This window comes from Caulobacter sp. (genome assembly GCF_039596335.1).
Lineage (GTDB): Bacteria > Pseudomonadota > Alphaproteobacteria > Caulobacterales > Caulobacteraceae > Caulobacter.
Genome location: NZ_JBCNJZ010000004.1, coordinates 333,268 through 387,226, shown reverse-complemented (window position 1 = coordinate 387,226; position 53,959 = coordinate 333,268). Strand labels below are relative to the sequence as shown.

The 53,959-nt window shown below is 68.1% G+C and carries 58 protein-coding genes (2 of these 58 running past the window's edge); 31 read left to right on the top strand and 27 right to left on the bottom strand.

Features of this window, described 5'->3' with window-relative positions; translation table 11 throughout:
- Nucleotides 1-1,154, top strand: the 3' portion of a protein-coding gene (locus ABDW31_RS10880; protein WP_343698723.1) for a HAMP domain-containing sensor histidine kinase. 601 nt of this gene lie to the left of the window's left edge; the window shows 1,154 of its 1,755 coding nt (coding positions 602-1,755); the start codon falls outside the window, past its left edge; its stop codon occupies nt 1,152-1,154.
- Between the two features lie 6 nt (nt 1,155-1,160).
- On the opposite strand, the gene ABDW31_RS10875 is transcribed toward ABDW31_RS10880, so the two are convergent.
- Nucleotides 1,161-1,976 carry a hypothetical protein gene (locus ABDW31_RS10875; protein WP_343698722.1) on the bottom strand — a complete coding sequence of 272 codons (816 nt, stop codon included), beginning with the start codon at nt 1,974-1,976 and terminating at the stop codon, nt 1,161-1,163.
- Between the two features lie 142 nt (nt 1,977-2,118).
- Here ABDW31_RS10875 and ABDW31_RS10870 point away from each other — a divergent pair, with 142 nt between their 5' ends.
- Nucleotides 2,119-2,472: a DUF1491 family protein gene (locus ABDW31_RS10870; RefSeq protein ID WP_343698721.1), complete on the top strand. Its 354-nt coding sequence runs from the start codon at nt 2,119-2,121 to the stop codon at nt 2,470-2,472.
- Between the two features lie 19 nt (nt 2,473-2,491).
- Here ABDW31_RS10870 and ABDW31_RS10865 read toward each other — a convergent pair whose 3' ends face one another.
- The gene (locus tag ABDW31_RS10865) at nt 2,492-2,722 is read right to left on the bottom strand and encodes a hypothetical protein (RefSeq protein WP_343698720.1); all 231 of its coding nucleotides are present in this window, start codon (nt 2,720-2,722) and stop codon (nt 2,492-2,494) included.
- A gap of 212 nt (nt 2,723-2,934) precedes the next feature.
- Between ABDW31_RS10865 and ABDW31_RS10860 the strand changes: the two genes are divergently transcribed.
- Complete coding sequence (locus ABDW31_RS10860; protein ID WP_184721430.1) at nt 2,935-3,315, top strand: hypothetical protein; 381 nt, start codon at nt 2,935-2,937, stop codon at nt 3,313-3,315.
- A gap of 57 nt (nt 3,316-3,372) precedes the next feature.
- Here ABDW31_RS10860 and ABDW31_RS10855 read toward each other — a convergent pair whose 3' ends face one another.
- The gene (locus tag ABDW31_RS10855; RefSeq protein ID WP_343698719.1) at nt 3,373-3,507 is read right to left on the bottom strand and encodes a hypothetical protein; all 135 of its coding nucleotides are present in this window, start codon (nt 3,505-3,507) and stop codon (nt 3,373-3,375) included.
- A 362-nt stretch (nt 3,508-3,869) separates the two neighbouring features.
- Between ABDW31_RS10855 and ABDW31_RS10850 the strand changes: the two genes are divergently transcribed.
- Nucleotides 3,870-5,351 (top strand): hypothetical protein, encoded by a 1,482-nt coding sequence (locus tag ABDW31_RS10850; protein ID WP_343698718.1) that lies wholly within the window; start codon nt 3,870-3,872, stop codon nt 5,349-5,351.
- 18 nt (nt 5,352-5,369) lie between these two features.
- Nucleotides 5,370-6,968: a peptide chain release factor 3 gene (locus ABDW31_RS10845; protein ID WP_343698717.1), complete on the top strand. Its 1,599-nt coding sequence runs from the start codon at nt 5,370-5,372 to the stop codon at nt 6,966-6,968.
- A 20-nt stretch (nt 6,969-6,988) separates the two neighbouring features.
- On the opposite strand, the gene ABDW31_RS10840 is transcribed toward ABDW31_RS10845, so the two are convergent.
- A complete protein-coding gene (locus ABDW31_RS10840; RefSeq protein ID WP_343698716.1) occupies nt 6,989-8,158 on the bottom strand; it encodes a pyridoxal phosphate-dependent aminotransferase in 1,170 nt (389 codons plus the stop codon).
- Between the two features lie 177 nt (nt 8,159-8,335).
- Here ABDW31_RS10840 and ABDW31_RS10835 point away from each other — a divergent pair, with 177 nt between their 5' ends.
- Complete coding sequence (locus ABDW31_RS10835) at nt 8,336-8,707, top strand: methylglyoxal synthase (protein WP_184721422.1); 372 nt, start codon at nt 8,336-8,338, stop codon at nt 8,705-8,707.
- On the opposite strand, the gene ABDW31_RS10830 is transcribed toward ABDW31_RS10835, so the two are convergent.
- Nucleotides 8,704-9,183, bottom strand: coding sequence for a ribonuclease H (locus tag ABDW31_RS10830; protein WP_343698715.1), 480 nt, complete (start codon nt 9,181-9,183; stop codon nt 8,704-8,706). The genes ABDW31_RS10835 and ABDW31_RS10830 overlap by 4 nt on opposite strands.
- A 390-nt stretch (nt 9,184-9,573) precedes the next feature.
- Between ABDW31_RS10830 and ABDW31_RS10825 the strand changes: the two genes are divergently transcribed.
- The 6 genes from ABDW31_RS10825 to ABDW31_RS10800 all read left to right on the top strand — a co-directional run bounded on the left by ABDW31_RS10825 (nt 9,574) and on the right by ABDW31_RS10800 (nt 15,939).
- Nucleotides 9,574-10,941: a hypothetical protein gene (locus ABDW31_RS10825; protein ID WP_343698714.1), complete on the top strand. Its 1,368-nt coding sequence runs from the start codon at nt 9,574-9,576 to the stop codon at nt 10,939-10,941.
- Between the two features lie 62 nt (nt 10,942-11,003).
- Nucleotides 11,004-11,303, top strand: coding sequence for a hypothetical protein (locus ABDW31_RS10820; protein ID WP_184721416.1), 300 nt, complete (start codon nt 11,004-11,006; stop codon nt 11,301-11,303).
- A 309-nt stretch (nt 11,304-11,612) separates the two neighbouring features.
- Nucleotides 11,613-11,876: a flagellar biosynthesis protein FliQ gene (gene fliQ, locus ABDW31_RS10815; protein ID WP_172263189.1), complete on the top strand. Its 264-nt coding sequence runs from the start codon at nt 11,613-11,615 to the stop codon at nt 11,874-11,876.
- A gap of 23 nt (nt 11,877-11,899) precedes the next feature.
- Entirely contained in the window at nt 11,900-12,655 is a 756-nt protein-coding gene (gene fliR, locus ABDW31_RS10810) for a flagellar biosynthetic protein FliR (protein ID WP_343698713.1), read from the top strand.
- Between the two features lie 9 nt (nt 12,656-12,664).
- Nucleotides 12,665-13,747 (top strand): flagellar biosynthesis protein FlhB, encoded by a 1,083-nt coding sequence (flhB, locus tag ABDW31_RS10805; protein ID WP_343698712.1) that lies wholly within the window; start codon nt 12,665-12,667, stop codon nt 13,745-13,747.
- 101 nt (nt 13,748-13,848) lie between these two features.
- Nucleotides 13,849-15,939: an ATP-binding protein gene (locus tag ABDW31_RS10800; protein ID WP_343698711.1), complete on the top strand. Its 2,091-nt coding sequence runs from the start codon at nt 13,849-13,851 to the stop codon at nt 15,937-15,939.
- Here the strand turns inward: ABDW31_RS10800 and ABDW31_RS10795 are convergent.
- The 3 genes from ABDW31_RS10795 to ABDW31_RS10785 form a co-directional block, all read right to left on the bottom strand.
- A complete protein-coding gene (locus ABDW31_RS10795) occupies nt 15,936-16,457 on the bottom strand; it encodes a DUF4199 domain-containing protein (protein WP_343698710.1) in 522 nt (173 codons plus the stop codon). The genes ABDW31_RS10800 and ABDW31_RS10795 overlap by 4 nt on opposite strands.
- 116 nt (nt 16,458-16,573) lie before the next feature.
- Nucleotides 16,574-16,987: a LuxR C-terminal-related transcriptional regulator gene (locus ABDW31_RS10790; RefSeq protein ID WP_343698709.1), complete on the bottom strand. Its 414-nt coding sequence runs from the start codon at nt 16,985-16,987 to the stop codon at nt 16,574-16,576.
- A 50-nt stretch (nt 16,988-17,037) separates the two neighbouring features.
- Nucleotides 17,038-17,349: a hypothetical protein gene (locus ABDW31_RS10785; RefSeq protein ID WP_343698708.1), complete on the bottom strand. Its 312-nt coding sequence runs from the start codon at nt 17,347-17,349 to the stop codon at nt 17,038-17,040.
- Here ABDW31_RS10785 and ABDW31_RS10780 point away from each other — a divergent pair.
- A complete protein-coding gene (locus ABDW31_RS10780) occupies nt 17,348-17,716 on the top strand; it encodes a (2Fe-2S) ferredoxin domain-containing protein (protein ID WP_343698707.1) in 369 nt (122 codons plus the stop codon). The two genes, ABDW31_RS10785 and ABDW31_RS10780, sit on opposite strands and share 2 nt — an antisense overlap.
- Nucleotides 17,717-17,719: 3 nt before the next feature.
- On the opposite strand, the gene ABDW31_RS10775 is transcribed toward ABDW31_RS10780, so the two are convergent.
- The 3 genes from ABDW31_RS10775 to ABDW31_RS10765 all read right to left on the bottom strand — a co-directional run bounded on the left by ABDW31_RS10775 (nt 17,720) and on the right by ABDW31_RS10765 (nt 19,418).
- Nucleotides 17,720-17,887: a hypothetical protein gene (locus ABDW31_RS10775; RefSeq protein WP_343698706.1), complete on the bottom strand. Its 168-nt coding sequence runs from the start codon at nt 17,885-17,887 to the stop codon at nt 17,720-17,722.
- 215 nt (nt 17,888-18,102) lie between these two features.
- A complete protein-coding gene (locus tag ABDW31_RS10770) occupies nt 18,103-18,825 on the bottom strand; it encodes a DUF6683 family protein (protein WP_343698705.1) in 723 nt (240 codons plus the stop codon).
- Nucleotides 18,826-18,893: 68 nt separating this feature from the next.
- On the bottom strand, nt 18,894-19,418 hold the full coding sequence (locus tag ABDW31_RS10765; protein ID WP_343698704.1) for a GNAT family N-acetyltransferase: 525 nt from the start codon (nt 19,416-19,418) through the stop codon (nt 18,894-18,896).
- A gap of 46 nt (nt 19,419-19,464) precedes the next feature.
- Here ABDW31_RS10765 and ABDW31_RS10760 point away from each other — a divergent pair, with 46 nt between their 5' ends.
- The gene (locus ABDW31_RS10760) at nt 19,465-19,842 is read left to right on the top strand and encodes a nuclear transport factor 2 family protein (protein ID WP_343698703.1); all 378 of its coding nucleotides are present in this window, start codon (nt 19,465-19,467) and stop codon (nt 19,840-19,842) included.
- Here ABDW31_RS10760 and ABDW31_RS10755 read toward each other — a convergent pair.
- The gene (locus ABDW31_RS10755) at nt 19,839-20,705 is read right to left on the bottom strand and encodes an aldo/keto reductase family oxidoreductase (RefSeq protein WP_184721397.1); all 867 of its coding nucleotides are present in this window, start codon (nt 20,703-20,705) and stop codon (nt 19,839-19,841) included. The two genes, ABDW31_RS10760 and ABDW31_RS10755, sit on opposite strands and share 4 nt — an antisense overlap.
- 72 nt (nt 20,706-20,777) lie before the next feature.
- On the opposite strand from ABDW31_RS10755, the gene ABDW31_RS10750 reads away from it, so the two are divergent.
- Nucleotides 20,778-21,398, top strand: coding sequence for a TetR/AcrR family transcriptional regulator (locus ABDW31_RS10750; protein WP_343698702.1), 621 nt, complete (start codon nt 20,778-20,780; stop codon nt 21,396-21,398).
- Nucleotides 21,399-21,546: 148 nt separating this feature from the next.
- On the top strand, nt 21,547-23,370 hold the full coding sequence (locus ABDW31_RS10745; RefSeq protein WP_184721393.1) for a DUF885 family protein: 1,824 nt from the start codon (nt 21,547-21,549) through the stop codon (nt 23,368-23,370).
- 50 nt (nt 23,371-23,420) lie between these two features.
- On the opposite strand, the gene ABDW31_RS10740 is transcribed toward ABDW31_RS10745, so the two are convergent.
- Complete coding sequence (locus tag ABDW31_RS10740; RefSeq protein WP_184721391.1) at nt 23,421-25,028, bottom strand: EAL domain-containing protein; 1,608 nt, start codon at nt 25,026-25,028, stop codon at nt 23,421-23,423.
- A 257-nt stretch (nt 25,029-25,285) separates the two neighbouring features.
- Here ABDW31_RS10740 and recA point away from each other — a divergent pair, with 257 nt between their 5' ends.
- The 3 genes from recA to ABDW31_RS10725 all read left to right on the top strand — a co-directional run bounded on the left by recA (nt 25,286) and on the right by ABDW31_RS10725 (nt 29,938).
- A complete protein-coding gene (recA, locus tag ABDW31_RS10735; RefSeq protein WP_184721389.1) occupies nt 25,286-26,356 on the top strand; it encodes a recombinase RecA in 1,071 nt (356 codons plus the stop codon).
- A gap of 376 nt (nt 26,357-26,732) precedes the next feature.
- Nucleotides 26,733-29,381, top strand: a complete 2,649-nt coding sequence (gene alaS, locus ABDW31_RS10730; protein ID WP_343698701.1) for an alanine--tRNA ligase — start codon at nt 26,733-26,735, stop codon at nt 29,379-29,381.
- Nucleotides 29,382-29,521: 140 nt separating this feature from the next.
- Nucleotides 29,522-29,938 (top strand): hypothetical protein, encoded by a 417-nt coding sequence (locus ABDW31_RS10725; protein WP_221444720.1) that lies wholly within the window; start codon nt 29,522-29,524, stop codon nt 29,936-29,938.
- A gap of 27 nt (nt 29,939-29,965) precedes the next feature.
- On the opposite strand, the gene ABDW31_RS10720 is transcribed toward ABDW31_RS10725, so the two are convergent.
- The 4 genes from ABDW31_RS10720 to ABDW31_RS10705 form a co-directional block, all read right to left on the bottom strand.
- Entirely contained in the window at nt 29,966-30,349 is a 384-nt protein-coding gene (locus ABDW31_RS10720) for a VOC family protein (protein WP_184724095.1), read from the bottom strand.
- Nucleotides 30,350-30,431: 82 nt separating this feature from the next.
- Nucleotides 30,432-31,736: a PepSY-associated TM helix domain-containing protein gene (locus ABDW31_RS10715; protein ID WP_343698700.1), complete on the bottom strand. Its 1,305-nt coding sequence runs from the start codon at nt 31,734-31,736 to the stop codon at nt 30,432-30,434.
- An 80-nt stretch (nt 31,737-31,816) separates the two neighbouring features.
- A complete protein-coding gene (locus ABDW31_RS10710) occupies nt 31,817-32,764 on the bottom strand; it encodes an AEC family transporter (protein ID WP_343698699.1) in 948 nt (315 codons plus the stop codon).
- Nucleotides 32,765-32,773: 9 nt separating this feature from the next.
- Nucleotides 32,774-33,352 carry a DUF2939 domain-containing protein gene (locus tag ABDW31_RS10705; RefSeq protein ID WP_343698698.1) on the bottom strand — a complete coding sequence of 193 codons (579 nt, stop codon included), beginning with the start codon at nt 33,350-33,352 and terminating at the stop codon, nt 32,774-32,776.
- 153 nt (nt 33,353-33,505) lie between these two features.
- Between ABDW31_RS10705 and ABDW31_RS10700 the strand changes: the two genes are divergently transcribed.
- Nucleotides 33,506-34,096 carry a CAP domain-containing protein gene (locus ABDW31_RS10700; protein WP_343698697.1) on the top strand — a complete coding sequence of 197 codons (591 nt, stop codon included), beginning with the start codon at nt 33,506-33,508 and terminating at the stop codon, nt 34,094-34,096.
- Between the two features lie 67 nt (nt 34,097-34,163).
- Here the strand turns inward: ABDW31_RS10700 and ABDW31_RS10695 are convergent, their stop codons facing one another.
- Nucleotides 34,164-35,375 carry an NADP-dependent isocitrate dehydrogenase gene (locus ABDW31_RS10695; protein ID WP_343698696.1) on the bottom strand — a complete coding sequence of 404 codons (1,212 nt, stop codon included), beginning with the start codon at nt 35,373-35,375 and terminating at the stop codon, nt 34,164-34,166.
- Between the two features lie 303 nt (nt 35,376-35,678).
- Here ABDW31_RS10695 and ABDW31_RS10690 point away from each other — a divergent pair, with 303 nt between their 5' ends.
- On the top strand, nt 35,679-38,105 hold the full coding sequence (locus ABDW31_RS10690; RefSeq protein ID WP_343698818.1) for an ATP-binding protein: 2,427 nt from the start codon (nt 35,679-35,681) through the stop codon (nt 38,103-38,105).
- On the opposite strand, the gene ABDW31_RS10685 is transcribed toward ABDW31_RS10690, so the two are convergent.
- Nucleotides 38,102-39,097, bottom strand: a complete 996-nt coding sequence (locus ABDW31_RS10685) for a serine hydrolase (RefSeq protein WP_343698695.1) — start codon at nt 39,095-39,097, stop codon at nt 38,102-38,104. The two genes, ABDW31_RS10690 and ABDW31_RS10685, sit on opposite strands and share 4 nt — an antisense overlap.
- A gap of 79 nt (nt 39,098-39,176) precedes the next feature.
- On the opposite strand from ABDW31_RS10685, the gene ABDW31_RS10680 reads away from it, so the two are divergent.
- From ABDW31_RS10680 to ABDW31_RS10670, 3 genes are all read left to right on the top strand, one after another.
- Nucleotides 39,177-39,968: an RNA methyltransferase gene (locus ABDW31_RS10680; protein WP_343698694.1), complete on the top strand. Its 792-nt coding sequence runs from the start codon at nt 39,177-39,179 to the stop codon at nt 39,966-39,968.
- Nucleotides 39,969-40,068: 100 nt separating this feature from the next.
- Complete coding sequence (locus ABDW31_RS10675) at nt 40,069-40,485, top strand: host attachment protein (RefSeq protein WP_184721379.1); 417 nt, start codon at nt 40,069-40,071, stop codon at nt 40,483-40,485.
- A gap of 132 nt (nt 40,486-40,617) precedes the next feature.
- Nucleotides 40,618-41,895: a DUF1254 domain-containing protein gene (locus tag ABDW31_RS10670; protein ID WP_343698693.1), complete on the top strand. Its 1,278-nt coding sequence runs from the start codon at nt 40,618-40,620 to the stop codon at nt 41,893-41,895.
- Here ABDW31_RS10670 and ABDW31_RS10665 read toward each other — a convergent pair.
- The gene (locus tag ABDW31_RS10665) at nt 41,892-42,782 is read right to left on the bottom strand and encodes a LysR family transcriptional regulator (RefSeq protein ID WP_343698692.1); all 891 of its coding nucleotides are present in this window, start codon (nt 42,780-42,782) and stop codon (nt 41,892-41,894) included. The two genes, ABDW31_RS10670 and ABDW31_RS10665, sit on opposite strands and share 4 nt — an antisense overlap.
- A 114-nt stretch (nt 42,783-42,896) precedes the next feature.
- Here ABDW31_RS10665 and ABDW31_RS10660 point away from each other — a divergent pair, with 114 nt between their 5' ends.
- Entirely contained in the window at nt 42,897-44,006 is a 1,110-nt protein-coding gene (locus tag ABDW31_RS10660) for an S-(hydroxymethyl)glutathione dehydrogenase/class III alcohol dehydrogenase (protein WP_343698691.1), read from the top strand.
- Nucleotides 44,007-44,008: 2 nt separating this feature from the next.
- Nucleotides 44,009-44,857 (top strand): S-formylglutathione hydrolase, encoded by an 849-nt coding sequence (gene fghA / locus ABDW31_RS10655; protein ID WP_343698690.1) that lies wholly within the window; start codon nt 44,009-44,011, stop codon nt 44,855-44,857.
- Here the strand turns inward: fghA and ABDW31_RS10650 are convergent.
- Both ABDW31_RS10650 and ABDW31_RS10645 read right to left on the bottom strand, forming a co-directional pair.
- Nucleotides 44,854-45,966, bottom strand: a complete 1,113-nt coding sequence (locus tag ABDW31_RS10650; RefSeq protein ID WP_343698689.1) for a TDT family transporter — start codon at nt 45,964-45,966, stop codon at nt 44,854-44,856. The two genes, fghA and ABDW31_RS10650, sit on opposite strands and share 4 nt — an antisense overlap.
- A 51-nt stretch (nt 45,967-46,017) precedes the next feature.
- Nucleotides 46,018-46,911 (bottom strand): LysR family transcriptional regulator, encoded by an 894-nt coding sequence (locus ABDW31_RS10645; RefSeq protein WP_343698688.1) that lies wholly within the window; start codon nt 46,909-46,911, stop codon nt 46,018-46,020.
- A gap of 203 nt (nt 46,912-47,114) precedes the next feature.
- Between ABDW31_RS10645 and rpsD the strand changes: the two genes are divergently transcribed.
- The 3 genes from rpsD to htpX all read left to right on the top strand — a co-directional run bounded on the left by rpsD (nt 47,115) and on the right by htpX (nt 49,347).
- Nucleotides 47,115-47,732 (top strand): 30S ribosomal protein S4, encoded by a 618-nt coding sequence (gene rpsD / locus ABDW31_RS10640; RefSeq protein WP_184721367.1) that lies wholly within the window; start codon nt 47,115-47,117, stop codon nt 47,730-47,732.
- A 288-nt stretch (nt 47,733-48,020) separates the two neighbouring features.
- Nucleotides 48,021-48,347, top strand: a complete 327-nt coding sequence (locus ABDW31_RS10635) for a zf-TFIIB domain-containing protein (protein WP_343698687.1) — start codon at nt 48,021-48,023, stop codon at nt 48,345-48,347.
- A 28-nt stretch (nt 48,348-48,375) separates the two neighbouring features.
- A complete protein-coding gene (gene htpX, locus ABDW31_RS10630; RefSeq protein WP_343698686.1) occupies nt 48,376-49,347 on the top strand; it encodes a zinc metalloprotease HtpX in 972 nt (323 codons plus the stop codon).
- A gap of 91 nt (nt 49,348-49,438) precedes the next feature.
- Here the strand turns inward: htpX and ABDW31_RS10625 are convergent, their stop codons facing one another.
- On the bottom strand, nt 49,439-50,578 hold the full coding sequence (locus ABDW31_RS10625; protein ID WP_343698685.1) for a serine hydrolase domain-containing protein: 1,140 nt from the start codon (nt 50,576-50,578) through the stop codon (nt 49,439-49,441).
- Nucleotides 50,579-50,743: 165 nt separating this feature from the next.
- Between ABDW31_RS10625 and ABDW31_RS10620 the strand changes: the two genes are divergently transcribed.
- Nucleotides 50,744-51,043, top strand: coding sequence for a hypothetical protein (locus ABDW31_RS10620; protein ID WP_343698684.1), 300 nt, complete (start codon nt 50,744-50,746; stop codon nt 51,041-51,043).
- Here the strand turns inward: ABDW31_RS10620 and ABDW31_RS10615 are convergent.
- The 4 genes from ABDW31_RS10615 to ABDW31_RS10600 form a co-directional block, all read right to left on the bottom strand.
- On the bottom strand, nt 51,027-51,443 hold the full coding sequence (locus ABDW31_RS10615; RefSeq protein WP_184721364.1) for a thioesterase family protein: 417 nt from the start codon (nt 51,441-51,443) through the stop codon (nt 51,027-51,029). The two genes, ABDW31_RS10620 and ABDW31_RS10615, sit on opposite strands and share 17 nt — an antisense overlap.
- Nucleotides 51,440-51,781: a Grx4 family monothiol glutaredoxin gene (grxD, locus tag ABDW31_RS10610; RefSeq protein ID WP_184721363.1), complete on the bottom strand. Its 342-nt coding sequence runs from the start codon at nt 51,779-51,781 to the stop codon at nt 51,440-51,442. Before grxD ends, ABDW31_RS10615 begins: the two co-directional genes overlap by 4 nt.
- Nucleotides 51,782-51,844: 63 nt before the next feature.
- Nucleotides 51,845-52,735, bottom strand: coding sequence for a hypothetical protein (locus ABDW31_RS10605; RefSeq protein WP_343698683.1), 891 nt, complete (start codon nt 52,733-52,735; stop codon nt 51,845-51,847).
- 12 nt (nt 52,736-52,747) lie between these two features.
- Entirely contained in the window at nt 52,748-52,984 is a 237-nt protein-coding gene (locus tag ABDW31_RS10600) for a BolA family transcriptional regulator (RefSeq protein ID WP_343698682.1), read from the bottom strand.
- A gap of 135 nt (nt 52,985-53,119) precedes the next feature.
- On the opposite strand from ABDW31_RS10600, the gene ABDW31_RS10595 reads away from it, so the two are divergent.
- Nucleotides 53,120-53,959, top strand: partial view of a M20/M25/M40 family metallo-hydrolase gene (locus ABDW31_RS10595; protein WP_343698681.1) — the 5' portion only. It continues 90 nt past the right edge of the window; only the first 840 of its 930 coding nucleotides appear in the window; its start codon is at nt 53,120-53,122; its stop codon lies beyond the right edge, outside the window.

Genomic DNA, 53,959 nt, shown 5'->3' with positions numbered 1-53,959 from the left:
CGCATTTGGCCATTTCGATCCGTGGCCATGGCACTGTCACCGCCGTGCGCGGCGCGCCGCCGCCGGGAATCACCACGACCGAGCTGGTTAATCGCGGCCTGGCCGGCGTGGCTGCGCCGAACGATCGCCAGCGCCTGACCGCCGCCATCGCCGCGGCCCATCGCGACGGCGCCGCCTGCCTGACCTTCAACCCGTCCCTGGGCATGGAGCGTATCGTCGCCCTGGACCTGCAACGCGTGGCGCCCAACCATCTGGTCGGCCTGCTGCGCGACGTTACCCTCGAGCGCAATCGCGAGACCGCTCTGGACCAGGCCCGCGCCGACGCCGAGGCCCTGGCCGCCGGCCGCGCCCGCTTCCTGGCCAATATGAGCCACGAGCTGCGCACGCCGCTGAACGCCATCATGGGCTTCTCGGACATCATGCGCGGCCGCATGTTCGGCCCGCTCACCGACCGTTACGGCGAGTATGCCGAACTGATCCACGAAAGCGGTCGCCACCTGCTGGATCTGATCAACGACGTGCTGGATATGTCGAAGATCGAGGCCGAACGCTTCGAGCTGCAGCGGGGGATCTTCGACGCCCGCGAGGCGATCCAGGCCGCCATGCGCCTGCTGCGCGTCCAGGCCGACACCGCCAGCGTCCAGCTGCGCGGCGTGCTGCCGCCGGGCGAGCTGGAGGTCGACGCCGACCGCCGCGCCCTGAAGCAGATCGTACTGAACCTGGTGTCCAACGCCCTGAAGTTCACCCCGCGCGGCGGCCAGGTGACGGTGACGGTGCACGGCTATGACGGCGTGCTGGAGATCGTTGTTGCCGACACCGGCGTCGGCATCAGCCCCGAGGACTTGGAACGGCTGGGCCGTCCCTACGAGCAGGCCGGCGGCGTCGAGCAGCGCGCGCGCGGCACGGGCCTGGGCCTGTCGCTGGTCCGCGCCTTCGCCAAGCTGCATGGCGGCGACATGATCATCGAAAGCCGCCTGGGCGCGGGCACCACCGTTTCGGTGCGGATGCCGGTGCTGCTGCAGGCGGTGCGTCCGACGCCGGCGCCCGAACTGGCCGGTGACGCCGCCCCGGAAGAGATCTTCGCCGAGGACAAGACGGCCGGCGAACCGCCGTCGCATCTGGGCGACAACGTCATCGCCTTCGCGCCGCGCTAGATTCGTCTAGTTCAGGAACGCCCGTCCCGCGGCAAAGTCCCCGACCTCGATATAGGCCTTGCGGGTCAGCTCGACGCCGCTGCCCGGCAGGGTGAACTCCACGGTGATCGCTTCACGCGGATCCAGCTGTGCGATCGCGTCGGCCGCCGCGGTCGGGAATCGGAAGGCCAGGCCCGCCTTGGCGTTCTTCGGCAACAGCGAGGGCGGGGCCTCGTCGCGGCCTTTGGCATTGAACACCAGGCTGGCGTTGCGTGGCGGGACCTTGGCCGCCAGACTCCGGCCCGCGCCGTTGGCGATATAGGGGCCGGAGGTGCGCCGGGTGTCGCGAACGATGATGCGCGCCGCGTAGGGGCGCTGGCCATTCGGGAAGGTCGAGACGGCCATCAGCGCCTTGGAGCCGCCGGCCAGGCCGAAGATCATCCGGTCACCGCCGAAGCTGGCCGGTTGCGACAGGCGCCAGACGGGGATCAGCGCCGAGACCGGCCGATCAGCGCGCCAGGATGCGACGTCGCCCGGATAGACCATGACCAGAAGCCTGGAATAGCCCTCGAACCCGGTTCTGACGCGCGCGGCTGCGGTGGTCAGGTCCTTGGCGTTGCACGCCACGTTGGCGGCCTTGCCACGGGCGCGCTGTTCCAGGGCCAGGACCTGGTCCTGGGTGGCGCCGGCCCGCAGGGTCGCCCCCCGCGCCTGGGCCCGTGAGGCGTCCAGCGCGGCGGCCAGGTCAGGCGAGAACAGGCGGCAGCGGTCGTCGGCCGCGGTCATCAGCGTGCGTTCGTAAAGCTGGTCGGCGGCGTTGGCGGCAAGCAGCGCGGTGGGCATGGCCGTGACAGCCAAACCGATCGACACCCCGATCCATCGCGCCCCGCGACCTTTCTGGTGCGTCTTTGGCGTCATTGCTCGTATGCTTCGAGACTTGAGGGGGCGATTTGTACGCCTCGTGGGGTTGCGGTTCGGTTAGCGGATGCTGCTTTCGACGGATATCTGGGTGGGCGCGCTGATCCGCCGCGCTGAGCTAGGCGGCGCGTTCGCCATGATCGCGCGCAAGGGCGACGCGCGGGCGGGGGCGGTGCTGGTCAAGGTGGTGGACCGCCGGGCCGGCGTGGCGCGGCTGTACAGCGAGGCCACGCGCGGCGACGGCGAGCGGTTCTGGATGCAGCCGGTGCGCTCGGCGTTCGAGCCCGACTTGGACGCCTATGCCGAGCGCGCGGCCCGCATCGATCCCGACGTCTGGGTAGTCGAGATCGAGGACCGCGAGGGCCGTCACTTCCTGACCGAGGCCGTCGAGGCCGACGCGAAAACGACGGGCGGCCTCTAAGGGCCGCCCGCCGCGGGGTCTAGTAGCTGGGCGTCAGCTTCGTGCCGTGACGGTCGCGCCAGGCCTTCGAGCGCAGGCGCGGGGCGATCGCCAGCGCGATCGGGACGGCGACGGCGAAGGTGGCGGCGATCACGATGGGGAACAGGCTGGCGGGCGAGCCGGCGACCAGAAGCCCCAGCAGGCCGATGCCGAAGACCGCGGCCTGGACCATTGGGTAGATCAGGGCCGCGATGGCGAAGTTCGTGCGCATGTGCGTCTCCTGCAGGTTGAGGATGGGCAGGTAACGCGTGCGGAGCGATGGCCGATCCTAGGGCGACGCTTGAGGCGTCCCCAGTCGGCGCAGGAGTTGTGGAGAAGGTCGATCCGGGGCGGTGTTAACCGTGCTGCTAAACCCGACCTAAACCCCGTTTCGGGTATGTCTTTGGGGGTTCCGCTCAACCCCTCCGCACACCCGAAGGCGCCATGCTTTTCCTGCTGAACGATGTCGTCCTGAACTTTGACGCCGCCGACATGGCGCCGCCGATGTCGGCCGACCGGTTCGCGAAGCTGTCGCTGAACTATGTGGGAGAGCTGGGCAAGGAGCTGTTCGCCCAGGAGCCGCTGCTGCACCACAAGGATCTGGAGCGCGCCCAGCGTCTGGCGGCTCTGATCGTTGCCAAGGCGCCGGAAATCAATGCGGCCCTGTTCATCGCGCCGGGCCGTGGCTGCCGGGTCGAGGACGTGCAGGTCCGCTACGCGCAGCTGAATTTCGAAGTCATGGGCGCGCTGTTGCAGCGCCAGAAGGCCGGTTCGCTGACCAATCTCGAGGCCGACCGCCAAGTGTGGCGACGTCTGGCTGCATGACGCCGCGCGGCCCGATTAGGGCCGCGTGAGCGCGATCCGTCTTGCCTCTCGACCCGATCAGATCAGGGTCATCATCCAGCTCAGCACCACCGCCAGGCCAGCCAGGCCCGCCAGGGTGAGGCCGAAACACAACGCGCTGCCCGCGGGGTTTTGCCGGCCGGTCGCACGTTGATGATGGTCAAGCAGGGCCATCTTTCGAACTCCTCCTTCCATCCCGAGATCTGACGTCTCGGGTACAGGGACAAGTGGAGCATGACTCCAAACCCATCATTCGAATAGGGGTATTTTGCCGCGGGCCAACCCATAAGGACGTTCCCCGTCGAACCCGTGACGAAGCGGCGCTCCAGGCTTGCGGGCCTGATCTCCTGGCGCAACAGCCCCACGAGACCGACGGCGGCCTCTGGTTCGGGTTTCTGAAGCGGCGAGCCTGCCAGAGGTTGTGATACGCCCATCCGCCATGTCAGATCGCATTGCGGCTTGAGGGAAGTTCGCTTCGGGGGAAGAGCGTGATGCGTCGATCGATTTCGCGGCGGTTGTTTATCGCCAGCACTGCCATGACCCCTCTGACGCCCGTGACCATCACCAGCGCGGCTGGAGGCGCGAAGAGCGACTGGCTGCACACCCGGACGCCGGCCTTTTCGCTGTATGGCCGGGTGAGCGAGAAGACGCTGGTCCAGATGGCCCAGGACCTCCAGGACTTCGACGGTCTGCTGCGTATCCTGCACGGGGTGGACGCCCAGCCCAACGGCAAGCCGCTGCCGATCTATCTGGTGCCGCGCCGGTTCGATCTGCAGCGGGTGAAGCCGGGCCTGGCCAGCGGTGTTGGCGGTTTTTACACCTCGTCGATCGGCGAGATCTTTGCTGTGATGAGCGTCGAGGGCGGCGAGGACCATGGCCGACGGGTCCTGTTCCACGAATACACCCACCACTTCATGAAGCAGCACGCACCGGCCGCCTATCCGGCGTGGCTGGTCGAAGGCTATGCGGAATACTTCATGACGGCGCGGTTCAAGCCGGACGTCGTGGAGCTGGGGGTCACCAGTCCGCGCATCGCCTGGCTGCGGGGAACGTCCTGGACGCCGTTCAAGGAGATCCTGGGGCGGCGGGCGCTGACCGGCGGCCGCGCGGACATTGTCTCCTTCTATGCGCAGTCCTGGATCCTGACCCACTACATGATGTCGGACCCCGAGCGGTTGAAGCGCTTTGCGCGCTACGCCCGGGGCGTGGCCGACGGCGGCGACCCCGTGGGCCTGATGCCTGAGGCGGCCGGCGTGCCGCTGGAGGACCTGCCGCGCGTGCTGCGTGACCACATGGCCGCCTTGCCCGGCCGGCGCATGGCGCGCCCCCCCTCGACCGCCGGCGCGTTGGAGGTCACCCGTCTGCCGGCTTCGGCTGATGATCTCATCCTGGAAAACCAGCGCCTGAAGATGGGCGTGCCTAAGCCCGAGCGTGAAAAGGCCCTGGCGATGATCCGCGAGCGCGCCGCGCGCTATCCCGGCGATCGTCTGGCCGAGATGACGCTGGCGCGGGCCGAGAACGACTATGGCGACCGGGCCAAGGCGCAAGCGCTGCTCAAGCAGCGGATCGCGACCGACCCGCGGGACGTCGAGGCTATCCAGACCCTGGGCTACTCCTACATGCTGCAGGCCCGCGTCGACCGCGCCCAGGCGCCGAAGCTGCTGAACGAGGCCCGCGACTGGTTCGGCAAGGGCTTTGCGGTCGATCGCGACAACGCCCTGCTGCTCTACGACTACGCCATCAGCCGCCGGGGAGAGCCGGGCTATCCCAACGACAACGCCGTCAATGTGCTGCTGCGCGCCCAGGAACTGGCGCCGCAGGTGCCGCAGTTCCGGATCGCCGCCGCCGACGCCCTGATGCGCCGCGACCGGTTCGAGGAGGCCGCGGCGATGCTCGAGCCGGTGTTCAACGATCCGCACGTCGGGCCGGAGGCGGCCGAGGCCCAGCGGCGGTTCGAAGAGGCGATCGCCCGTCGCCGTCCGGTCGAAACGGTCGAGGACGGTGACAAAAGCGGCTGATGGGGCTAGTCCCGCCCCATGAGCAATTCTCCCGCCGTTGAAGCCGCCCGTCGGCGCACCTTCGCCATCATCAGCCACCCCGACGCCGGCAAGACCACGCTGACGGAAAACCTGCTGCTGGCCGGCGGCGCCATCCGCGCGGCCGGCGCCGTGCGCGCCCGCGGCCAGGCCCGCCGCACGCAGTCGGACTGGATGAAGATCGAACGCGAGCGCGGGATCTCGGTCTCAGCATCGGTGATGACGTTCGACCACGACGGCCTGATGTTCAACCTGCTGGACACGCCGGGGCACGAAGACTTCTCGGAAGACACCTACCGCACCCTGACGGCCGCCGACGCCGCGGTCATGGTGCTGGATGCCGCCAAGGGCATCGAGCCCCAGACCCTGAAGCTGTTCGAGGTATGCCGCCTGCGCGACATCCCGATCATCACCTTCATCAACAAGATGGACCGCGAGGCTCAGGACCCGTTCGAGCTGCTGGACGAGGTATCGTCCAAGCTGGCTCTTGACCCGGCGCCGCTGTTCTGGCCGGCCGGTTCGGGTGGTCGCTTCAAGGGGATGCTGGACCTGCGAAGCCAGCAGTTCATTCCCTACGCCAAGAAGAGCTCGACCGACGACGAGGGCCATCCCGACGCCGTGGCCTTCAACAGCAATGCGGTGGTCCAGTACCTGGACCCCGACGAGAAGGCCGAGCTGGAAGACAACGCCATGCTGGTCACCGAGGCCGGCAAGCCGTTCGACGTCCAGAGCTTCCTGGAAGGCCACATGACGCCGGTGTTCTTCGGCTCGGCCCTGCGCCACTTCGGCGTCGACCAGCTGCTGGCCGGCATCGGCGCCTATGCCCCGCCGCCCAAGCCGGCGGCGGCGACCAAGACCGGCGCCGATACCCACGTCGCGCCGGGCGATACGGAAGTCTCGGGCTTCGTGTTCAAGGTCCAGGCGAACATGGACCCCAATCACCGCGACCGGATCGCCTTCCTGCGCCTGACCAGCGGCCGTTTCACCCGCGGCATGAAGCTGAAGGCTCAGAACACCGGCAAGGCCATGAGCGTCAACGCGCCGATCATGTTCTTCGCCAGCGATCGCGAACTGGCCGAGGACGCCTTCGCCGGCGACGTGATAGGCATTCCCAACCACGGCGTCCTCCGCGTGGGCGACAGCCTGTCGGAGAGCGGGTCGCTGCGCTTCGCCGGCCTGCCCAATTTCGCGCCGGAAATCCTGCGCCGCGTGCGCGTGAAGGATCCGCTGAAGGCCAAACACCTGAAGAAGGCGCTGGAAGGCCTGGCCGAAGAAGGCGTCACCCAGTTGTTCCGCCCGATGATCGGCAGCGACTTCATCGTCGGCGCCGTCGGCCAACTGCAGTTCGAGGTCATGGCCGACCGCCTGGCCAACGAGTACCAGCTGGACGTGATCTTCGAGAACAGCCCCTATGCCGAGGCCCGCTGGCTGGGCGGCGCACGGGCCGACGTCGAGGACTTCGTCGACAAGCACAAGTCGGCCATGGGCCAGGACATCGACGAGCAGCCGGTGTTCCTGGGCAAGTCGTCCTGGGAAATCGGCTATGTCGCCGAGCGCTATCCGAAGGTGCGCTTCGAGCGGACGAAAGAGCGGGCCTAGACCCGCTCCTTCGAGTTTCCCTAGGCGCTCATCACCGCCTTGAAGGCGGTCTTGAACTTGGCCATTTCCTCGGGCGTGCCGACCGAGACCCGCACCGCATTGGGCCAGATCGGCCAGGTGCGGCCGATCATGACGTTGCGAGCCTTCATCGCCGCGATCACGGCTTTGCCGTCGCGGCCGGTGTCGATCATGAAGCAGTTGGACTGCGGCTCGCCGATGACCTTGTAGTTGTTGGCCTTCAGCCAGGCGAAGGTGTCGCGGCGGACATCGCCGATCAGCTTCTTGCGCGCCGGGATCAGGGCCGCGTCCTCCAGCGAGGCGCGGGCCGCGGCCGAGGCGGTGATCGGCATGGCGTTCTGGCCGAACGGTGTCAGCTTGGCCAGCAGGTCCGGCCGCGCGACGGCGAAGCCGCAGCGGATGCCGGCCATGCCATAGATCTTCGAGAAGGTCCGCAGCACGATCAGGTCCTTGCCCGCCGCCACCAGGTCCAGCGCATCGGCCGTGTCGGCCAGGTGGATATAGGCCTCGTCCACCAGCACGATCGCGCCGGCCGGCTTGTTTTCCAGCGCCCAGACGATGTCCTGCTTGGTGGTCAGGGTGCCGGTCGGGTTGTTGGGGTTGCAGATATAGATGACGCCGGCGTTCGGATCGGCGGCGACCATCGCCTTGACGTCGTGGGCGTGGTCGGCGGTCAGCGGCACCTTGATGACCTTGGCCTGGCTGGTCTTGGCCGCGTACATGCCCGCCTCGTAGGACGGATCGGCGGTGATGAAGCTCCGGGTCGGCGAGGTGAAGGCCAGCACCGCGTAGTGCAGGGGCTCGGACGAGCCGGCATAGGCCGCGACGTTCTCGGGCTTCAGGCCGTTCTGGGCGGCGAAGGTGCGCACCAGCATCTCGGTCTCGCCGTAGCGATCGTAGCGGCCGCCCAGCGGCGCGATGCGGGCGATGGCGTCGCAGGCGGCCTTGCTGGGGCCGAGCGGGTTTTCGTTGGCGTTGATCAGCACCATGTCGGCCGGCGGGGCGTTGGGACTCTGGCCATGCAGGGCCAGGCCTGTCGGCGCGGCCGCGGCCTGGGCCGCATGGGCCAGCTGGGCCTCGGTCAGGATCGGCGCGGCGGCCGCCAGGAAGGCCGCGCCCCGCAGGAAGGATCGGCGGCCCAGCGCTTGTTCGTCGGACGTCGGCTTGCTCATGGTCTCTGCTCCCCGTTTTGAAGCGACCACGACGAACCCTGGACGGCGCGGGCGCAAGCAGAAGCCACGCCGGGACGGGCCAGGGCGATCGGGCGCCCAAGCCGCGAGCGCCTGGCGCCCTTGCCATTGGCGCGCGGGCGCGAAATGAGTGCGGGGTCAAGCTTACGGAAGACGCCCATGCCCGCTCCGCTCGCCATCGGCCTGGTGGCCCACGATGACAAGAAGGCCGCCCTGGTCGAGTGGGCGATCGCCCACGCCGACTTCCTGAAGGACAAGGCGCTGTTCGCCACCGGCACCACCGGCGGCCGGATCCTGGAGGCGCTGCCGCAGCTTCACCTGGTGCGGTTGAAGAGCGGTCCGCTGGGCGGTGACCAGCAACTGGGCGCGATGATCGCCGAGGGCCGGCTGGACGTGCTCGTGTTCTTCGTCGACCCGCTGTCACCACAGCCGCACGATGTCGACGTCAAGGCGCTGATCCGCCTGGCCACGCTGGCCAACATCCCGTTCGCCTGCAATCCGGCGACGGCGGATCTGATCGTCCGCGCCTAGCCCGGGAACTTCAGCAGGTTCGGCTTGGGGATGGCGGCCTTGAAGCTGCCGCGGGTCTTGCTGGTGTCCAGCCCGAACTCGGCCCAGGCGGTCAGGAAGCCGCTGGCGCCGTCGCCAGCCGGGACGGGGGTCAGGTTCATCGCGGGACGAGCCGCCAGGGCCTTGCGCGCGGCAGCCCAGGCGTCCGGCTCGGCCGTGGCGTAGTCGCCGTCCGAGGCGACCAGCTGGCCCGCCAGGTTAGGATCCGAGAAGCGCAGGGTCACGGCCGTATCGGCCGGCAGGTCCGACAGGCTGTCCAGCGCCTCGGCCAGGGCGGTCAGGCTCATCTTGGCGCCGCTGCTGCGTCGCTCGCCGCCGGCCGCGCCCTTGATCGCCGCCGCGCCGGTCTCGCCGTCTATCCGGCGCACCCATGACCAGCCGCCATAGCCTGGATCGGGACGGCACAGGCTGGCGATCCAGAGGGTGACGGCGGCCATGGCGGAACCTTCGAAACGACGCGAGGACCGCCCTTCTAGCCTGCTTCGGCGCGAAAAGGGGAGGGCGTCCGTGAACGAAAGGTAAACCGGTGCCAAAAACTTATAGTTAACGTCATTTTCAGTTCAGTGAACAAAGTTCTAAGAAGCTGGGGCTATCAATGGCTCCGCTTGTATTCGGTAAAGCAAGAAGTGTGCCAACTCAGTACATATTCAACCATATTGGTTGAAATTCGAAACAAGGTGTAAAAATATGGAAAATATTTATGGTTAACGCGCTCTAAACACTCGTTAACCACTTGTTAAGCGCGTTGGCTCCGGTTTTGCTGCTCGGGCGTTGAAACCTCCGCCGGGCGTCCCGGCGTGGGACATCCGTAGGTGGAGTGCGCAGGCATGTTCGAGTTCGGGCGAGATCTGAAGCGTCTGTTCGGCGTCGAAACCGATGGCGGCTTCAAGGGCACGTGGCGCGAGGGGCTGACCGGCGGCGACACGTCGCTGCTGGAACTGCTGGACATTCATCTTCTGACCAATGAGGCGCGATCGGCCGATGTCGTCGCCGGCCGTCTCGGGGCCAAGGATCGCGGCGCTCGCCTGCTGGAGGCCGCGGTCGTCTGGCGCGAGCTGGCCCGCCGCAGCGGCGACGCCGCCGCCCTGCGCAAGGGCGCGTCCCAAGCCGAAGCCGCCGCCAAGATCTTCGAGGCCGAGCGTCGTCACGACGCCCTGGCCGCCGCCCGCTGCGAGCAGGCGGTGCTGGCCGTGCTGGGCGCGGATCTCTTCGGTGACGAGGGACTGGTCGCGGCCGCCGCGGCTATCCTGACCCGCACGCCCGCCGGCCAACGCTCAGCCCTGTGCGGCGCGCTCAGCGCCGGCTTCGACGGGCGCACGGCCCTGGCGGCCGGTGATCTGGATCGCGCCCTGTCCGCCGTTCAGGCCTATGAGGCGCCGCTACGCGCCCTGGCCGCCGCCAAGCGCGTGAAGGGCGGTCCGGCCCGTTTGCAGCTGGCCGACCAGCGCGCCGCGCGTATCGAATTGATCCTGGCCTGCGCCGAGCGCCTGAAAGACCGGGCCTTGGCCGAACTGGCCGCCGCGGAGGCCAAGGTTGCCTCAGGCGTGCTGGATCCCGATTTCGAACCGCTGGCCTGGGCGCGGCTGGAAGGCCTCCGCGGCCAGGCCCTCTGCCAACTAGGCGACCTGGACGGCGAGCTGTCCTGCATCGCCGACGGGGTCGAGGTCCTGACCGCGGCCGTCGAGGTGCTGAGCGCCGATCACAGCCCGATGGACTGGGCGCGCGCCCAGTCGGCCCTGGGCTCTGCCCTGCAGACCATGGGCGAGGCCTCGACCAGCGAGCGCGCCTTCGAGCAGGCCGTTTCGGCCTATGATCGCGCCACCCAGGTGCTGAAGGTCCAGCCGGCCTTGGCCCTGCGCGCCGTGGTCGCCAACAACCGCGCCCTGTGCCTGGCCCGCTGCGCCGAGCTGACCGCCGATCTTGCGGTGCTGGACGCCGCCGAGCTGGCCTTCAAGGCCGAGCTGGCCGCTGTCTCGGGCGCGCGCGATCCGGCCAGCTGGGCGGTGGCCCAGATGAACCTGGCCCGCCTGTACGAGGCTCGCGTGGAGATCACCGGGCGTGACGAGGGTCGCCTGGACCGCGCCGGCATGGCCCTGGCCGCCGCCTTCGACATCTTCTCGGAGCTGGGCCTGCGCTCTCTGACCGACTTGGCGGCACAAGGCCTGCAGAGAGTCCAGCAGGCCCACGCCGCCTGATCCGAATTGGAACAAGGCGGCGCCCGAGCCGCCCAAAACGACAAAGTACAAGGGATGAACTCGTGATCGCTTCGCTCGCTCTGGCCGCCTTCATCGCCAACGCCGCTCCGGCCAAGACCTCGTCGGACCTGCTGACGCCCGTTTCCGAGCCGCGCGTCGCCGTCGCCCTGCTGAACTGCCTCGTGAAGAATGACGGTCACCTGACCGGCTGCACCGTCCAGGAAGAGAGCCACGCCGACCTGGGTGTCGGCCAGGCCGCCCTGTCGATGGCCTCGCAATTCCAGGTCGACCTGCTGGGCCCCGACGGCAAGAGCCGCGCCGGTTCGTACATCCAGGTCCCGGTCAGCATTCGCATCCGTTAAGGCGAGGGGGTTGAGACTTTAGCGCCCCTCCGTCACGACGCGTATCCGCATCGCGCCACCTCCCCCGCACGCTTGGCTACGGGTGAGGAGAGCCCACCCTCCCTCGCGGAGCGGAGGATGTGGATCGCCGCCGACAGGGTCGAGGCGGAGGAGCGCTAACCGTCCTTGCCGTCGCCCCGCGACCCACCGTCGCGCCCCCGTTTTATGGCCTTCCCGGTAACAACCCCTAACGGCCTGTTAACCATATTCGCCGCATCTTCCGCCTCGAAGGCAACACGGCCAGTACGGCCGATTCCGACGAGGCTTTGCATGACGGGCGCCGAGGTTCTTGATGTCGGCCGTGACGCGATCTGGCTGACGCTGCAGCTGTGCGCGCCGGTTCTGATCGTCGGCCTTGTCGTCGGTGTCGCCATCGGCCTGTTCCAGGCTCTGACCCAGATCCAGGAACAGACCCTGGTCTATGCGCCCAAGATCGTCGCCATCTTCCTGTCGCTGCTGCTGTTCCTGCCGCTGATGGGCTCGCTGATGAGCGGGTTCATGCGCCAGATCGCCGCCCGCATCGCGGGCATGTAGGTCAGAGGGGCAGGGGCCTTCCGGTGGACTCTTTCGCCACGGCGTTTCAGGTCTATGTCGCCGCCCTCGTGTTCGCACGGGTGGGCGCCATGGTCATGACGATGCCGGGCATCGGCGACCAGTCGGTGCCGCCGCGCATCCGGCTGTCGTTCGCCCTGCTGATGGCGCTGCTGGTCGGTCCGCTGGTCCAGAACACCGTGCCGCCGATCCCCACCACGCTGGGCGGCCTGGTCGGGGCGGTGATCCACGAGCTGCTGATCGGCCTTATGGTCGGTTCGGTGCTGCGCCTGTTCATGATCTCGCTGACGACCGCCGGGGAAATCATCTCGTTGCAGACGACCCTATCCTTCGCCCAGACCACCAACCCCTCGATGCAGGGGTCGAGCACGGCCGTGGCGACCTTCCTGTCGATGATGGGCCTGACCCTGGTGATGGCCACCGACCTGCATCACCTGTTCATCGGGGCCATCGTCAAGTCGTACACGATCTTCCCGTTCACCCGCGCCATTCCGCTGAACGACTCTGTCACCCTGGCGGTGCGGACGGTGGCGGAGTCGTTCTCGCTGGGCGTCCAGCTGGCCGCGCCGGTGATCGTGTTCTCGCTGGTCTTCAACCTCGCCACGGGCCTGGTTGGCCGGGTCATGCCCGCCTTCCAGATCTTCTTCGTGGCCTCGCCGCTCAGCGTGATCCTGGGCCTGTCCTTGCTGGCTCTGTCCCTGGGCGGGATCGCCATGGTCTGGACCGATCGTTACCGCGACCTTCTCGCCGTGTTCAACTAGGGGCGAGCCATGGCGGACGATGCGGATCCCGAGTCGAAAACAGAAGACCCCTCAGCCAAGAAGCTGTCGGACGCCCGCGCCAAGGGCGACGTCGTCAAGTCCCAGGACATCCCGCAGCTGGCTTCGCTGGCCGGTGCGATCTCGGTCATCCTAATTGCCGGCGGCTGGCTGACGCGGGATCTGGCCGCGGCGCTCTATCCGTTCATCGCCCATGCCGGCACGACCGAGATCTCCAGCGGCGGAGCGATGGTGGTGATGAAGCAGGCGGTGATGGCCGCCATGCCGCCGCTGCTGCTGGTGATGATCGTCACCGCGGTGCTGGGTGTGATCGGCAATGTCGCCCAGACCGGCTTCATGCTGACGCCGGAGAAGATAAAGCCCGACTTCAAGAAGCTGGACCTGCTGAAGGGCCTGGGCCGGATCTTCGGCATGGACGGCATGGTCCAGTTCGCCAAGTCGACCATCAAGTTCCTGGTCACCGGCTTCATCGCCTACATGGTGCTGAAGCCGCATGTGGGCGAAGTTCGCAACCTGGTGGGCATGGACGTCGCGTCCCTGCTGCCCGAGGCGATGAAGCTGTCCAAGTCGCTGATGTTGGCGGTGCTGCTGTTGCTGATCGCCATGGCCGCCATCGACTGGTTCTGGCAGCGTCAGCGCTTCATGACGCGCATGCGCATGACCCTCCAGGAGGTGAAGGACGAGTTCAAGCAGTCGGACGGTGATCCCCACATCAAGGGCAAGCGTCGCCAGATCCAGATGCAGCGGTCGCGCCAGCGCATGATGCAGGCCGTGCCCAAGGCGACCGTCGTCGTCATGAACCCGACCCACTACGCCGTGGCGCTGAAGTACGAGCCCGGCGAGACGCCCGCGCCGCTGTGCGTGGCCAAGGGCGTCGACGAGCTGGCTCTGAAGATCCGCGCCGTCGCCGAAGAGCACGGCGTCATGGTGCTGGAAGACCCGCCTTTGGCGCGCGCGCTCTACGCCAGCGTCGAGATCGACGAGGAGATTCCCGTCGAGCACTTCGAAGCGGTGGCCAAGGTCATCAGCTTCATCATGAACAAGAAGACCCAGGGCGGCGGGCGGCCCAACTAGCCCTGAATCTGCAATAACTGACCTAGGGCGCGGGAAAGGCTATCCTTTCTCCGATTGCCGGTGAGTCGCAGCCTCACCATAACCAGGGTACCTCGCCGCCGATGGCCGATTTTCAGCTCCAGGACAAAGTCTCGACCGGCGCCTCGCGTCGGCGCTTCGATCCGTGGCTGGCCGGCGCGGCGATATTCTTCGTGGCCGCCGCGGCCCTGTCGGCCGCCCCGGCGCTGAAGGCCGGTCCGACCACGCTGGCGGGCCTGCTGCTGCTGCTGGGCGTGGCCGGCGTGGCGGTGCTGGGCCTTGTGGCCATCAAGGGTTCGAACGCGGCTTCGGCCGCCAATGACGTCGATCAGGCCGAGGGCTTCATCGAGGCGCTGAGCGAGCCGGCCGCCCTGGCCGCGCCCGACGGCCGCCTGCTGGCCGCCAACCCGGCCTGGCGCGTCCTGATGGGCGACCAGCGCCGCCTGCCCAACGGCTCGGCCGGCGCTGGCCTGTTCGCCGCCTTGGTCCAGGCCCGCAAGGGCGAGATGGCCGAGGGGAGCTTGAGCGCCGGCGGTTCCGATCACGTCGCCAAGGTCTCGCGCCTGGCCGGTGGTCGCCTGTTGATCCGCCTGGCGCCCGTCGTGGCCGCCAGGCCGGTCGCCGAAACCCTGGCCCCCGCGCCGGTGGTCGAGCAGGCTGCCGCCTCGCAGACCAATTCGCTGGACGCCTTCGCCGGCGCCTCGCCGTTCGGCGCGGCCCTGCTGGAAGGCCTGGAGCCGTTCAAGTCGCGGATCCTGGAGACCAATCCGGCCATGACCGCCATGACCGGCGCCAAGGCCGGTGTGGTGTTCGGTGATCTGATCGATGCGGCCTCGCGCGCCGACGCCGAGACCCGCCTAAACGAGGGCAAGGCTGGTCCCTTCGAGGTGCGCCTGGCGCGTGACGCGACCCGCATCGTCCATCTGTACCTCTATCGCGCCGAGGGCCGCCTGGTGGCCTACATGATCGACGTGTCGGAGCAGAAGCAGATCGAGCTGCAGCTGGCCCAGGCCCAGAAGATGCAGGCCATCGGCCAGTTGGCCGGCGGCGTGGCCCACGACTTCAACAACCTGCTGACCGCCATCCAGCTGCGCCTGGACGAGCTGCTGCACCGTCACCCGGTCGGCGATCCGTCGTACGAGGGCTTGAACGAAATCCGCCAGACGGGCGTGCGCGCCGCCGATCTGGTGCGCAAGCTGCTGGCCTTCTCGCGCAAGCAGACCGTCCAGCGCGAGGTTTTGGACCTGGGCGAGCTGATCTCGGAGTTCGAGGTCCTGCTGCGCCGGCTCCTGCGCGAAGACGTCAAGCTGATCACCGACTACGGTCGCGACCTGCCGCAGGTGCGGGCTGACAAGAGCCAGCTGGAAACGGCGGTGATGAACCTGGCCGTCAACGCCCGCGACGCCGTGCGCGCGGCCAAGGGGGGCGGCATCGTGCGCATCCGCACCGCTCGCCTGACCCGCGACGAAGCCATCGGCCTGGGCTTTCCGGCAGCCGAGGGCGACACCGCCTTCATCGAGGTTTCTGACGACGGCCCGGGCATTCCGCCTGACGTCATGGGCAAGATCTTCGACCCGTTCTTCACCACCAAGCCGGTGGGCGAAGGCACGGGTCTGGGCCTGGCCACGGTCTACGGCATCGTCAAGCAAAGCGATGGCTGGATCCACGTCCATAGCCGTCCGGGCGAGGGCGCGGCGTTCCGCATCTTCCTGCCTATCTATGACGCCCCGGCCGGCGTGATCGCCGCCCAGAGAGCCGCCGCCGCCGAACCGGCCAAGTCGCGCGCCGCGCGCGACCTGTCGGGCGCCGGCCGCATCCTGTTCGTCGAGGACGAGGACGCCGTGCGCTCCGTCGCCGCCCGCCTGCTGCGCGCCCGCGGCTACGAGGTGCTGGAGGCCGCGGACGGCGAGGAAGCGCTGGTCATCGCCGAGGAGAACGCCGGCACGATCGACCTGCTAATCAGCGACGTGATCATGCCCGGCATCGACGGGCCGACCTTGCTGAAGAAGGCCCGCGGCTATCTGGGCACGGCGCCGGTGATGTTCATCTCCGGCTATGCCGAGGCCGAGTTCAGCGACCTGCTGGAAGGCGAGACCGGCGTGACCTTCCTGCCCAAGCCGATCGACATCAAGACCCTGGCCGAGCGGGTCAAGCAGCAGCTGCAGGCGGCCTAACGGCTGCGCGCCGGCAGGAACCTGGGATCACGCAGCAAGGCCGCGCTGACCAAGGCGACCAACAGGCCGACGGGGAAGATCTCGATGAAGGTCATCGGCAACCGGTAAAGCGGATTGGCATAGGCCAGCCGCATCGCGTCCAGCTGCGCGGCCAGCTTGTCATAGGCCGCTCCAGACAGTCCGGCAGCCCTCTTGGCCGCCAGGGTGCTAGCTGTGTAGTCGTCCATGAAGCGGTAGTGGGTCAGGGCCAGGTAGCCTTCCCAGATCAGGACATAGGCCACGCTGGCGACGGCTGCGACCGCCAGACCGATCAGAAAAGCCGGCCAGAACTTGATCACCCCGCCCAGGGCCTTGTCGCGGTGCGACTTGATCGCCAGCAGGACGGCAGACAGCCCGACCAGCATGATTAGATAGCCCAGCCACAGGCTGTGCGGGGCCGACAGGACGATCGTGCTGATGATGCCTAGGATGATGATCACGCCCGATGCCAGGCCATGGATCAGGATGGTGCGTTGCATGGTGTTTCTCCTCCGCGCCGCCCCCTGCGACGCCTCCCTCGAACCTGCCGCTCACATCGCCGGAGCGGTATCGCCCGAAAGGGTGAGTTCGACCGTTTCGCCCTATCGGCAAGCGGTCAAGGGATCAGCATGAGGTCGCGGGCCTTGCCGACGGCCTGGGTGCGCCGGCTGGCTTCCAGCTTTGCGTAGAGGTTGGCGACATGGGTCTTGATGGTGTTGGGCGACAGGCCAAGATCCCGGGCGATCTCCTTGTTGGACCGGCCGGCGGCCAGGCGTTCCAGCACCTTCATCTCCTGGCCCGTCAGGCCTAGAGCTGTCAGCGCCGCGTCGTTTTGCTGGAAGGTCGCGGGGCGCGCTCGCGCGGCCAACCTCCAGCCGACCCCGCCCCCCCCGATTGCGCAGGCCGTCCCGATCAAGCCCACATAGGCCTGCCAGGAAAAGGCGCGGACGATGAAGCGGTACTCCAGCCATTGGAGCGCAAAGGCCCCCAGGGCCAGAACAAGCGCCCAAAGTAGGATGGTGCGGATCATGACCCATGGGGCCAAGAACATGCAGGCCCGTCAATGTCTGGCGGTGAGCGCTAGCCCAGCCGGGCCTTGGCTTCGGCCGGGGCGACCTGGTCGAACAGGATCTTCAGGTGCTGGTCCTTGGCGTGGTCATTGTGCAGCTCCCACGACAGCGAGACAGGCAGGCGCAGGCGGCCGCCGTCGGGCAGGCGGGCGATCAGCACGCGCCAGGAAAAGCCCTCGCCGGGATCGCCCAGCGGGTCCTTGAACTCCACGGGCGCGGGATCGCGCAGGCGGAAGCGCCGCTCGGGATTTGCCTCGAACCAGGTGCGGTCAGCCTCGGCGGTCGGATCGGTGATGACTTTGGCGGTGAGTTTGCGGGCCATGGCGCTCTCCTATCACCGTTCCCATCTTCAGGTCATGAGCGAGAAGGCGATCAAGCGCGTGAAGGCCGACTGGAACGAGGTCGTGCTGGTGTGCCGCAAGTGTTCGAAGAAGCTGGATGGCGGCTTCGGCGCGGAGAGCGACCAGAAGCTGGCCAAGGCCCTGCGCAAGGCCATCGGCGCCAAGGGCAAGGGCCGAAAGGCGAAGGCCGCTGTGATCGAGGTCGGTTGCCTGGACGTCTGTCCCAACGGCGCGGTGGTCGCGGTGCGCGCCTCGTCGCCGAAAGAGTGGGCCGTCATCCCGCGTGGGACGCCGATGACGGCGGTCGTGGAAAAGCTGGGGCTGGGCGGCGCTGAGCCGCCCGCCTGATCGTCAGCCGATCATTTCGATGATGTGGTCGCGCAGTTGGGCGCGGGTCACGCCCGGCCAGGCCCAGTCGGCCTGAGCAGTCTTGTGGGCGGGCTTATGGGCGGCGCGTTGCGGCGCCGGGGTGCGGGGCTGGCGCCGAGCGGCGGCCTCGCGGGTAGCAGTCGTTTTCATAGATTTCCAAACAGAGCTCGAGCTTATTGCCAAGCTCAACAGTTTCAAGCGTGGGTGGTTGCGCGCCGGGGCCATCGAAAACGACAAAGTCGAAAATGACGGTATGGGGGGGCGAGGGGAGCAGCCGGCGTTCGGCCGTGAGCGGCGAGCCGTCCTGCTGATCCTGGTTACCATATGGGACGCCGATTGTCCCGTTCAACCCCTGCGGCCGGTTGTCACCGGGCGAAGCCGGCCGGCGTCAGTCGCAGCTGGGCGGCGTCCAGGCTCATTTCCTGGCGGATGCGGGCGGCGGCGGCCTTGGACAGGCGCGCGACCTGGGCGGTGTCGCGCCGGGTCGTGGCGTCGGAATAGGCCGAGCCTTGGGCCACAAAGTTCAGCATGAAGGTCTCGGCCATCTCCTGCTTGCGGGCGTCGTCCAGTCGGGTGAAGGCGGGATTGGCGATAAGGGCGCGGGCGACCTGGTTGCGCACGGCCTGGACCTTGGCGCGATCGACGAAGGCGATCTGGCTGGCCATCTGCCAGTTCTGCACCCAGTAGGCGGCCATGGCGTCGGCGACGTCGCCACGCTTCAGGCCGTCGACCGCCACGTGCTTCTGCCAGGCGCCCAGCAGGTCCTGGCGCAGGATCGCCTCACGCAGCCGTGGGCCATTGGCCGGATCGGCCTTGGCGGCGAAGTCGGCGAACTGGGCGCGCACACGTGTTGAGACCGCCGGCGAGGCCGCGTAGCGTGTGTCGGGGCCCGTCGCAGGCTTTGCCTTCGCCGGGCGCGCGCTGTTCCGCGCTGTCCCGCCCAGCACATTGTTCATCTGCCCCACGGCCATCATCGAGGCGCCGTAGTCGACGTACTGGCTGCCGATGCTGGAGAAGTCCTGCGCCGCGACGGGCTGAGCCACGACTAAAAGGCTGGCGACGAGGGCGGCGCGAAGGGCGTGTTTCATTGCGAGGGCTCCGGTCCGGCGCAGAGCCTGCAATGCAATGTGGGCGGGAAAGCGACGTCGCCCCTCGTTCAGGGTTGATGGCGCTCCATCACCACGATCGGCGAGCCCTTGTAGTGGGTGTGGGTCTTCAGCCTGAACCCGACCTTGGTCGCCAGGGCTATCGAGGCGGTGTTCTCGACGTCGATAATGCAGGGCACGACCGGCGGCGCCAGGGCTTGGTCAATCCACGACAGCCCCGCTCGGACGGCCTCGGTCCCGAAGCCCTGGCCGTGCGACCAGGCCGCCAGCACCCAGCCCATCTCCGGCAGGCCATAGAGGCTGGGCTCCAGGTCGCGGCGTAGGTCGGCGAACCCGACCTCGCCGACATAGCGGCCCGTCGAGGTCTCACGCACCGCCCAGTAGCCGAAGCCTATCAGTTCCCACAGGCCGCGGGCCCGCATCAGCCGGGTCCAACTCTCCTCGTCCGTGAACGGACGGCCGCCCACGTGGCGGACCACCACGGGATCGGCCCACATGGCGCGGCTGTCCTCGAAGTCGGCCAGCTCGGGCGGGCTCAAGGTCAGGCGCGGCGTGGTCAGGGTCGGCGGGGACATGAGCGCGAGTTTGCGACAGGCGGGCCCGTCAAGCTACACGGAAACCATGACCACGCCGCAAGACGCCATCGCCGCCCGCCGCAAGCTGACCAACAAGCTGATCGCGGCCAAGGACGCTGCGCGCCTAAGGCCCTTCTTTGACCCCCGTGTCACCTTGATCGCCGGAGACGGCTCGCTGGTGCTGGGCGCTGAGGACGTACTCGCCGCTTTCGCCAGCCAGATGGCCGACAAGGGTTTCGTCGCCTATGTCCGCACTACGGAAAGCATCACCGTCGACGCCGTCGGCCAACGCGCCGCCGAGCACGGCCGCTGGGTCGGGAAGTGGACTGATGCGCCCGAACAGACCGGGAGCTATCTGGCCACCTGGAAGAAGGTCACAGGTCAATGGGTGATCGAGAACGAGCTGTTCGTCTCGCTGACCTAGCCGGCCACCACCTCCAACTCCGCCATCGTTTCTTCCGAGAGGTCCAGTCGGGCCGCGGCTAGGTTCTCGCGCAGGTGGGCGACGGAAGACGTGCCGGGGATCAGCAGGATGTTGGGCGCGCGGCGCAGCAGCCAGGCCAACGCCACCTGCATCGGGGTCGCTTGCAGGCGTTCCGCCACGGCTGACAAGGCCGACGATTGTAGCGGCGAAAAGCCGCCCAACGGGAAGAAAGGCGTATAGGCGATGCCAGCCCGCGCCAGATCGTCGACCATCGCATCATCCTGACGATGCACCAGATTGTACATGTTCTGCACGCAGACGATGTCGGTCATGTTCCGCGCCTCAGCGACCTGCGTGGCCGTGACGTTGCTGACCCCGATGTGACGGACCAGCCCCTCGCGCTTCAGCTCGACCAGCGCGCCCAGACCCTCTGCCAGGGAGCCTTCGGCTGGGCCTGACGCGCTGAACATCGCGCGCAGATTCACGACGTCCAGCGCCTCCAATCCCAAGCGCTTGAGATTGTCCTGCACTGCCGCGCGAAGTTCGGCCGGTGTGAAGGCGGGGACCCATGCGGCGTCGCTGGTGCGGCGCGCGCCGATCTTGGTCACGATCACTAGGTCGTCACCATAGGGGTACAGCGCCTCACGAATAATCTCGTTGGTGACGTGAGGGCCGTAGAAGTCGCTGGTGTCGATATGGTTGACGCCCTGGGCGACCGCTTCGCGCAGCACAGCCACGGCGGCGGCGCGGTCCTTTGGCGGACCGAATACGTGTGGGCCGGCCAGCTGCATGGCCCCGTAGCCGAGCCGACGGACAGTGCGATCGCCGAGAGGGAAGGTTCCGGCCGTGTCGATGCTGGTCATGCTGCGCGTTCCTTGCCTTGTGAAGCGAGGAGGAGCATCTGAAGAAACCCTCAGTTTTGGAATTCGCTTTCGATGACCGCTCTCGCAGCGCCGCTACAGCAAAGGAAATCACCGGTTCAGGCGCGGTCTGCCGCCACGATCGCGGCGCTCCATACCGCCGTGATTCAGGTTCTGATCAAGGAAGGCCTGACCCGCTGCACCACGACCCGGATCGCCGAGCGAGCGGGCATGTCGGTCGGCAGTGTCTACCAATACTATCCCAACCGCGACGCCCTGCTGGCGGCAGTGCTGGAAAAGCACCTCGGCGACATCGCCGACGCCATGGTGGAGGTCTGTCTCGAGTGCCGGGGACGGCCCGTCGCCGACATGGCCGAGGCGCTGGTCGAGGGCTATCTCGCCGCCAAGCTGCGCAACGCCGGTGAATCGCGAGCGCTCTATGCGGTAGCCGGGGAGCGAGGCGGGGCCGCGCTAGCCGACCGTGTCTATAATCGCATGGAGTCGGCGGTGACATCCATGCTGGCGACCGCGCCCGATGGGCGGTTCGAGGATCTCGCCATGACGGCCTCCATCGCGCTTCACGTCCTTGTCGGGCCAGTGCGAAAGATTCTGGAGCGCGAAGCGACACCCGAGTTCGAGGCGCGACTGCAACGACAGCTGGTCCTGTTGCTGACAGCGTATTTCCGTCCCGAGTAGGACCTGCAGCTCGCCTATGCGCGCGCTCCAGCTGCCGACGCCGTGAGCGATCACCGCTAGCGCCGCCGGATGACTCGGAATTAAGTTGCCGCCACACAGGAGGCGGCTACGGCTTTTGGCCTCCAATGGGCTCTGGGGAGGAAAAGCCTTGCTCAATCGTCGTCACATGATGTTCGCCACGGCCGCTGCGGGTTTCGCCGCGACCGGCGGCATGCCGACCATGGCCCTGGCGCAGGGCGGTGAAGCCGCCAAGATGAACGCGTTCTTTGACGCCGCCATGGCCAAGCTGCTGCGCCAGGCGCCGGAGCTGGCCACGGGCCTGGGTCTGGACAAGGACGACCTGGCCTGGACCAAGGGTCTGCTGGCCGACCGCTCGTTCGAGGCTATCGCCGCCGGCGCCGCCCAGACCAGCGCCCAGCTGGCCGAACTGCGGAGCATCGACCGTAAAGCGCTCAAGGGCATGGACGCGGTCAACTATGACACCGTCGAGTTCACCCTGGCCGTCCAGGACGAGGGCAATCGCAAGTTCACTTACGCCGGCGGCGGTTCGGGCGCGCCCTATGTTCTGAGCCAGCTGACTGGCTCGTACCAGTCGATGCCCGACTTCCTGGACACCCAGCACAGCATCGAGACCAAGGCCGACGCCGACGCCTATCTGCAGCGCATGGAGGGCTTCGCCCGCCTGATGGATCAGGAGACCCTGATCGCCAAGCGCGACATCGCCGACGGCGTGATCCCGCCCGATTTCATCATCGACAAGGCCCTGGTGCAGATGAAGGCCTTCGCCGACACGCCCACGGCCGATGCGCCGCTGGTCAAGTCGGTGGCCCGTCGCACGGCCGAGAAGAAGATCGCCGGCGACTGGGCCGGTGAAGCGTCCAAGGTCTACGAGAACTCGGTGCTGCCAGCCCTGAAGCGCCAGATCGCTTTGCTAGAGAGCGTGCGGTCGAAGGCCACTCACGACGCTGGCGTCTGGCGTCTGAAGGGCGGCGCCGACTACTACGCCGTGTCGCTGAAGAACTACACGACCTCGACCATCGGTCCCGACGAGATCCACCAACTGGGCCTCGACTTGGTGAAGTCGATCTCGGCCGAGGCCGACAAGATCTTCAAGACCATGGGCATGACCAAGGGCACTGTCGGCGAGCGCATGGCCGAGCTGGGCAAGGATGTCTACGACAACACCGACCCGGCCAAGGAACAGCTGATCAAGGACCTGAACGAAAAGGCCAAGTGGATCGAGAAGCAGCTGCCGGCTTATTTCGGCCAGCTGCCCAAGGCTCCGCTGGAGATCCGCCGCGTGCCCAAGGCTATCGAGGCCGGCGCCCCGGGCGGCTATTACAACTCGCCTTCGCTCGACGGTAAGCGCCCCGGGATTTACTGGATCAACCTGCGCGACACCAAGGAGCAGGCCAAGTACACCCTGACCACCCTGACGGTGCACGAAGGCGTCCCGGGCCACCACCTGCAGCTGTCGCTGTCGAACGAAGCGCAAGGCCTGCCGCTGATCCGCAAGGTGATCGGCTTCTCGGGCTATGCCGAGGGCTGGGCGCTCTATTCCGAGCAGCTGGCTGTCGAGATGGGCATCTACAAGACCGACCCGCGCGGCCACATCGGCATGCTGCACGACGCCCTGTTCCGCGCCGTGCGCCTGGTCGTCGACAGCGGCATGCACCACAAGAAGTGGAGCCGCGAGCAGGCCATCAAGTACATGGCCGAGACCATGGGCGACGAGGAAAGCGGTTCGGTCACCGAGATCGAGCGCTATGTCGTGTGGCCGGGCCAGGCCTGCAGCTACATGATCGGCAAGATCACCTGGCTGCGCGCCCGGGCCAAGGCTCAGAAGGCGCTGGGCAAGAAGTTCGACATCCGCCAGTTCCACGACGCGGGCCTGCTCTCGGGCATGACCCCGCTGACCACCCTGGAACGGGTGATCGACGACTACATCGTCAGCAAGGGCGGCAAGGCCTGAGGGCTTAAGCCTGAACCGCTTTCCCGCATCGCGGGGGAGCGGACTTCAAGTTAGCCCCAGCTCTCCGAAGCCCCGGCCCGGCGCGCGATAGGCGTGACCACGGCGCCGGGGCGCAGGGCCGGGCAAGGCTTGTCGGCCGGCTTGCCGTAGAGCCAGCCCTGGGCGAAGTCGACGCCGGCGCCGCGGACGATTTCCTCGACCTCGATGGTCTCGACCATCTCGGCCACGGTGCGGATCTTCAGGTCGCGACACAGCTCGACCAGGCGGCGGACCATCGCCCCGTCGCGGCCGTTATCGGCCAGTTCCCGTACATAGCGGCCGTCGATCTTGACGATGTCCAGGCTCAGCTGCTGCAGATAGGCGAACGAGGAGGAACCGGCCCCGAAGTCGTCCAGGCACACCGCCGAGCCCAGCGACCGCAGGCCCTGGATGTTCTGGTTGGCGCGCGCCAGGTCGTCGATCGCCGCGGTCTCGGTGATCTCGAAGATAAGCCGCCCCTTGGCCTCGTCGTATTTGGCCAGCAGGCGCGAGACGTGGTCGACGAAGGTCTCGCTGACGATCGTGCGGCCAGAGACGTTCACGGCCAGCTTCAGTTTGCGCTCCTGGTCGTTGGCCAGCTTCTTGACCGCCTGCTCGACGATCGCGTGGTCCAGCTCCTCGATCAGGTCAAATTCCTCGGCCATGCGGATCAGGGCGAACGGGCTGGCCCCGTCCTCGAAGCGCACGAGCACCTCGTGGTGATGGGCCAGGCCCGTCCCCAGGCTCACCACCGGCTGGAAGGCCAGGTTGAAGCGGCGCTGGCTGACCGCCACGCCCAAGGCGCCGGCGCGGGCCAGGGTGCGTTTGACCGAGCGGTTCATCGCCTCCGACAGGGTCAGCGGCGGCGCGTCCTTCAGGCCCTCGCGAATGAAGTCGTCTAGGGCGTAGCGCAGCGCGCGCAGGGCGCGGGTCGAACCGCCGCCAGCCTCCAGCGGCACCATATGGGCGGCGGCCTCGGCGCTGACCATCCGGGTCAGGCGCTTCATCATGTTGTCGGGCTGGTCGTCGCGTTGGCGCAGCAGGGCGAAGCGCTCGGCCGACAGACGAGTGGCCGCGCTGCCGCCGTGCGACTCGGCGCGGATGGCGCTGGCGACCTTGACGTCGAGGGCGGCGGCCTCCTGCGGGGGCAGGCCCTCGCGCAGGTCGGTCAGGCCCGCGAACTCGACCATGGCCAGCTCCAGCTCCAGCCCGGTGACCCGTGCGGCCTCGAACAAGCCTTTGGCGATGTCGTCGAAGGTCTCGCGCGGTTGCAGTTCGCCGGGCGCCAGGCGCGGGCCGGCCGGCTGGGCGGCGGTGACGGCGCAGGAGATGCGGCCGTCGTTCTCGGGCAGGGCGCGCAGGATCACCCGCACGTGACGCGGTTCGGCCCCGGCCAGGCGCAGCACCACCGGGCCGCGCCGAACGCCATCGTCGGCGCAGGCCAGCATGGCGTCCATCAGCGGCTGATCGTCGGGCGAGAACAATTGTGGCCACGATTTTCCGGTCAGACCGGCTTCGCTCTGGCCCATGACCTTCTGCGCCGCGCCCAGAACCAAGCGCACGCGGCCATTCTGCAATTCGACTAACAAGTCGGCGCTGGCGAACGCCAGACCGAGAAGGCGACGTGGATCGATAGACAAGACGATAGGCCCCCGGCAACGGGTAATCCTTTCACGATTGGGCTTAAGGACCTGTTTCGGATGGCCTGAGGAGACCCAAATCCAGTTTGTGTCAGGGTGTCCGCCCTGCGTCAGAAACGGTCGTGTTCGCGAATGAGAACATCTTGCGAACTAAGAACAAAGTGTGTACGCATTAAGGGTGTTCCACAGGTCGTTGGGGCGCGGCGCGGGAAGCGCCGATCGGGCGACCGGAATCATGGGATAGAGGCGGATCAACAATGAGCAGTCAGGCGGCTTTGAAACTCGTGGCCAAGGAAGAAGGCGATAAGCAACGTGCGCTAGAGGCGGCTCTCGCCCAGATCGACCGCGCGTTCGGCAAGGGCTCGGTGATGAAGCTGGGCGAGAAGGGCAAGGTCGAGATCGAGTCGGTCTCCACTGGCTCGCTCGGCCTGGACATCGCGTTGGGCATCGGCGGCCTGCCTAAGGGCCGCATCATCGAGGTCTATGGCCCGGAAAGCTCGGGTAAAACGACCCTGGCGCTGCACGTGGTGGCTGAGGTCCAGAAGGCCGGCGGCACCGCCGCCTTCGTGGACGCCGAGCACGCGCTGGATCCCTCCTATGCGCACAAGCTGGGCGTCAATCTCGACAGCCTTCTGGTCTCGCAGCCCGACAACGGCGAACAGGCCCTGGAGATCACCGACACCCTGGTGCGCTCGGGCGCCATCGACATCGTGGTCATCGACTCGGTCGCGGCGTTGACGCCCAAGGCCGAAATCGAAGGCGAAATGGGCGATAGCCTGCCGGGCCTGCAGGCCCGTCTGATGAGCCAGGCGCTGCGCAAGCTGACCGGCTCGATCAACAAGGCCAACACCATCGTCATCTTCATCAACCAGATCCGTCACAAGATCGGGGTGATGTACGGCAGCCCGGAAACGACCACGGGCGGCAACGCGCTGAAGTTTTACGCCTCGGTGCGCCTGGACATCCGCCGCACCGGCTCGGTGAAGGTGCGTGACGAGATCATCGGCAACAATGTCCGCGTGAAGGTGGTCAAGAACAAGGTGGCCCCGCCGTTCCGCGAGGTCGAGTTCGACATCATGTACGGCGAGGGCATCTCCAAGCTGGGCGAAGTCATCGACCTGGGCGTGAAGGCCGGGATCATCGACAAGGCCGGCTCGTGGTTCTCGTACGGCAGCCAGCGCATCGGCCAAGGTCGCGACAATGTCCGCGAGTTCCTGAAGACCAACAAGGACGTGGCCGCCGACATCGAAAAAGCCGTCCGCAAGGCGTCGCAGAAGATCGAGGAAGAACTCCTGGTCGGCGGCCCCGACGAGGGCGAGGAGGACTAGTCCTCCCGAAGGTTTTCGCGGCCTTCGCCCACCGCGGGCGATCCCGCCTTCAACACGCCCGCGGCGGACCGCCGCGAAGGCCGCGATTGCAGGCCGCCTGGACCCCATGCCAGGCGGCCTATTTCGTTTGATCCTCCTCCGCGATGCGGGGGAGGTGGTTCAGAGGGCCGGAGGGGGCTAGCTCGGCGCGGGCCGCACTCGCCCGCTCAGTCACTTCGAGACAGCTTCCGCGCATGGCGGTGGAACATCCCTCTCCGAACCTGCCCTTTTCCTTGGCCCGCAAAGCCCCCATCTCCACCAAGGTTTCCCCTTCGCCCAAAACCGCGCTATGAGCGCGCGACTCCGGCCGTCGCCGGCGCCCAGACCTGAGACGCGAATGCCCAGCCTGAACGAGATCCGCAGCACCTTCCTCGACTACTTCGGCAAGGCCGATCACGCCGTGACGCCGTCGGCGCCGCTGGTGCCGCAGAACGATCCGACCCTGCTGTTCGTCAACGCCGGCATGGTGCCGTTCAAGAACGTGTTCACCGGCGCCGAGACGCCGGCGCATCCGCGTGCGGCCAGCTCGCAGAAATGTGTCCGCGCCGGCGGCAAGCACAACGACCTGGACAATGTCGGCTACACGGCCCGCCACCACACCTTCTTCGAGATGCTGGGCAACTTCTCGTTCGGCGACTACTTCAAGGAACAGGCGATCCACCACGCCTGGACCCTGCTGACCGGCGAGTTCAAACTGCCCAAGGAAAAACTGCTGGTCACGGTGTACCACACCGATGACGAGGCCGCGGCGCTGTGGAGCAAGATCGCCGGCCTGTCGGACGACCGCATCATCCGCATCCCGACCAACGACAACTTCTGGTCCATGGGCGACACCGGCCCCTGCGGCCCGTGCTCGGAAATCTTCTTCGACCACGGCGAAGGCATTCCGGGCGGACCGCCCGGGAGCCCTGATGAAGACGGCGACCGCTTCATCGAGATCTGGAACCTCGTCTTCATGCAGTTCGAGCAGATGGCCGGCGGCGAGCGCGTCTCGCTGCCCAAGCCCTCGATCGACACTGGCATGGGCCTGGAACGCGTCGCGGCCGTCCTGCAGGGCGTGCACAACAACTACGACGTCGACCTGTTCAAGGCGCTGATCGAGGCTTCGGTCGAGCTGACGGGCGTCAAGGCCGAGGGCGACCAAGCCCCGTCGCACCGCGTCATCGCCGACCACTTGCGCTCGTCGTCGTTCCTGCTGGCCGATGGCGTGACGCCGTCGAACGAAGGCCGCGGCTACGTCCTGCGCCGGATCATGCGCCGCGCCATGCGCCACGCCTATCTGCTGGGCGCCAACGAGCCCCTGATGCACCGCCTGGCGCCGACCCTGGTCGCCCAGATGGGCCAGGCCTATCCGGAACTGCGCCGCGCCGAGGCCTCGATCGTTGAGACCCTGCGCCAGGAAGAAGAACGCTTCCGCGTCACCCTGGGCCGCGGCATGGGCCTGCTGGACGAGGCCACCGCCAACCTGTCGAGCGGCGGCGTGCTGGACGGCGACACCGCGTTCAAGCTCTACGACACCTACGGCTTCCCGCTGGACCTGACCCAGGACGCCGTGCGCGCCAAGGGCCTGACCGTCGACACCGACGCCTTCGACGCGGCCATGGAAAAGCAGCGCCAGATGGCGCGCGCCAACTGGGCCGGTTCGGGCCAGCAGGGCGCGGCGGCCGCCTGGTTCGCGATCAAGGAAAAGGCCGGCGCGACGGATTTCGTCGGTTATGAGACCACCGAGACCACGGGCGTGGTGAAGGCGATTGTCGTCGACGGCGCCGAGGTCGAAAGCGCGACCGGCGGCACGACCGTCGAGGTGCTGCTGGACCGAACCAGCTTCTACGCTGAAAGCGGCGGCCAGGCCGGCGACACCGGCGTGCTTGAGGCCAACGGCCGCGAGAACCAGGTCATCGACACCCAGAAGCAGGCCGGCGAGCTCTACGTCCACCGCGTCGAACTGTCGGGCGACCTGAAGGTCGGCGACAATGTCGTGGCCTCGGTCGACGCCGACCGCCGTCACACGACCCGCTCCAACCACTCGGCCGCGCACCTGGTGCATGCCGCCCTTCACCACGTGCTGGGTCCGCACGTCGCCCAGAAGGGCCAGATGGTCGACGGCGAGCGTATGCGCTTCGACTTCAGCCACGGCGGTCCGCTGACGGCCGAGGAGCTCGACAAGATCGAGGCCGAGGTCAACGAGGTCATCCGCCAGAACGTCCCGGCCGAAACCAAGGAAATGGCCCCGCAGGAGGCCATCGAGGCCGGCGCCGTGGCGCTGTTCGGCGAGAAGTACGGCGACAGCGTCCGAGTGCTGACCCTAGGCAAGTCGCTGAGCGACGAGGCCAAGGCCTATTCGGTCGAACTGTGCGGCGGCACCCACGTGGCCCGCACCGGCGACATCGCCCTGTTCAAGATCGTCTCGGAGCAGGGCGTCGCCGCCGGCGTGCGCCGCATCGAGGCCCTGACCGGCGAAGCGGCCCGCCGCTTCCTGCTGGACCAGGCGGGCGTGGCCAAGTCGCTGGCCGACCAGTTCAAGACCCCGGTGCTGGAAGTCGGCGCCCGCGTCGACGCCCTGATCGCCGACCGCAAGCGCCTCGAGAAGGAACTGGCCGACGCCAAGAAGCAACTGGCCCTGGGCGGCGGCGGTGGCGCGGCGGCCGGTCCTGAGGACGTCAGCGGCACGGCCCTGATCGCCCGCGTCCTGGACGGCGTCGGCGGCAAGGAGCTGCGCGGCGTCGCCGAGGAGTTCAAGAAGCAACTGACCAACGGCGGCGTTGTCGCCCTGGTCGGCACGTCGGAAGGCAAGGCCGCGGTCACCGTGGCCGTCACCGCCGACCTGACCGGCAAGTTCAGCGCCGCCGATCTCGCCAAGGCCGCCGTGATCGCCATGGGCGGCCAGGGCGCGGGCGGCAAGGCCGACTTCGCCCAGGGCGGCGCTCCGGACGACAGCAAGGCCCAGGACGGCCTGGCCGCCGTCAAGGCGCTGCTGGCCGGCTGATCCGCCGTTCCGCTGAAAACGATGAAGGGGACGCCGCAGGGCGTCCCCTTTTTCATGTCCTGACCGCTGCAGAGGCGTTTGCTCTCGCCGCCAGCGTGGCTGATGGTGTGGGCTCTGACCTCAGCGCACGGGATCCGACGATGATCAGACACCTTGCCCCCATGGTCCTGCTGCTCAGCCTTGCCTCAGCGGCGGGGGCGCAGGAGGCCAAGACCTTCGACGCCGTGGCCGCCGCGCCCGGCAGCCATCGCGTGTTGCTCGAGAACGACAGCGTCCGCGTCTTGCGGGTCACGATCGAGCCCGGCGCCAGCGAGCCCGTTCACGACCATGCATGGCCCAGTGTGATGTACTTCGAGCACGCACAACCCATCACCTACATCACCTACAAGCTGGTGGACGGCGTTCCGGTGGAGACCGGTCGCACGGACGCCCCGGCCGAGGCCCTGACGGGGGCGGCCTCGGCGCCGCCCGAGGGGCTGCATGCGGTTTATAACCGGGGAACCGGACCGTTCCTGGCGGTGCGTGTCGAGTTCAAGTCAGGGCAGGGCGGTCACTGACCGCCCGCGGGCTGCGCCGACGCCCGCTTACCCATGCGGCATCTTGCAGGCAGACAGCTTGTTGCCGTCCGGGTCGCGCACATAAGCCAGGTAGTAGCCGTCGCCATAGACCGGGCGCGGACCGGGCTCGCCTTCGCTGGAGCCGCCGTAGGCGAGGGCGGCGGCGTGGGCCGCCCGGACCTGGTCTTCGGTCTCGGCCCGCAGCCCGATCATGATGCCGTTGCCGGCCTTGGTCGGCAGGCCGTTCTCGGGCTTGCACAGCAGGATGGTGGCGTGATCGGGATTGGGCCCGTAGCCGATCCAGTCGTCCTGTCGCCACAGCCGCGCATGGCCCAGGGCGCCCAGCACGGCGTCGTAGAAGGCGCCGGCGCGATCCAGGTCGCTGGCGCCGATGGTGATGTAGCTGATCATCGGGCTGGTCATGGCGGGATCTCCTCTGATCCCGACCCTAACCCGGCCGCTGACGATCGGTGTCAGCAGCCGGTCTCGAATGTCAGGCGGCCTTGCGGGTCCGGCCCTTGCGCGCACGACGCTTCTTTTCCCAGATCACCACGCCGGTGACGCTGAGGATCGCCACGACCGCGCCGGTCAGCGAGATCAGGATCCGGCCCGGCAGGCCCAGGATACGGCCCGAGTGCAGCGGGAACTGCGCCTGCACGAAGATGTCGGCGGCCGTGCCCTTCCAGGGCAGGCGTTCGCCGGCGGGGGCACCGGTCGTGCTGTCGTAATAGAGGTAGGGCGTACCGACGCCGGCCCCGCCGTGGTCGCCGCCCGGCTGGTGGAAGGTCACGCCGTAGACGCCGTAGCCGGGGGCGTAGAAGGCCCCGCCGACCGGGTCAGTCCAGCCGCGCTTGGCCGCCTCGGCCTTGGCGATGTCGATGACCTCGGCATAGGTCTTCTTGGCCACGATCGGCCGGTCCAGCGGCGCGGGCGCGCGCAGCTCGAACGGGCCCGGCGTGGTCTTCGAGACTTTGGACAGCACCGGATAGAACACCTCGGTGTAGAGGTTCAGCGAGAAGGCCGTGAAGGCCACGGTGAACAGCACGCCCCACAGCCACAGGCTGAAGGCCCGGTGGACGTCGAAATTGATGCGATAGGCGCTGGCCTTGGTCTTGATCTGCCAGGCCGGCTTCCAGCGGCTCCAGAAGCTCTTGCCGCTCTTGGCCGAGGCGCGTGAGGGGAGGGTCAGATAGGCGCCGGCGAAGCAGTCGATCGTCCACAGCACGGCGATCACGCCCATCAGCCACACGCCCCAGCGATCGATGCCCCACATGGCTGGGATATGCAGGCTGTAGTGCAGCACATAGAGGAACGAGACGAAGTTCTCGCGGGTCACCGGCCAGGCCGCGCCCCACTCGCGTCGGCCGACCTCGGCGCCGGTGACGGGATCGACGAACACTTGGTTGTAGCCGGGCTTGAACAGCTTGCCGGTGGCCGGATCCTGCTTGGGATAGACGCCGAACGCATAGTTTTCGCCGGCTTCCGGGGCCAGCGGAATGAAGGTGACCTGCACGCGCGGATCGCGGGCCTCGATGCGCTTGGCCAGCTCCAGCGGCGGCAGGCCCGCGCCGTCGGTGGGCGCATGGACCAGGCGCGGGTTCAGCAGGTCGTCCAGCTCGTGGTCCCACGAGATCACCGCGCCGGTGACGCCCGAGATGAACAGGAAGCCGGCCATGATCAGGCCGATCCAGCGGTGCCAGAAGCCGATGATCGGGCGCAGCGGCGGGAGCCGGCGCCCCGACGTTCCTTGGGGGGCTTCGGCGGCGCGGGCGATGGCGGGAGGAGTGCGGGCGTCCATCGATCCGGTCTCACGCAAGCGATAATTACTCGCAAAGGCGTCTACCGGCGTGGCGCCTAGGAGTCAAACTAGGCGAGGCCTTACGGGGCGGCGGCGGGGCCCAGCAGCAGGGCGGCCGCGGCCAGGGTCAGGGCCGACAGCGCCGTGCTCAGCGCCACGGCCCGCGCCGCGCCGCGCGGGAAGACGCCATAGGCCCGGGTCTGGATGAAGACGTTCACGGCGGTCGGCGCGGCGGCCAGCAGCGTGGCGCCGATCCGGAAGGCGGGCGGAGCAGGGGTTAGGCCGATCGCCCACCAGGCCAGCAGCGGAAACACCGCCAGCTTGGCGACGGCGGCCAGCAGCACCGCCGAGGTCTTGGGCGCGGCCTCGCCCTCGGCCTGGCGCAGGCCCAGGGCCGCGCCCAGGGCGACCAGGCCCACGGGGCTGCCCGAGGCGGCGGCCATACCCACCGCGCGGTCCAGGGGCTCGGGCAGGGCCAGGTCCAGCAGTGCCAGTCCGATGCCGGTCAGGGCGGCGGCGACCACCGGATTGCGGAAGGCCTGCAGGACCGAGCGCCAGACCGAGCGGCCGGCCGCCCAGCCCAGCAGCGCCACGCCCGCGGCGGTCAGGATCACGAAGTCGACGGCGACGATCCCGGCGACCAGCCGCGCGGTCTCAGCCCCCAGCACCGCGGCGGCGATCGGCAGGGCCAGGAAGGCGCTGTTGCCGACGCCTGAGGCCATGGCCGTCCCGGCTCGCTCGGCTTTGCTCCAGCCCAGCGCCCGGCCCGCCACGGCGACGACGGCGATGATCGCCAGGCCTACCCCGGCGTAGGCCGCCAGGCCCGCCACAAGTTCGGGGCCCGGCCGGCCGGTGCGCGACAGCGAGTGGATCAGCAGGGCGGGGAAGCCGACCCAGTAGACATAAGCCGACAGGCCTTGCGCCATCATGGCGTCTAGCAGCCGCAGGCGCGTGAGGGCCAGGCCCGCCCCGACCAGCAGGAAGAACGGCCAGACGCGCGTCAGGACATCGAGAACGAGAGGCAGCACCGGTTCGGTTTAGCCCTGGCGTTCGTCGCCGGGCAGGCGGATGTGCACCAGCTTCCAGGTGAACAGCGCCTTGCGCTCGAAGGTGAAGATCGTGGTCTTGCCGCTGCCGTCCGGGCGCTTGATCGAGATCCGCACACGGTTGGGATCCCAATAGGCGATGCCGGGATACGGACCTTTGACGGCGTGCTGCAGCTTGCCCAGCATCGTGTCGTCCTGGGCCGAGGCTGGAGGGGCCTTGCCCGGCGCATAGCCGCGGGTCAGGGCCGAGACGCCCGCCACGGTCAGATAGCGGTCGACCTTGGGCTCGGGCGGGGTGATCGGCTCGATGGCCTTCTTGAAGACGCTGAGCGGATCGCGCCAGATTGACGGGTTCTCGGGCTGGGCGGCCGGGGCGTCGGCGACCAGCTGGCCGGTCAGGCTGCGGCGCACGGCGGGAAAGTCGACCAGCTCGCCGATCGCCTGCACGTCCTCGTACTGGGCGGCGGCCTTCAGCGCCCGGAATGCAAACCACGGGGCGGTCGCAAACGCGGCGGCAAAGACGAAGATCGCCAGAACGATCAGGTCCCAGATCCGCTTCTGCAGGGTCAATGCCGCCTCCCGAAAGGTTAACGCGATAGATCACAGCTATCGGCGTCCACCGCAAGGGCGCTCGCGCGCCCCGCGACAACGCGCGCCTCGCATGCGGGACCAGACGCTGCTATCAGCGCATTGAGGGACCCCTAGTATCGCGAGTCACGACACATGCTCTTGTGCCGTCCCTTGGCGTTTGTGCGCGCCGCGGCTGCTCTTTCGGCCGTATCGCTTCCCGCCCTGGCCCATGCCGCCGATCTCGACGCCGCCGTGCTGGACGAGCTGAACTATGTCCGCGCCAATCCGGGCGAGTATGCGCGCGAGCTGCGGGGCGCGCCGGACTGGGTGTTCGAGCAGGAGGAGCCCGGCGCGGTGAGCGAGGCGATCGCGTTCCTGGAACGGCAGGCGCCGCTGCCGGCGCTGAAGGCTGATCGTCGCCTGGACGCGGCGGCGCGGGAGCACGCCCAGGCTCAGGGACCGCGCGGCGATGTCGGCCATGGCGCGGCGGGCGGACTGGGCGCGCGGTTGCGGGCGGCGGGGGTGTTCGCCGGCATGAGCGCCGAGAACATCTCGTACGGCCACGACGACGCCCGCACCATCGTGCGGCAGCTGGTCATCGACAGTCGGGTGGCCGGGCGTGGGCACCGGCGCAACATCTTCTCGTCGGGCTACAGCGCCGTGGGGGTGGCCTGCGGCGGTCACCGGCAGTGGGGCGCGATGTGCGTGATCGACTTCGCCGGGGCCATCGTCCAGCGCGACTAGTGGCCAAGAAAAAACGCCCCCGGAGTGATCCGGGGGCGTTCTGGTTTCAGGCCGGAGCCTGAACGTCTTAGGCCATGGCCTTCTTCAGGTTCTCGTCGATCTTGTCGAGGAAGCCTTCGGTGGTCAGCCAGCCTTGCTTGTCGCCGACGAGCAGGGCCAGGTCCTTGGTCATGAAGCCGCTCTCGACGGTGTCGATGCAGACCTTTTCCAGGGTGGCGGCGAAGTCGGCCAGTTCCTGGTTGTTGTCCAGCTTGGCGCGGTGGGCCAGGCCACGCGTCCAGGCGAAGATCGAGGCGATCGAGTTGGTCGAGGTGCTCTCGCCCTTCTGGTGCTGGCGGTAGTGACGGGTCACCGTGCCGTGAGCGGCTTCGGCTTCCACGGTCTTGCCGTCCGGCGTCATCAGCACCGAGGTCATCAGGCCCAGCGAGCCGAAGCCCTGAGCGACGATGTCCGACTGCACGTCGCCGTCGTAGTTCTTGCAGGCCCAGACGTAGCCGCCCGACCACTTCAGCGCCGAGGCGACCATGTCGTCGATCAGGCGGTGCTCGTAGTGGATGCCCTTGGCCTTGAACTGGTCGGCGTATTCGGCGTCGAAGATCTCCTGGAAGATGTCCTTGAAGCGGCCGTCATAGGCCTTGAGGATCGTGTTCTTCGTGGAGAGGTAGACCGGATAGCCGCGGTTCAGGCCGTAGGCGAACGAGGCGCGGGCGAAGTCGCGGATCGAGTCGTCGAGGTTGTACATCGCCATGGCGACGCCGGCGTCCGGGGCCTTGAAGACTTCGTGCTCGATCACTTCGCCGTCGTCGCCGACGAACTTGATCGACAGGGTGCCCTTGCCCGGGAACTTGAAGTCGGTCGCGCGGTATTGGTCGCCGAAGGCGTGACGGCCGACGATGATCGGCTGGGTCCAGCCCGGCACCAGCCGCGGCACGTTCTGGCAGATGATCGGCTCGCGGAAGATGACGCCGCCCAGGATGTTGCGGATCGTGCCGTTCGGCGACTTCCACATCTTCTTCAGGCTGAACTCCTCGACGCGTTGCTCGTCGGGGGTGATGGTCGCGCACTTGACGGCGACGCCGTGCTTCTTCGTGGCGTTGGCCGCGTCGATGGTCACCTGGTCATCGGTGGCGTCGCGGTTCTCGACCGACAGGTCGTAGTAGTCCAGTTCCAGATCCAGGTACGGGAAGATCAGCTTATCCTTGATGAGCTTCCAGATGATCCGGGTCATTTCATCGCCGTCCATGTCGACGACGGGGTTGGCGACTTTAATCTTGGCCATTGCGGGGATGTTCCTCTGGCGGTGGCGCGCTTGCGGCGATCTGGCGCACAGGGCCAGGAAGCGGCGCGGACCGGGAGGCTATAGACTGTTGCGTCGCCAGGGAAAAGCCGATCGGGCCAGTTCCGGGCGACAGCCTGTGTTTTGGGGACGCCTGCGCCGGTGTGGACTGGAGCGCGCGGCGAAGATGCGCTCTAACTTCCGCAAGGGGTGGGGCCGCCGGACGGGGCCTGGGGATCTGCATTGAACACTGAACAGGGCGCGACCGCGGACGTCCGCACGCCGTTGGCGCGGCGTCTGCTGACCATGGTGGCGATCCTGTCGATCGCGGTGACGGGCGTGGCCACCGCGGCGGCGTTCGTTTTTGTGCGCGAGAGCGCAGCCGAAACCCAGCGCCGGCACCTGGCCGAATATGTCGGCGAGCGGGTCAAGACCGAGGATCGGTTGTTCTCGGACCTGGTGAAGGTGCACTCGGCCGCCGCCGGCGCCCTGACCCGGCGTCTGGACCAGGACGAGGACCCGCGGGCGGCGACCCGGTTCGACCAGCTGTTTCCTGATCATGGCGACGGCACGCGGCGCTCGGCGCCGGGGCTGTTCGACGGGGCGCGGCTGGGCGACCGCTTCGTCTACGGGATCGGGGCCTTCCTCTCGCGGGCGAAGGATCTGAGGCCGGAGGACCGGTCGCTGTACCTGTCGGCGCTAGACGTGGTGGCAGCTACCGGCGAGGCCGAGATCGGCCACTACGACAACTTCTATTTCTTCACGCCCGACATGCGGCTGATGATGTTCGGCCCGCGCCGCTCGGACCGGCTGATGTTCTATCGCAAGGACGCGCCGGCGAACCTCAGCATCATCCACGAGGAAATCGCCCAACTGGTTCTGCCGGAGAACAACCCCGAGCGGATCATGAAGTGCACCAAGCTGCGGCGGATGATAACCGACCCGACCGGCAACAGCCTGAACGCGGCGTGCGTGACGCCCTTCCACTATCAGGGCCGGTTCCTGGGCGCGTTCGGCACCAGCCTGTCGCTGGACTCCTATCTGCTGCGGGCGGTGGCCGACGCCCTGCCGGGCGGGCGTAACATGATCGTCACCGACGGTGGCGAGGTGGTCGCGGCCCAGGGGCTGGCGCGCAAGGGCGTGGTCGACGCCGACGTGCTGCGCCGGTTCGAGATCGACAACAAGCTGAAGCCCCTGATCGCGCGTATCCACGCCGAAGAGCGGCCGGTCGGCACGGTGCTGTCGCCGGACGGGACCAAGCTGGTGGCCTATGGCCGCATGGACGAGCCAGGCTGGTGGTTCCTGATGACCTTCCCGTCGGGCGACATCGTCTGGTCGTCGCTGAAGACGGCGTCCTGGGTGCTGCTGTTCGGCTTCATTGGCGTGGCGATCCAAGTGCTGCTGCTCTACCGCCTGACCAACCAGATGGTGGCCGCGCCGCTTGGCGCCCTGGCCCAGGCCCTGCGCATCGGCGACCTGACGGTGACCAAAACGATCGAGGCCCGCGACGATGAATTCGGCGTCCTGGCCCGGACCCTACGCAGCGGACGTGACCGTAATGTCGAGCTGCTGCGGTCGCTGGAAGACCGGGTCGCCGCGCGCACGGCCGAGCTGGAGCGCGCCAACCAGGCCAAGTCGGTGTTCCTGGCCAACATGTCCCACGAGCTGCGCACGCCGCTGAACGGGGTGATCGCCATCGGCGACCGCCTGGCCGACGAGCAGGACCCGGTGGCCCGGCGCGAAATGGCCGCCCTGGTCTCGTCCTCGGGCCGGCTGCTGGAGCAGGTGCTGGGCGACATCCTGGACGTCTCCAAGATCGAGGCCGGCGAGTTCCAGCTGACCCCCGCGCCGTTCGACCTGGTCCAGCTGGTGCGGGGCATGGCCGAGCTGCATGCGGCGGTGGCCCAGGCCAAGTCCCTGGCGCTGCGCTGGTCGGTCTCGCCGGCGGCCGAAGGGACCTATGAGGGCGATGCGGGGCGGATCAGCCAGATCCTGTCCAACCTTCTGGCCAACGCCGTGAAGTTCACCGTCCAGGGCGAGGTGTCGCTGGAGGTCGATCGCGTCGACGGCGCTCTGCGGTTCGTGGTCCGGGACACCGGCGTCGGTTTCGATGGCGACGTGCGCGAGCGGCTGTTCAAGCGCTTCGTCCAGGCCGACCAGTCGATCACCCGCCAGTTCGGCGGCACCGGCCTGGGCCTGTCGATCTGCGCGGCCCTGGCCGAGATGATGGGCGGCGGCATCGACGCGGAGTCGGTGGCCGGGCAGGGCGCGCGCTTCGAGGTCGTGCTGCCCTTGCCGCGCTTGGCGGACGCCGCACCCGAGATCGAGAGTCAGGCCCAGGACGAGATCTCGCTGGAGGGGCTGAGGGTGCTGGTCGCCGAGGACCATCCGACCAACCGCAAGGTGGTCGAGATCGTGCTGGAGCCGTTCGGCGTAGACCTGACCATGGTCGAGGACGGCCAGGCGGCGCTGGACGCTCTGGATCACGACCGCTTCGACACGGTGCTGATGGACATGCAGATGCCGGTCATGGACGGCCTGAGCGCCACCCGGGCGATCCGGGCGCGCGAGGCGGCCTCGGGCGATGGGCGGATGCTGGTGATCATGCTGACCGCCAACGCCATGGAAGAGCACGTCGCCGCCGCCCACGCCGCCGGCGCGGACCTGCATCTGGCCAAGCCGCTGCATCCGGCCCAGCTGCTGGAAGCCCTGGCGCGGGCCCGGCGAGCCTAGAACTCCTTGAACACCGCCCGGCCCACGTCGGCGACGATGGCTTCGCGCGCGGCCGTGTCGGCCCTCGACGCGGTCAGGAAGATCACGAAGGCGATGCGCTGGCCGGTCTTCAGCTCGGCCACGGCGATACTGTGGATCGAGGGCGAGACGCCCAGATTGCTCGGCGACGTGCCGGCGCTCTGGATCAGCCGCGCGCCCGGGGGCAGGGCGGCGGCCAGATAGCCCGGGTCACGGCCCAGCAGGCGCGCGGCGTCGGGCTTGCTGACCAGTTCGCGATTGAGGAAGGCCTCCAGCAGCCGGATCATGCCGATCGGGGTAGCGGTGTCACGCTGGTCGGCGCCGCGGTCGCGGCCGGCCTGGGTGCGCTCGGCGGTCGGCACGGATTCGATGGCCTTCTGCCAGGCCTCTTCGGTCTTCCAGTCGGCGCGGAACGAGGCCAGGCCCCGGGCGTCGGTGGCGACTTGGCGGCGATAGCGGTCGACGCTGACATGATCCAGCCGCTCGACCTGCAGCCAGCCGTTGACGCCGCCCGGCCCGCCGATGCGCTTGGTCAGCACGTCCAGGGCCGTGGTGTCGCCGGCCCGGCCCAGGGCCTCCAGCTCGGCGACGGTGTAGTCCTTGCGACCCGGCCAGGCGTCGGCCACGGCGCTGGGCGGCGGCGACAGGTCGACGTCGCGGACGGTGATGGTCTCGGTCGGCTGGAGATGCCCGGCCTCCATCTCGCCCATCACGGCCGCCAGGATGGGAATGCGGGACGCCGCCCCCAGTGGGAACGGCCGCTCGCCATTGAACGCCCACAGCTGGCGGGTGCCCAGGTCGATGACCGCCACGCCCAGGGTCGCAGGGGCGGCGCGGGCGGCGATGGCCTCCATCCGCTTCTGCAGCGCCTTGGGATCGATGGCGGGCTCTTCCTGGCCCAGCATCGGCTTTTCGCCACAGGCGGCCAGCAGGGGGAGGACGGCGAGAGCGGTCAGGAGGGCGCGGCGCGACATGCGGGCTAAACGCGGCCGTGGCGGTTCGGCTGCGTGCTAAAGCTTGCAAGAGGCGTGCGGTCGGCGGCAAAGGGTGCGGATGACCGACGAATTCAAGCCCGTTCCGCCCTGCGTGATCCTCAACGAGCCCCAGCTGGCCCAGAACATCGGCTCGGTGGCCCGCGTGATGGCCAATTTTGGGCTGTACGATCTGCGCCTGGTGCGGCCGCGCGATGGTTGGCCCCAGGAGGGGGCCTGGGCCAGCGCTTCGGGAGCCCACTGGCCGCTGGACGACGCCAAGGTGTTCGACAGCCTGGAAGCGGCGATCGCCGACCTGAAGCTGGTCTACGCCACGACGGCCCGCCCGCGCGAGACGCGCTTGCCGGTCTATACCCCGCGGGAGAGCGCCGGCCATCTGGCTGAGGAAGTCGCCCATGGCCGGGCCGTCGGCCTGCTGTTCGGCGGTGAGCGCGCGGGCCTGGAGACCCACGACATCGCCCTGTGCCAGGCCATCGTCTCGATCCCGATCGACGAGCGCTTCCGGTCGCTGAACCTGGCCCAGGCCGTGTCGATCAACGCCTACGAATGGAAGATGACCCAGGACGACCGGCCCTGGAAGAAGTTCGAGCACAATGTCGAGGAGCCCGCCGACCAGGCGACGCTGCTGGGCCTGTACGAGCATCTCGAGGGCGAGCTGGACAAGGCCGGCTTCTATCATCCGCCGGAAAAGCGCCCGTCGATGGTGCGCAACTTGCGGGTCCCGCTGGCCCGCGCCCGCCTGACCGACCAGGAAGTCCGCACCCTCCGCGGCGTGATCACCGCGCTCAGCAAGGGCCGCGGCCGTGTGTTGGCCAAGCTGGCCGAGAAGGCCAAGAAGGACGGCGAGGGCTAGCTCCTTAAGGAGTTGATCCGGCGTCGGAATTGACGCCGATCATCCGCCGGCGGAGCGGGTGGGAGCAGGGTTCCGGCGTGGTCGACGCAAGGAGCCCTTCATGACCCCCGACGCAAGAACCCTGGTGGTCGTCGCCGACGGACACCGCGCCCGCCTGCTGGAGCAGGCCCGAATCGACGGTCCGCTGCACGACCGCCCCGAATGGCTGCCGGGGATGCGCGAGCATCACGAGCACGAGGGACCGACCCACATCGTTCATGCGGGCGACGTGCGCGACCGGGCCGAGAAGGCGTTCCTGCGCACCCTGGGCAAGAAACTCGACGACTTGATCTGCCGGCAGTCGTTTGACCAAGTGATCCTGGTGGCTCCGCCGCGCGCCCTGGGCCACCTGCGCGGATCGCTGTCGTCGCCGGTCGCCCGCAAGGTGGTCGGCTCGGACCCGCACGAACGCGTCGACGCCACCATCATCACCTTGCAGGAAGTGGTTCACGCCGCACGTCACGCCCGGGCAGCGTAACGTGTAGCGAGAGGGGGCGGACCGGAGCGCGAAACTCCTCCCCTCGTGCTCCGGTCCAGCTCATCGCCTGAGGACTTGCCCGACGGGCGGATCGGGCGTTCACTCCCTTCAAACAAGTGTTGGGGGGGCGGCGTGAACCGTCGGGAACTGCTGGCCGCGGCCGGCGCGCTGGGCCTTGCGCCTGCTTTCGCCCAGGCCGCTGAAGGCGACGCCACGGTGGCGCGTGACGCCTATCTCTACGCCCTGCCGCTGATCGAGATGGCCACCACCCGGGCGCGGGCGCTGAAGGCGCCGGGCGCGGCGATCAACACGCTGATCCATACCCGGACGCTGTCGGACCACACCATGCGGTGGGTCACGACGCCCAACAACGACACCCTCTATTCGACCGCCTTCCTGGATCTCTCCAAGGGGCCGGTGACCCTGACTATCCCGCCGCTGGGCGCGCGCTACTACTGCGTGGCGGTCATGGACATGTTCACCAACAACGATGTGGTGCTGGGCACACGCACGATCGGTGGCCGGGGCGGGACCTTCACCCTGTGCGGACCTGGACAGGCGTCGAGCGGTCCCAATCCGGTGCGGATCGCCACGCCGCACGCCTGGCTGCTGATCCGCACCCTGGTCGACGGCGAGGCCGATCTGGCCGCTGCCCACAAGGCCCAGGACGGTTTCGTCGTGAAGGGGCCGCCTGGCGCGCCGGTCCCGGCCTTCGCCGCCCGCGACGCCGCGCCCACCGACTACTTCGCCGCCGCCCGCGCGCTGCTGGCCGCCAATCCCGCGCCGGCGACCGACCTGAAGATCCTGGCCCGCACCGCACCGTTCCTGGGCGCGGGACCGTTCGACGCCGCCACGGCCGCGGCCGGGGTCGAGCAGGCGCGGATGATCACCGTCTTTGCCCGCGGCCGACAGGTGTTCACCGGCGGCTGGTCGTATCCGCGCCCGAACCTGGGCGACTACGGCCAGGACTATCTCTATCGCAGCATCGTCGCCCTGCAGGGCCTGGGCGCGCTGCCGGTAGCCGAGGCCATATACCTGAAGGCGGCCGGCGACGACGGGGCGGGGACTTTCACGGGCGATGGCCTCTATCGCCTGACCCTGCCGCCCCAACTGCCGTTGGACGCCTTCTGGTCGCTGTCGATGTACGAGGCCCTGCCGGACGGGCAGTTCTTCTTCACCGACAATCCGATCAAGCGCTACACGATCGGTGACCGCACCCCGGGCCTGAAGCGCAACGCCGACGGTTCGCTGGACCTGTGGATCGGCCGCAGCGATCCCGGCGGCGAACGCAGCGCCAACTGGCTGCCCGCGCCCAAGTCCGGTCCCTTCGCCCTGTTCCTGCGCGCCTATCTGCCGCGCGCCGAACTGCTGGACGGCCGCTTCCGCGTGCCGGCGGTGGTGAAGCTCTAGCCGGCCACCGCCAGGCTGCGCTCCAGGTGCTCGACCAGCAGGCGCACCTTGGCGGGCAGCAGGCGCAGGTGCGGATAGACGGCCCAAACACCTTCGTCGGCCGGGCGGGCGTCTTCCAGCACCGGGACCAGGCGGCCATCGGCGATCGCGGCGTCGACATAAAAGTTGGGCAACTGGCAGATCCCCAAGCCTTGCAGCGCCGCGTCCAGCACCGCCTGGCCGCTGTTGCAGCGCCAGCGACCCTGCGGCTTGAAGGCGATCTCGCGCTCGCCGTCGGCGGTGGTTTCTCGCAGGGGCCAAGTGTCGGACGCACCCAGCACGCAGGCGTGCAGCGACAGGTCCGCGATGCTCTGCGGCGCGCCGGCCCAGGCCAGATAGGCTGGCGAGGCGGTCAGGCGGCGGGTGCGCGAGGCCAGGCGCTTGGCGATCAGCCGGCTGTCGGTCAGGCGACCAAAGCGAATGGCCAGGTCGAAGCCCTCCGAGACGATGTCGCGCACCGCATCGTCCAGAGCCAGCTCGATCGACAGCTTGGGATGGGCCAGCAGGAAGCCGTTGACCGCCGGGGCCACGAACCGCTCACCATAGGCCGTCGAGCAGGTCATGCGCAGCAGGCCCTTCAGCGCCCCGTCCTCCTCGCCGACGGCGGCCAGGGCCTCGTCGCGGTCCAGGATCAGCTGGCGGCAGCGGGCCAGGAAGGCGCGACCGGCGTCGGTCAGGCTGACCCGGCGTGTGGTGCGATAGAGCAGGCGGGTCTGTAGCCGCTCCTCCAAGCCCGCCACCGCACGGCTGACTCCGGAGGTCGACAGGCCCAGCCGGCGCGCGCCTTCCGAGAAGCTCTCGGCCTCGGCCGTCGCCACAAATTCGTCGATCCCGTCCCAGCGGCTCATTTCGTGCGAATGCGCTTATTGTTTTCTGTGTGCAACAATGTTTTGCGCTGACAGGGATTATCGCCGCGGGCTCGAGGGCGTACCAAGATCGCCGCAAAGCAAGGAGCCCTCCCGATGAAGACCCGCGCCGCCGTCGCCTTCGAAGCCAAGAAGCCGCTGGAGATCGTCGAGGTCGATCTGGAAGGGCCCAAGGCCGGCGAGGTCCTGGTCGAGATCAAGGCCACCGGCGTCTGCCACACCGACGCCTACACCCTGGACGGCCTGGACAGCGAAGGTCTCTTCCCCTCGATCCTGGGCCACGAAGGCGCGGGCGTGGTGGTCGAGGTCGGCGCGGGCGTGACCTCGGTGGCTGTCGGCGACCACGTGATCCCGCTCTACACGCCCGAATGCCGCCAGTGCAAAAGCTGCCTCAGCGGCAAGACCAACCTCTGCACGGCCATCCGCGCCACCCAGGGCAAGGGGCTCATGCCCGATGGCACCAGCCGCTTCTCCTACAAGGGCCAGACCATCCACCACTACATGGGCTGCTCGACCTTCTCGAACTACACGGTCCTGCCCGAGATCGCGGTCGCCAAGATCCGCCGCGACGCCCCGTTCAAGTCGGCCTGCTACTGCGGTTGCGGCGTGACCACCGGCGTCGGCGCGGTGACCAACACCGCCAAGGTCGAGCCGGGCTCGAACGTCATCGTCTTCGGCCTGGGCGGCATCGGCCTGAACGTCATCCAGGGCGCCAAGCTGGTCGGCGCCAACATGATCATCGGCGTCGACATCAACCCGGACCGCGAGGAATGGGGCCGCAAGTTCGGCATGACCCACTTCGTGAACCCGAAGGACGTGCAGGGCGATCTGGTCGCCCATCTGGTGGCCCTGACCGACGGCGGCGCCGACTACACCTTCGACGCCACCGGCAACACCGGCGTGATGCGCACGGCGCTGGAAGCCTGCCACCGCGGCTGGGGCGAGAGCATCATCATCGGCGTGGCCGAGGCCGGCAAGGAGATCGCCACCCGTCCGTTCCAGCTGGTCACCGGCCGGGTCTGGAAAGGCACGGCCTTCGGCGGCGCCCGCGGTCGCACCGACACGCCCAAGATCGTCGACTGGTACATGGACGGGAAGATCCAGATCGACCCGATGATCACTCACGTCCTGCCGCTGGAAGACATCAACAAGGCTTTCGACCTGATGCACGCCGGCGAGAGCATCCGCACCGTGGTGACGTTCTAGCCATGACCGTCGAGACCCTCGCCACCCACCGCGTTCATGGCGGCACGCTGCGTTACGCCAAGCACGACAGCGCCAGCACCGGCACCCCGATGAAGTTCACGGTGTGGACGCCGGCCAAAGACAGCAAGGGCGGCGAGGGGCCGTTTCCCTATCTCGTCTGGCTGTCGGGCCTGACCTGCACCGAGGACAATTTCACGGTGAAGTCGGGGGTCTACGAGTATGCGGCGAAACACGGGATCGCCATCGTCGCGCCCGACACCTCGCCGCGGGGCGAGGGCGTCGCCGATGATCCGGCCTACGACCTGGGGCAGGGCGCGGGGTTCTATGTCGACGCCACGCAGGCCCCGTGGGCGCCGCACTTCCAGATGTGGTCGTACGTGACCAAGGATCTGCTGGAGGCCGTCGACGGCGCGTTTCCGCTGGATCCGGCGCGACGGGGGATCTTCGGCCACTCGATGGGCGGCCACGGCGCCCTGACCATCGCCCTGCGCAACCCCGAGCTCTTCAAGTCGGTCAGCGCGTTTTCGCCGATCGTCTCGCCGCTGAATTGCCCGTGGGGCGACAAGGCGATGAGCGCCTATCTGGGCGCCGATCGCGCGGCCTGGCGGGCGCATGACGCCTGCGCCCTGATCGAGGATGGCAAGGGCTCAGAGTTCGACGAGATCCTGATCGACCAGGGTCTGGCTGACAACTTCCTGGAAAACCAGCTGAAGCCGGAGCTGATCGAGGCCGCCGCCGACAAGGCCGGCCGCAAGGTCACGGTCCGCCGCCAAGCGGGCTACGACCACAGCTACTTCTTCATCTCGACCTTCATCGGCGACCACGTGGCCTTCCACGCCGCTAGGCTCTAGGCGCGGGCTTCCTTCAAGCAGGGGGCGTGGAACAGCGCCCCGCTCCAGGCCCCTTGCAGGGTGCGGGCGGCGACGATCAGCCAGACGCCGGTCAGGGCCGCCGTCAGCAGATGGCCGAAGGTCAGCAGGCTGGGGATCGGCAGGATCCCCGCCAGCCGCAGCGTCGCCAGGGTGAAGGCCCCCAGCGGGAAGGTGTAGCCCCACCAACCCAGGTTGAAGGGCAGGCCCAGCCGGATCTGGCGCAGCGTCGCCAGGGCGGCGGTGGCCAGCCACCACAGGCCATAGCCCCACAGCAGCAGCGCGCCCAACAGGCTGGCCCCCCGGAATGCGGGGCCATAGGCGCCTAGCCCCACGCCGCCCAGGGCGTCTGGCGCGGCCTCGCCCAGCAGCAGCAGGCCCAGGGCACCGGTGGCGATCGGGCCCAGGGCCAGCCAGCTGGTGGCGGCCATGCCGGCCTCTGGCAGCTTGTGCAGGGCCATCCGCAGCACCAGGATCACCAGCACGCCCAGGGCCAGCGGCGCCGACAGCGCCCACAGCGCGTAGCTCGACACCAGCACCTCCAGCTTCATGGCCGGATCGGCCAGGTGCGGGATCAGCAGGCCGCCGCTGGCCGCGGCCACCTCGGCTGGGACGATCGGCAGCAGCCAGACGGCGGTCATCCGGTCGATGCCGTGGTCGTGGCGGGTGAACATCAGGAATGGGACCAGCAGGCCGCAGCCGACCGACAACGCCACGTCGATCCGCCACAGGACGGCGGCGATCTCGACCGCCTGCGCGCCCATGAGATCGATCCCGAACACCAGGAAGCCGTTGACGATGGTCGCCAGGGCCATCGGCGCGCAGCCCAGGAACATCGACATCACCGGATGGTCGAAGATCCGCCGGGCCTCGTGCGGGAACAGGATCCAGCGCGCGGCATAGAGGCCGGTGAACAGGACGAACAGGCCGATATTGGCCAGCCACAAGCCTTGCCCCGCCAGCTTCAGCGGCGTCTGGGCCAGGACCAGGGCGACGATGCCGGTGCCCATGCTGGCGGCGAACCAGTTGGGCGTGAACTGGCGGACGATCTCGCGCGGGCTGTCGAGGTGCGTGAAGGGCTGGGCGGTCATGCCGCCGTGATGCCTGTGCCAGATCGTTCGATCCAACGCGTTCTTTCGTTTTTAATGTTCGTTTTTATCGAACGATTGCGCGATGGCCAGGAACGCTTCGCCGGCCTTGCCGCGCCAGCGGTCCTTGTGGCGCACCAGCCAATAGGCCCGGGGCGGCAGGTTGAACGGCGCCTCGACTAGGGTCCCGGCGGCCAGGCTGGCGGCGGCGACGCTGCGCGACAGCACGCCCGCGCCCATGCCGGCCTCGATCGCGCCGCGCACCGGCTCGTTGTCGGGCAGGGTGACGGCCAGGGTCAGAGCCGACAGCTCAAGGCCTGATCGGGCCAAAAGCAAGTCGAACACCGCGCGGGTGCCCGAGCCCGGCTCGCGCAGCACCCACGGCGTGGCGGCCAGATCCGTGAGAGCCGGACGGGCTGTGGCCCAGGGATGGTCAGGCGCCACCAGCACGGCGGGCTGGTCGTGGTCGACGACGCTCACCTCCAGCGTCGGGCCGGCGACCTCGCCCTCGACGAAGCCCAGCTCGGCCAGGCCCTCGGCGACGGCCTGCGCCACCTGGCGAGTATTGCCGATGGCGACGTCCAGCACGACCCCCGGCCAGGCGCGGCGGAAGGCGGCCAGGCGCTTGGGCAGCCAGTAGCTGGCGATGGTCTGGCTGGCGTGGATGGTCAGGCGACCCCGCGACAGGTCGCCGAGGTTGCTCAGCGCGGCTTCCGCCGCCTCGGCCCGGGCCAGCACCGCCTTGGCTTCCGCGAGGAACACCTGGCCGGCCGGATTGAGCACGACGTTGCGCCCGACCCGGTCCAGCAGGCTGACCCCGTGCCGCGCCTCCAGCGCCGCCACCGCGCTCGACACCGCCGACTGGGTCAGGTTCAGCTCACGCGCGGCCTGGGTCACGTGCTGCCGCTCGGCCACGGCCACGAAGATGCGAAGCTGCTCCAGGGTCATGGGAAGAGGTTTAGGCCAAGTCGCCGGTCCTGGCGAACCGCCCGTCCACATTGACTCTCCAGCCCCGTTCCCCCATAAACCGCGCCTTCACGCCGCCGGCTTGCCGGACGGCGCGAAGACTGCATGACGGATTGACCCGAAGCCGCCGTTGAGATCGCACCTCTTTCGAGGGGAGCCGGCCCGGATCGAAAGAAGAGTGACTTATGTCCAAGCGCCATAGCGCCAAGTACAAGATCGACCGTCGCATGGGTGAAAACCTGTGGGGCCGTCCCAAGTCCCCGGTCAACTCGCGCTCGTACGGCCCCGGCCAGCACGGCCAACGCCGCAAGCAGAAGGTTTCGGACTTCGGCCTGCAGCTGCGCGCCAAGCAAAAGCTGAAGGGCTACTACGGTAACCTGACCGAGAAGCAATTCGCGCGCACCTACGAGGAAGCGGCCCGTCGCAAGGGCAACACCTCGGAGAACCTGATCTCGCTGCTCGAGTCGCGTCTGGACGCCATCGTCTACCGCGCCAAGTTCGTGCCGACCGTGTTCGCCGCCCGCCAGTTCGTGAACCACGGCCACGTGACCGTGAACGGCAAGCGCGTGAACATCCCGTCGTACCGCTGCAAGGCCGGCGACGTGATCCAGGTCCGCGAAAAGTCGCGCAACATGGCTCTGGTCCTCGAAGCCGTCGCCTCGAACGAGCGCGACTTCGCCGAGTACGTCTCGGTCGACGCCAAGAGCCTGTCGGCCACCTTCGTCCGCGCTCCGGAACTGTCGGAAGTTCCGTATCCGGTGAAGATGGAGCCGAACCTGGTTATCGAATTCTACGCTTCGTAAGCGTCGGATCCGACCAGACTACGGAAAAGGCCCCGGAGCGATCCGGGGCCTTTTTTGCATGTTTTGACACAGGCTCCCTTAAGGGAACCCCGCCTCTTGAAAGCCCGTGGACCTGCTCCCAGCTTAATAGGGCGGGACCGGGCCCCTCTGGCGAGCGATGCAAGCGCTCGTGATGTCGGACCGCATCGGGTGTTCTCGATGTATGGGTCCGGCTGCCCCCCTCTCCCCCCAAAGGCGCCGCCAGCATCGAGAACATCCGATCCAACCCTTTGGACCGGAGGTTCGTGAATGCCGCTTTTGATGTGCCCCAACTGCGATGGTTCGATGCAGGCCGTACAGCGCGCCGGCGTCGAGTTCGACATGTGCCCGCGCTGTCGCGGGGTGTGGCTGGATCGCGGGGAGCTTGAGAAGCTGATGGCCTTCGAGCGCGAGGAAACCCAGGCGACTTACAACGCCCCGCGCCCTTACGCGCGGCCCGATCACCACGCCGACCAACATCGGGGCTACGGTGACCACAGGAAACGCGACGACGATGACGACGACCGTTATCGCCGACACGGCCAGTACGGTCACCAGAAGAAGAAACGCTTCGACCTCTTCGACATTTTCGACTGAACCCTCAAGGCAAACGACAACAAGGCCGATGAACCACTTCAAGACCTACATGCTGCTGGCAGGTATGACCGCCCTGTTCGCGGGCGTCGGCTACCTGATCGGCGGCCCCACCGGCATGGCGATCGCCCTGGTCCTGGCCCTGGCGATGAACGCCTTCTCGTACTGGAACGCCGACAAGATCGTGCTGCGGACCTATGGCGCGCAGGAGGTGGATGAGAGCCACCCCGAGCCGCTGATCCGCCACTACGCCGGCGACGTCGCCGAGATGGCGCAGAAGGCCGGTCTGCCGCGTCCGCGCATCACCATCATCGACAGCGACCAGCCCAACGCCTTCGCCACCGGCCGCGACCCTGACCATGCCGCCGTGGCCGCGACGACCGGCCTGCTGCGCCTGCTGACCCGCGATGAGATCCGTGGCGTCATGGCCCACGAGCTGGCCCACGTGAAGAACCGCGACACCCTGGTGATGACCGTGACGGCGACCATCGCCGGCGCGATCTCGGCCCTGGCCAATTTCGCGTTCTTCTTCGGCGGCTCGCGCGACGAGGAAGGCAATGGCGGCGGCATCGGCGGGATGATCGGCGCGATCGCCATCGCCATCCTGGCGCCGATCGCGGCCATGCTGGTGCAGATGGCCATCAGCCGCGCCCGCGAGTACGAGGCCGACCGCATCGGCGCCGAGATCGGCGGCGACCCGGCTGCGCTCGCCCGCGCGCTGGAGAAGATCGAGGTCTACGCCCGCAGCGGCTACGAGAACCACGCCGCCGAGCGCAATCCGGCCACGGCCCACATGTTCATCATCAACCCCCTTTCGGGAAAGGGCGCGGACAACCTGTTCTCGACCCACCCGGCCACTCATAACCGCGTAGAGGCCCTGATGCGTCTGGGCGTGGGCCAACAGGCCCGCCGTCCCGCGCCAACCCTAAAGTCCCTGGGCGTCCCCAGTGTTCCGCCGTCGTCCCCCCGCGGCGGAGCCAGCAGCCCGGGACCGTGGGGCTAGGTAACTCTTCGCGTCCCTCGCGCGTCCCCCCAACCCCAACGCGAGGGTCCTGGCGGCGTCGGGTCTTTGACAGACCTGGCGCCGTTTTTCTTTACGGGGCCTCGACCGGCAGCAGGCGGCTGTACTCCCAGGCCCACGGCATGCCGATCTCGCCCAAGGCGGCCTGCACCAACGGCGGGAAGATCCGCTGGGCCAAGCCGTTGTTGGACAGCACCACCACGCAGCGACGGCCTGTCTCGACGCAGACCAGGATGTTGTCGGTGATGCCGTTGTGGCCGCCCTTGAAGAGGGCGTGGCCGGCAGGACCATCGAAGGTGACCACGCCGATCCCGGCTGCCAGCTTGATCCGGGCGTTGTCCGGGTTGTCTTCGACGCCAAAGGTCGGGAACTGCTGCTTAGCGGTGATCGGCAGGCTGGCCTTGGCGAGCTCGGCGCGGGCCTTGGGCGACAGGCCCCAGCCCGAGGCGATGGCCGCCGCCAGCTTGCCCATGTCAGTGATGGTGGTGTCCAGCGAGCCGGCCGCCTTTACGCTGGAGCGGTCGTCGTGCGCTTCCCAGGTCCCGTCGTCCTTCTGGCCATCGGCCAGGTCGCCGGCGAAGTCGTCCCGCCACACCATGCTGGAGCGGGTCATGCCCAGGGGCTGGAACAGCCGGCGGTTCATGTCCTCGCCGACCTTCAGGCCCAGGCCCTGTTCCAGCACGAACTGCATCAGGTTGATGCCCTCGCCGGCATAGGCGTAGCGGGTCCCGGGATCGAACTTGATGTCCAGCTTCTCGTCGGGATTCAGCCAGCGGAAGTTGGGAAAGCCCGCCGAATGGGTCATCAGGATGCGCGGGGTGATCGCCGTCCAGCGTGGGTCGCCCGCCAGGTCGGCATATTGCGGATAGTCGGGCAGGGGCTTTGGCAGATAATCCGCGATCGGCGTGTCCAGGGCGATCTTCCCCTCGTCGACCAGCATCATCAGGTAGTAGGCGAACGCCGTCTTGGTCAGCGAGGCGGCGTACATGATCGTGTCGGGCGTCAGCGGATCGCCCTTGGCGTTGCGCGAGCCCTTGGCCACGACATGCGCGACCTTGCCGTCCTCGACCACCGCCATGGCGACGCCGGGGATCTTGCCCACGGCCATCAGTCGGTCAAGCTCGGCGTCCAGCTTGCGGTGGTCGGCGGCGGAAGCGGGGAAGGCGACGGCGCTGGCCAGTGATGCGGCCAGGAAAATGGAGCAAAGGCGCACAGGAACTTCCCCCTACAGGCTGGCCATGTCGCGAGCAGTGGGCGATCTTCAGCCTAGTTCGGGCGGTTCGTACAGAGGTCGATGAACGTCGTTTTCTCGCGCAGAGGTTTTGTGCTCGCCGGCTCGGCCGCGGCCCTAGCCGGCTGCGCGACGACGGCGCGGCCCATGCTGCTTCCGGCCTCGCCGGAGGAGACCTGGGCCGAACTGGAGCCGCTGGTCATCGTCGAGACCGGCGCGGACTCCCTGACCATCGGCGTGCGCTCCAGGGGCTGCGCGGCCAAGGCCGACTTCGTGTTCCGCGTCGATCGCAAGGCCGACCACGCAGTGGTGGCCTTCGCCCGGCGGCGGCTGGAGACCTGCAAGGGGCCGGTGGGCCAGGGGACGCTGAAGTTCGGTTATGACGAGTTGGGCCTGACGCCGGGCGAGCCGGTCGTCATCGCCAATCCGCTCAGCCCTTCGGCGTAAAGCGCTCGACCATCCAGGGCAGAACCCGCGCCGGTCGTTTGGCGGCGATGTCGATCAGCACCCAGTCGGTGCGGCTCTGGGCGCACATCTCGCCGTCGGGACCGTCGATGCGGACATAGCGCTCGAAGCGCGGGCCCTTCAGCTCGCCGACCCAGGTGTAGCCCGTGGCGACCTCGTGCGGCAGCAGTTCGCGGCGATAGTCGATCTCGTGGCGGCGCGCGACCCAGCTCCAGGGCGCGCGCTGCTCATCGGTCGCCCAGGCTTCCCAGTGGGCGATCGCCAGGTCCTGGGCCCAGGCCAGGTAGACCACGTTGTTGACGTGGCCGTTGGCGTCGATCTCTGACGCCTTGGGCTCGAAAGTCAGGGAATAGGCGTCGCTAGGCGGCGTGAAAAGGATCACGCAGCGATGAGGCCCTGCTCGGTGAAGAGGGTCTTCAGTTCGCCCGACTGGAACATCTCGCGCACGATGTCGCTACCGCCCAGGAACTCGCCCTTGACGTACAGCTGCGGGATGGTCGGCCAGTCGGTGAAGGCCTTGATGCCCTGGCGCAGGTCGTCGTCCTGCAGCACGTCGACGCCGACGAACTCGACGCCCAGATGGTCGAGGATCTGCACGACGACCGACGAGAAGCCGCAGCGCGGCTGATCCGGCACGCCCTTCATGAACACCACGACCGGATGCTCGGCGATGGTCTTGGCGATGAAGTCGGTGGCGGGGGTCGAGGTGACGTCGGTCATGGGCAAAGTCCTAGAAGAGTCCTGTCAGCTAGGCGCCGTGTGACGTCCGGTCAAGTGCGGCCGTCAATTACGGCTCGCAGCCTTTTCGCGTTCCTGGGCCGAGAAGCGGGCCATCTCGATCTGGGCGCAGACATTGGTGGGCATGTCCCGCTCGACCACGGCGGCCAGACGCTCGACGTCGGCGCGGTTGTCGGCGGTGATGCGCAGGGTGGCCAGCGACGGCTCGGTCAGGGCGTAGCCCAGGCAGATCTCCTCGCCGTTCCAGCCCGCGGTGTTGTGCAGGAACTCGTAGCCGCCAACATCGGCCAGCGGGTCAGTGCGGCGTCGCCACAGGGACGGCTTGGGCGGGGCCTTCTCGCCGCCCTCGCGCAGGGCCTGGGGCCAGAAGTCCTCGCCGATGACGGCGAAGTCGCGCTGAGCGGCGGAGCGGATCCGGTTACGCTCGGCCCATCCCGACGACAGGTTGAACGGCGAGGACACCGCCGTGACCAGGCCGTTCTTCAGAAGGCGCGGATCGATGTCCCCGCGGCTGGCGATGCCCAGGCCGCGCAGGGCCCGCGCCTGGTGCAGCGAGCGCAGGCTGGCCTCGAAGGCCGGCGGCAACTGCGGGGCCAGCGGGTCGTTGATCAGGACGAGATCCAGATACTCCAGGCCCAGGCCGTCGAAGGCCGAGCCCAGCAGGCTGTCGACCGCCTGCTGGCCCAGGACGGCGACGTCGCCGCGCACCCGCCAGGTCAGGAACAGCAGGTGGCGCTCGACCGAGGCGAAGGCTTCGCCCGCGCCCTTCAGCAGCTCCGGCGAGTCGCCCTCGACCTGGAAGCTGTTGATGCCGTTCTCCAGCGCCGTGAAGACCAGCGCGCGCCAGTCGTTGGCCCGCAGGCGCGCGCTGTCGGCCAGGCGCAGGGTGAGCGCCGAGACCGCCATGCTCGATTTGCCGAAGGGCCGATAGCGCAAGGGCTTGGGTTCCTATTCCGCCGGGGCGGCGGTTTCGAGGGCCAGGGCGTGCAGCGTACCGCCCAGGACGTCGGCCAGGGCCTTGTTGACCAGCTGGTGCTGACGCACGCGGGGCAGGCCCTTGAAGGCGGGCGAGACGATGCGGGCTTTCCAGTGATCGTTGTCGCCGGCCAGGTCGGTCAGCACGATTTCGGAGTTCGGGAAGGCCGAGGCGAGGCGAGCCTCGAGCTCGGCGTGGGACATGGGCACAGGGAGGCTCCGATCCTTGGACAGTCTATGTCGCCGTTATTCCTTAAGAACACTGGAAGGGTTGTCTCAGGACTTCGCGGCGCGATGTCGCAGATTTAATTGAATTCGCCGCCCAGCGCACGGCATGTAGACGGCATGACCTTTATTTCTCGCCATCTGCTGGCCGCACCCGCCTTCGCCCTGCTGCTCGCCGCGGCCGCGCCCGCTTTCGCCGACCCGGGCGACAAGGCTCTGGACGACGTGCGCATCCTGTCGGCCGACGACATGCAGGGCCGCGCGCCGGGTACGCCGGGTTCGGAAAAGGCGCGGGCCTACATCCTGTCGCGGTTCGCGCAGATTGGTCTGTCGCCGATCGGCGAGACGTTCGAGCAGCCGTTCAGCTTCGCCAAGCGTGACGGGACCGCCGTAAAGGGGATCAACCTGATCGCCCGGATCAAGGGGACGGACGCCGGCGGCAAGGCCATGGTCGTCTCGGCCCACTACGACCACCTGGGCGTCCGTGACGGCCAGATCTACAATGGCGCCGACGACAACGCCTCCGGCGTGGCCGGCCTGCTGGCCGTGGCCGAGGCGTTCAAGGAGAAGGCCCCCAAGCACGACGTGATCTTCGCCGTCGTCGACGCCGAGGAGGGCGGCCTGCGCGGCGCCCGCGCCTTCGTGGCCAACCCGCCCGTGCCGCTGGAGACCATCGCGCTGAACGTCAATTTCGACATGCTCAGCAAGAACGCCAAGAACGAGCTCTATGTCGCCGGGACCGCGCCGTTCCCCGGCCTGAAGCCGATCCTGGTCAAGGTCGCCACGACCGCGAAGGTCACCCTGAAGCTGGGGCACGACACCGACGCCGACGGCAAGGAGAACAACTGGAGCAACCAGTCCGACCACTACGCCTTCGGCGAGAAGGGCGTGCCGTGGGTCTATTTCGGGGTCGAGGACCATCCGGAGTACCACAAGCCGACCGACGACTTCGCCAGCGTG

What these genes read in the sequence shown, in the direction of transcription:
- ABDW31_RS10665 (WP_343698692.1), bottom strand. Translation starts at nt 42,782, where the DNA reads ATGAGCCGCTGGGACGGGATCGACGAATTTGTGGCGACGGCCGAGGCC.
- ABDW31_RS10700 (WP_343698697.1), top strand. Translation starts at nt 33,506, where the DNA reads ATGCTCTTGTGCCGTCCCTTGGCGTTTGTGCGCGCCGCGGCTGCTCTT.
- alaS (WP_343698701.1), top strand. Translation starts at nt 26,733, where the DNA reads ATGCCCAGCCTGAACGAGATCCGCAGCACCTTCCTCGACTACTTCGGC.
- ABDW31_RS10680 (WP_343698694.1), top strand. Translation starts at nt 39,177, where the DNA reads ATGACCGACGAATTCAAGCCCGTTCCGCCCTGCGTGATCCTCAACGAG.
- ABDW31_RS10790 (WP_343698709.1), bottom strand. Translation starts at nt 16,987, where the DNA reads ATGATCCGCACCATCCTACTTTGGGCGCTTGTTCTGGCCCTGGGGGCC.
- ABDW31_RS10720 (WP_184724095.1), bottom strand. Translation starts at nt 30,349, where the DNA reads ATGATCAGCTACATCACCATCGGCGCCAGCGACCTGGATCGCGCCGGC.
- ABDW31_RS10755 (WP_184721397.1), bottom strand. Translation starts at nt 20,705, where the DNA reads ATGACCAGCATCGACACGGCCGGAACCTTCCCTCTCGGCGATCGCACT.
- ABDW31_RS10650 (WP_343698689.1), bottom strand. Translation starts at nt 45,966, where the DNA reads ATGACCGCCCAGCCCTTCACGCACCTCGACAGCCCGCGCGAGATCGTC.
- ABDW31_RS10685 (WP_343698695.1), bottom strand. Translation starts at nt 39,097, where the DNA reads ATGTCGCGCCGCGCCCTCCTGACCGCTCTCGCCGTCCTCCCCCTGCTG.
- ABDW31_RS10760 (WP_343698703.1), top strand. Translation starts at nt 19,465, where the DNA reads ATGACCACGCCGCAAGACGCCATCGCCGCCCGCCGCAAGCTGACCAAC.
- ABDW31_RS10830 (WP_343698715.1), bottom strand. Translation starts at nt 9,183, where the DNA reads ATGGCCGCCGTCACCCTCTGGATCGCCAGCCTGTGCCGTCCCGATCCA.
- ABDW31_RS10850 (WP_343698718.1), top strand. Translation starts at nt 3,870, where the DNA reads ATGACCCCTCTGACGCCCGTGACCATCACCAGCGCGGCTGGAGGCGCG.
- ABDW31_RS10690 (WP_343698818.1), top strand. Translation starts at nt 35,679, where the DNA reads ATGGTGGCGATCCTGTCGATCGCGGTGACGGGCGTGGCCACCGCGGCG.
- ABDW31_RS10725 (WP_221444720.1), top strand. Translation starts at nt 29,522, where the DNA reads ATGATCAGACACCTTGCCCCCATGGTCCTGCTGCTCAGCCTTGCCTCA.
- ABDW31_RS10855 (WP_343698719.1), bottom strand. Translation starts at nt 3,507, where the DNA reads ATGGCCCTGCTTGACCATCATCAACGTGCGACCGGCCGGCAAAACCCC.
- ABDW31_RS10860 (WP_184721430.1), top strand. Translation starts at nt 2,935, where the DNA reads ATGCTTTTCCTGCTGAACGATGTCGTCCTGAACTTTGACGCCGCCGAC.
- ABDW31_RS10865 (WP_343698720.1), bottom strand. Translation starts at nt 2,722, where the DNA reads ATGCGCACGAACTTCGCCATCGCGGCCCTGATCTACCCAATGGTCCAG.
- ABDW31_RS10870 (WP_343698721.1), top strand. Translation starts at nt 2,119, where the DNA reads ATGCTGCTTTCGACGGATATCTGGGTGGGCGCGCTGATCCGCCGCGCT.
- recA (WP_184721389.1), top strand. Translation starts at nt 25,286, where the DNA reads ATGAGCAGTCAGGCGGCTTTGAAACTCGTGGCCAAGGAAGAAGGCGAT.
- ABDW31_RS10765 (WP_343698704.1), bottom strand. Translation starts at nt 19,418, where the DNA reads ATGTCCCCGCCGACCCTGACCACGCCGCGCCTGACCTTGAGCCCGCCC.
- ABDW31_RS10620 (WP_343698684.1), top strand. Translation starts at nt 50,744, where the DNA reads ATGCTGCTTCCGGCCTCGCCGGAGGAGACCTGGGCCGAACTGGAGCCG.
- ABDW31_RS10770 (WP_343698705.1), bottom strand. Translation starts at nt 18,825, where the DNA reads ATGAAACACGCCCTTCGCGCCGCCCTCGTCGCCAGCCTTTTAGTCGTG.
- ABDW31_RS10835 (WP_184721422.1), top strand. Translation starts at nt 8,336, where the DNA reads ATGCCCGCTCCGCTCGCCATCGGCCTGGTGGCCCACGATGACAAGAAG.
- ABDW31_RS10795 (WP_343698710.1), bottom strand. Translation starts at nt 16,457, where the DNA reads ATGCAACGCACCATCCTGATCCATGGCCTGGCATCGGGCGTGATCATC.
- flhB (WP_343698712.1), top strand. Translation starts at nt 12,665, where the DNA reads ATGGCGGACGATGCGGATCCCGAGTCGAAAACAGAAGACCCCTCAGCC.
- ABDW31_RS10695 (WP_343698696.1), bottom strand. Translation starts at nt 35,375, where the DNA reads ATGGCCAAGATTAAAGTCGCCAACCCCGTCGTCGACATGGACGGCGAT.
- ABDW31_RS10800 (WP_343698711.1), top strand. Translation starts at nt 13,849, where the DNA reads ATGGCCGATTTTCAGCTCCAGGACAAAGTCTCGACCGGCGCCTCGCGT.
- ABDW31_RS10845 (WP_343698717.1), top strand. Translation starts at nt 5,370, where the DNA reads ATGAGCAATTCTCCCGCCGTTGAAGCCGCCCGTCGGCGCACCTTCGCC.
- fliQ (WP_172263189.1), top strand. Translation starts at nt 11,613, where the DNA reads ATGACGGGCGCCGAGGTTCTTGATGTCGGCCGTGACGCGATCTGGCTG.
- fghA (WP_343698690.1), top strand. Translation starts at nt 44,009, where the DNA reads ATGACCGTCGAGACCCTCGCCACCCACCGCGTTCATGGCGGCACGCTG.
- htpX (WP_343698686.1), top strand. Translation starts at nt 48,376, where the DNA reads ATGAACCACTTCAAGACCTACATGCTGCTGGCAGGTATGACCGCCCTG.
- grxD (WP_184721363.1), bottom strand. Translation starts at nt 51,781, where the DNA reads ATGACCGACGTCACCTCGACCCCCGCCACCGACTTCATCGCCAAGACC.
- rpsD (WP_184721367.1), top strand. Translation starts at nt 47,115, where the DNA reads ATGTCCAAGCGCCATAGCGCCAAGTACAAGATCGACCGTCGCATGGGT.
- ABDW31_RS10675 (WP_184721379.1), top strand. Translation starts at nt 40,069, where the DNA reads ATGACCCCCGACGCAAGAACCCTGGTGGTCGTCGCCGACGGACACCGC.
- ABDW31_RS10660 (WP_343698691.1), top strand. Translation starts at nt 42,897, where the DNA reads ATGAAGACCCGCGCCGCCGTCGCCTTCGAAGCCAAGAAGCCGCTGGAG.
- ABDW31_RS10840 (WP_343698716.1), bottom strand. Translation starts at nt 8,158, where the DNA reads ATGAGCAAGCCGACGTCCGACGAACAAGCGCTGGGCCGCCGATCCTTC.
- ABDW31_RS10780 (WP_343698707.1), top strand. Translation starts at nt 17,348, where the DNA reads ATGGCGCTCTCCTATCACCGTTCCCATCTTCAGGTCATGAGCGAGAAG.
- ABDW31_RS10825 (WP_343698714.1), top strand. Translation starts at nt 9,574, where the DNA reads ATGTTCGAGTTCGGGCGAGATCTGAAGCGTCTGTTCGGCGTCGAAACC.
- ABDW31_RS10785 (WP_343698708.1), bottom strand. Translation starts at nt 17,349, where the DNA reads ATGGCCCGCAAACTCACCGCCAAAGTCATCACCGATCCGACCGCCGAG.
- ABDW31_RS10635 (WP_343698687.1), top strand. Translation starts at nt 48,021, where the DNA reads ATGCCGCTTTTGATGTGCCCCAACTGCGATGGTTCGATGCAGGCCGTA.
- ABDW31_RS10775 (WP_343698706.1), bottom strand. Translation starts at nt 17,887, where the DNA reads ATGAAAACGACTGCTACCCGCGAGGCCGCCGCTCGGCGCCAGCCCCGC.
- ABDW31_RS10715 (WP_343698700.1), bottom strand. Translation starts at nt 31,736, where the DNA reads ATGGACGCCCGCACTCCTCCCGCCATCGCCCGCGCCGCCGAAGCCCCC.
- ABDW31_RS10750 (WP_343698702.1), top strand. Translation starts at nt 20,778, where the DNA reads ATGACCGCTCTCGCAGCGCCGCTACAGCAAAGGAAATCACCGGTTCAG.
- ABDW31_RS10645 (WP_343698688.1), bottom strand. Translation starts at nt 46,911, where the DNA reads ATGACCCTGGAGCAGCTTCGCATCTTCGTGGCCGTGGCCGAGCGGCAG.
- ABDW31_RS10875 (WP_343698722.1), bottom strand. Translation starts at nt 1,976, where the DNA reads ATGCCCACCGCGCTGCTTGCCGCCAACGCCGCCGACCAGCTTTACGAA.